We start from the raw sequence: 57,671 nt of genomic DNA, 5'->3' as shown, positions 1-57,671 counted from the left end.
TCGGCCGCATGACGCTGCTGGATTTCGATACCGTGTCGGTGTCGAACCTGCAACGCCAGACGCTACACAGCGACGCGACGGTTGGTCAGCCGAAAGTGGAATCTGCGCGCACGGCGCTGGCGCGAATTAACCCCAACGTTCAGTTCACCCTGATTGACGCGATGCTGGATGACGACGCGCTGTTTGCGCAGATTGCACGGCATGACCTGGTGCTGGACTGCACCGATAACGTCGCCATTCGCAACCAGCTCAATGCGGGCTGCTTTGCCCATAAAACGCCGCTAATTTCCGGCGCGGCCATCCGCATGGAGGGGCAAATCAGCGTTTTCACCTACGCTGAGGGAGAGCCCTGCTACCGTTGCCTGAGCCGTCTGTTTGGCGAGAATGCGCTGACCTGCGTCGAGGCGGGCGTGATGGCGCCGCTGGTTGGGGTGATTGGTTCCTTGCAGGCGATGGAGGCGATTAAGGTGCTGGCGCATTACGGCACGCCCGCCGCGGGCAAAATCGTGATATATGACGCGATGACCTGTCAGTTCCGCGAGATGAAGCTGATGCGTAATCCGGGGTGTGAGGTGTGCGGAGGTTAAACCCTGCTGCGGCCTGATGCCCTCACCCCGGCCCTCTCCCACAGGGAGAGGGAGAAAATCGTAGGCCGGGTAAGCGTCAGCGCCACCCGGCAACAGCATCAAATAGACGTCCGCCCAAACGCCCCCTGCCAGTCCTGCTCAAACTTCACAATTGCCGCATCTACTGCCGGAGAGGTAATAAACTGCTGCGCCACGTCCAGCGGCAGCGTGATGGACTCGCACCCTGCCAGCAGGCAGTCCAGCGCCTGGCGCGGGGTTTTAAAGCTCGCGGCGAGCACTTTTGACTGCGGTGCGTGCAGCGTCAGCAATTGTTGCAGTTCAATCACCGTCTGGATCCCGTCCCCGCCCTGCGCGTCCACGCGGTTCACGTAAGGGGCTACATACTCAGCACCCGCCAGCGCGGAGAGCATCCCCTGCGCTGCGCCGTATACCGCGGTACCCAGGGTCGGGATCCCTTCTGCTTTCAGCATTTTGATCGCCGCCAGCCCTTCAGCGGTCACGGGCACTTTCACCACCAGGTCATTGATTATCGCGCGCAGCTTACGTGCGTCTTCCACCATCCCCTCGGCGGTCTTCGCCATCACCTGGGCGAACAGCCGGCCCTTGCCGCCCAGCGCGTCGTGCAGCGCGGGCAGCAACTCTTCCAGGGGGGTTTTACCCGCCGCCACAATGCTTGGGTTAGTGGTCACGCCCGCCAGCGGGAAGAGACGCGCCAGCTTTTTGACTGCCGCAACGTCGGATGTGTCGAGATAAAGTTCCATGATGTCACCCTCAAAATTAGCCTGCATTTACCCTATCACGAGAAAACCTGCTCATGAATTGACCCACATCAAGATAACTTTCATTCGAAAGTAATTTAATCTTCATATGTAATCAGAGGGCAAAAAAATGATCTTCAACATACAGCGTTACTCCACCCACGACGGCCCCGGTATTCGAACCGTGGTGTTCCTGAAAGGCTGCTCGCTGGGCTGTCGCTGGTGCCAGAACCCGGAAAGCCGCTCCCGCACGCGGGACGTCCTGTTTGACGCCCGTCTGTGTCTGGACGGCTGTGACCTGTGTCAGCAGGCCGCGCCAGGGTGTGTTGAACGTGCGCTGAACGGGTTGATCATCCATCGTGAAAAATTAAGTGAAAAGACGCTCACTGCCCTCACCGACTGCTGCCCGACGCAGGCGCTTACCGTCTGCGGTGAAGAGAAGCAGGTGGAGGAGATTATGGCCACCGTGCTGCGCGACAAGCCCTTCTACGACCGCAGCGGCGGCGGGATCACCCTTTCCGGCGGCGAGCCGTTTATGAATCCTGACCTGGCGCACGCCCTGTTTAAAGCCAGCCATGAACAAGGCATTCATACTGCGGTTGAAACCTGCCTTCACGTGCCCTGGCATTATATCGAGCCTTCACTGCCGTATGTCGATCTGTTCCTGGCGGACCTGAAACATGTCGACGGCGAGGTGTTCAAGCAGTGGACCGATGGCTCTGCTAAGCGGATCCTGGACAACCTGAAGCGCCTGGCTACCGTCGGGAAGAAGATCACCATCCGCGTGCCGCTGATCCAGGGCTTTAACGCCGATGAAGCGTCGGTTACCGCCATTACCAACTTCGCCGCCGATGAACTCGGCGTCGATGATATTCATTATCTGCCGTATCACACGCTGGGCATGAACAAATACACCCTGCTCGGCCAACCCTACTCTGCCCCTGACAAACCGCTGGATAACCCTGCCCTGCTGGACTTCGCGCAGCAGTATGCCTGCCAGAAAGGGTTAACCGCGACCTTACGAGGATAAACTTATGACCACCCTGAATCTCAACACCCTCAGCGAGCGCATCAAGGCGCACAAAACGGCTCTGGTGCATATCGTTAAGCCGCCGGTCTGTACCGAACGCGCGCAGCACTATACCGAAATGTATCAGCAGCATCTGGACAAGCCGATCCCGGTACGTCGCGCGCTGGCCCTCGCCCACCACCTGGCAAAACGTACCATCTGGATCAAGCACGACGAGCTGATTATCGGTAACCAGGCCAGCGAAGTGCGTGCCGCGCCGATCTTCCCGGAATATACCGTCTCCTGGATTGAGAAAGAGATTGACGATCTGGCGGACCGTCCAGGTGCAGGCTTTGCGGTGAGCGAAGAGAATAAACGCGTTCTGCATGAAATCTGCCCGTGGTGGCGCGGCCAGACGGTACAGGATCGCTGCTACGGTATGTTTACCGACGAGCAGAAGGGCCTGCTGGAAACCGGCATCATCAAAGCGGAAGGCAACATGACCTCCGGTGACGCACACCTGGCGGTGAATTTCCCGCTGGTGCTGGAGAAAGGGCTCGACGGCCTGCGCGCGAAAGTAGCCGAGCGCCGCTCGCGCATCAACCTGACGGTACTGGACGATCTGCACGGCGATCAGTTCCTGAAAGCCATTGATATCGTGCTGGAAGCCGTAAGCCTGCACATCAGGCGCTTCGCCGATCTGGCTCGTGAGATGGCCGCCAGCGAAACCCGCGACAGCCGCCGCGACGAGCTGCTGGCGATGGCGGAAAACTGCGACATCATCGCCCACCAGCCGCCAAAAACCTTCTGGCAGGCGCTACAGCTGTGCTACTTCATTCAGTTGATCCTGCAAATTGAGTCCAACGGTCACTCCGTCTCCTTTGCCCGTATGGACCAGTACCTTTACCCGTACTATCGCCGCGACGTGGAGCTGGACCAGAGCCTGGATCGCGAGCACGCCATCGAGCTGCTGCACAGCTGCTGGCTGAAGCTGCTGGAGGTGAACAAAATCCGCTCCGGCTCGCACTCCAAAGCCTCTGCGGGCAGCCCGCTGTATCAGAACGTCACCATCGGCGGCCAGAAGCTGGTCAACGGCGAGCCAATGGACGCGGTCAACCCGCTCTCCTACGCAATTCTGGAATCCTGCGGCCGTCTGCGCTCCACCCAGCCAAACCTGAGCGTGCGCTACCACGCTGGCATGAGCAACGACTTCCTCGACGCCTGCGTGCAGGTGATCCGCTGCGGCTTCGGGATGCCGGCGTTTAACAACGATGAAATCGTCATCCCGGAATTTATCAAGCTCGGCGTGGAACGGGACGATGCCTATGACTATGCGGCGATTGGCTGCATCGAAACCGCCGTCGGCGGAAAGTGGGGCTATCGCTGCACCGGCATGAGCTTTATCAACTTTGCCCGCGTGATGCTGGCAGCGCTGGAAGGCGGTCGCGATGCCACCAGCGGCCAGGTATTCCTGCCGCAGGAAAAAGCGCTTTCGGCCGGTAATTTCGGCAATTTCGACGAAGTGATGGCGGCGTGGGATAACCAGATCCGCTACTACACCCGCAAATCCATTGAGATCGAGTACGTGGTGGACACCATGCTGGAAGAGAACGTCCACGACATTCTCTGCTCGGCGCTGGTGGATGACTGCATCGAACGCGCGAAAAGCATTAAGCAGGGCGGCGCGAAGTACGACTGGGTTTCCGGCCTTCAGGTGGGGATCGCCAACCTCGGTAACAGCCTGGCCGCGGTGAAGAAGCTAGTGTTTGACCAGGGCGTTATCGGTCAGCAACAGCTGGCGGCGGCGCTGGCGGATGACTTCGAGGGGCTGACCCACGAGCAGCTGCGCCAGCGCCTGATCAACGGCGCGCCGAAGTACGGCAACGACGACGACAGCGTGGACCTGCTGCTGACCCGTGCCTACGAAACCTACATTGAAGAACTGAAGCAGTATCACAACCCACGCTACGGCCGTGGCCCGATTGGGGGTAACTACTACGCGGGCACGTCGTCTATCTCCGCAAACGTGCCGTTTGGCGCAGCAACCATGGCGACGCCGGACGGACGTAAAGCGCACACCCCGCTGGCGGAAGGGGCAAGCCCGGCCTCCGGTACCGACCACCTCGGCCCGACGGCGGTGATTGGCTCCGTGGGTAAACTGCCGACGGAAGCGATCCTCGGCGGCGTGCTGCTTAACCAGAAGCTGAACCCGTCGACGCTGGAAAACGACAGCGATCGCCAGAAGCTGATGGTGCTGCTGCGCACCTTCTTCGAGGTGCATAAAGGCTGGCATATTCAGTACAACATTGTCTCGCGCGAAACGCTGCTGGAAGCGAAGAAACACCCTGATCAGTATCGTGACCTGGTGGTGCGCGTCGCGGGTTACTCGGCGTTCTTCACCGCCCTGTCACCGGATGCGCAGGACGATATTATTGCCCGTACCGAGCATACACTGTAAAAAAACGCCCGGTGGCGCTTCGCTTACCGGGCCTACATTGTCTCCCCGTTGGCCGGGTAAGGCGAAGCCGCCACCCGGCTTTCTAACTTTCATTCGAAATTAAATTTGTGCTCCCCGTCACCTTGTTATTAGAATGTTTCAAAACGCAGTGACCCAGGAGCACAGTATGACCGTAAAAGTTATCGTCACCGATATGGACGGAACTTTCCTTGATGATGCCAAGCAGTACGATCGTGACCGCTTCCAGGCACAGTTTGAGCAGCTTAAAGCCCGTAACATCGAATTTGTTGTCGCCAGCGGCAACCAGTATTACCAGCTCATCTCCTTTTTCCCGGAGCTGAAAGATCAGATCTCCTTCGTCGCGGAAAACGGCGCGCTGGTGTTCGACCACGGCGAACAGATTTTCCACGGTGAGCTAACGCGTCATGAGTCGCAGATCGTCATTGGCGAGTTGCTGAAAGACAAAGGGCTGAATTTTGTGGCCTGCGGGCTGGAGAGCGCGTACGTCAGCGATAAGGCTCCAGAAGCGTTCGTGAAGCTGATGTCGAAACACTACCATCGCTTAAAACCCATCAGCGATTACCGCGACATTGACGACGTGCTGTTTAAATTCTCCCTGAACCTGCCAGACAGCGATATCCCGAACCTGGTCGATAAACTGCATGTCTCCCTGGACGGCATCATGAAGCCGGTTACCAGCGGCTTCGGTTTTGTCGATTTGATTATCCCGGGCCTGCACAAAGCCAACGGCATCAGTCGTCTGCTGAAACGCTGGAAAGTCTCCCCGCAGGCGTGCGTCGGCATTGGCGACAGTGGCAACGATGCGGAAATGCTGAAGCTGGTGAAATATTCATTTGCGATGGGCAATGCGGCAGAAAGCATTAAAACGGTCAGCCGTTACACTACCGACGATAACAACCATCAGGGCGCGCTGAATGTGATTCAGGCCGTGCTCGACGCCCACTCCCCGTTCGACGTCTGATCCCCTACCTGCCGGAGCCTCACTCCGGCCCCTTCACTCTTTTTCCATCCTGTGGCGCCCGTCAAGGTTTTAAACTTGCATTAACTTATTTTTAACTTAAAGTATCACTTGTAGACACTTTTACTTTCGAATGAAAGATACGAGGCAGTTATGACCTTTACCAGCGAAACGTTGCCAGCGGACCACAAAGCGGCAATTCGTCAGATGAAACGCGCGCTACGGGCCCAGATCGGTGACCTGCAGGCAGTGTTCGACCGGCTTAGCGACAAAATCGCCGCCCGCGTGGCGGAAATTAATGCCCTTAAAAATAAAGGTGAATCCGTATGGCCGGTAATCCCCTTTACGGATGTGAAAAACGGTACGATCACCGCCGAACAGCGCGAAGCGGTTAAACGTCGCGGCTGCGCGGTGATCAAAAGCCACTTCCCGCGCGAGCAGGCGCTGGCATGGGATCAATCGATGCTCGACTACCTCGATCTGAATAAGTTTGACGAGGTTTACAAAGGACCCGGCGATAACTTCTTCGGCACCTTAACGGCCTCTCGCCCGGAGATTTATCCGATCTACTGGTCTCAGGCGCAAATGCAGGCGCGCCAGAGTGAAGAGATGGCACAGGTACAGTCGTTCCTGAACCGTTTATGGACATTTGAGAGCAACGGTAAGCAGTGGTTCGACCCGGACGTGAGCGTAATTTATCCGGACCGCATTCGCCGCCGCCCACCAGGAACAACCTCGAAAGGCCTTGGCGCACACACCGATTCCGGCGCGCTGGAGCGCTGGCTGCTGCCCGCTTATCAGCAGGTCTTTGCCCGCGTGTTTGACGGCAACGTTGAGAAATACGATCCGTGGAATGCTGCGCACCGTACCGAGGTGGAAGAGTACACGGTGGATAACACCACCAAATGCTCCGTGTTCCGCACCTTCCAGGGCTGGACGGCACTGTCGGACATGATCCCCGGCCAGGGGCTGCTGCACGTGGTGCCGATCCCGGAAGCGATGGCTTACATTCTGCTGCGTCCGCTGCTGGACGACGTGCCGGAAGACGAACTGTGCGGCGTGGCGCCGGGGCGCGTGCTGCCGATTTCTGAGAAGTGGCATCCGCTGCTCATCGAAGCGTTGACCAGCATTCCCGCGCTGGAAGCCGGTGATTCTGTCTGGTGGCACTGCGATGTGATCCACTCGGTCGCGCCGGTGGAAAACCAACAGGGCTGGGGCAACGTGATGTATATTCCTGCCGCGCCGATGTGCGAGAAAAACCTCGCCTACGCGAAAAAGGTCAAGGAAGCGCTGGAAACCGGCGCGTCACCGGGAGATTTCCCGCGCGAGGATTATGAGAAAAGCTGGCAGGACCGTTTCACCGTGAACGATCTGAACATCCACGGCAAGCGCGCGCTGGGCATGGCTTAACTGTCGTAAAGCCCTTCCCGCTCAACGGCGGTGCGTCGTTTTCCCTGACGTATCCGCCGTACCGATTCCCGCACGGCCAGCGTGCCGTTCAGCAGCAATGTTCCGACCGGCGCGTCCGGGCGCATCAGCCGCTGCTGGAGCATATATACCGCTTCTGTTCCCAGCTCATCGCGCGGGACATGCACCGCCGTCAGAGGCACATCCTGAATCGCCGCGAGATTAAACCCGTCAATGCTCATCACCGAGACATCCTGCGGCACGCGCAGACCGTGTTTTTGCAGGGCGCTGATGGTCCCCGCCGCCATAAAGTCGCCGCCCACCAGGAACGCCGTCGGCAGATCTTTCCCTTTTTGCTGGTGAAGCCACTCACTCACCAGCTGCTCCGTCTCTTTGGCGCTGAAGCTTGGCACCATCAGCAGATCGCGCCGGTCGCTAAACCTGAGGTTATGGCCGTGCCACGCGTCGCGGATCCCCGACAGGCGCAGCTCCATGGTATAGCGACGCAAACACAGCACATTCATCACCTCCCGGTGCCCCATCTCGAACAGGTACTCCGCCGCCCGCTCGCCAATGGCGCGGTGATCCGGCGCGACGGCGGGCAGGCGCATGTGGCGGTCCCGGCAGTTAATCAGCATGCAGGGTTTGCCCACGTCTACCGCCAGATCGTGGATATGCGGATCGTCGATACCGAGGAGGATCGCCGCCTGGGTGTCCACTTCGTTCATGCGGGCCAGAAACAGCTGGGCGTCGCTGTCGTTCTCCTCCAGCGCACAGTAACGCAGGCGAACCTCGTGCGAGGCCAGCCCTTTGCTCACGCTCTGGATGACACGGTAGTAAAAGATGTCAGACCGCTCGTCAAACGCCCGCTGCGGGGCAAACACCATCAGGCTGTTAAGCAGCAGACGCCCCGCCGCCATGCCCTCTATTACCCCCAGCTCCCGCGCGCATGCCAGCACCGTTGCCCGTGCTTTTTCGCTGGTGTTTGCCTTCCCCGCCAGCACGCGGGAAACGGTGCTGATGGAGAGCCGGGTACGGGCGGCGATTTCGGTGATTTTAAGCCTTTTATCCATTTTGTGATCTGGCTCCGGATGTGAAATGAAAAAATTTTCACAACATCTTTATCAGGTAATAACTTGCGAGAAGGCCATAATGCCGAAAATTAAACCTCGGTTATGAGAAAGTTTGCACAAAATCCACTATTTCCTGCTCAATTTCTCTCTTAAGGTGAACCTGTCACACAACTTCCATACTAGTTGTATAGCAGCTTAGCACTCTAAAACAGATAACTTTCAAACGCCTGACGCTGTGTGACACCTGAACCTTTGTCCCTTACCGTCCGTCTTGTGGAGAAGAAAATGAGTCAGGACATCAACAACACCGTTGCGACAAGCAAAACCCGTCGCGTCATTAAGAATCTGCGCTGGTACGTACTGGTGCTGTTTCTTCTTGGCGTGACCGTAAACTACATCACCCGTAACTCGTTAGGTATTCTCGCCCCCGAGCTGAAAGAGAGCCTTGGTATCACCACCGAGCAATACTCGTGGATCGTCGGCGCGTTCCAGATCGCCTATACCATTTTCCAGCCCCTGTGCGGCTGGCTGATTGACGTTATCGGCCTCAAGATTGGCTTTATGGTCTGCGCCGGGATTTGGGCGCTGATGTGTATCTTCCACGCAGGTGCCGGGAGCTGGCTGCATCTCGCGATCCTGCGCTTCTTTATGGGCGCGTCCGAAGCCGCCGCCACGCCAGCGAACGCCAAAACCATCGGTGAATGGTTCCCGAAATCAGAGCGTCCTGTTGCCGCCGGTTGGGCGGGCGTGGGCTTCTCCATCGGTGCGATGCTGGCTCCGCCAATCATTTACTTCGCTCATGCGTCGTTCGGCTGGCAGGGTGCGTTTATGTTTACCGGCGTGCTGGCGCTGCTGTGGGTGATCCTGTGGTGGATCTTCTATCACAACCCGGAGCAACACCCGAACCTGAGCCGCGACGAGCTGGCGTTTATCAAACAGGATAACGAACCCGCACCGGTCAGGCTGCCCTTTCTGACCGCGCTGAAAACCGTCTCGAAGAACAAACGGTTCTACGGTATCGCCATTCCGGCCTTTATGGCGGAACCCGCCTGGGCTGTGCTGAGCTTCTGGGTGCCGCTGTACCTCGCCAAAGAGCACGGCATGGATTTGAAACAGATCGCGATGTTCGCCTGGCTGCCGTTCCTCGCCGCCGACCTCGGCAGCGTGGCGAGCGGCTACCTCACCCGGCTTTACACCCGCTGGTTCGGCTGCACCCGCGTCAACTCGGTGGTGGCAAGTTCAGTGACCGGCGCGTTTCTGATGATTTCTCTGGCCGTTGTGGCCGTGACCCGCGACCCGTATATCACCATCGTGCTGATCTCCATCGGCGGTTTCGGCCACCAGATTATCTCCTGCATGCTGAGCGCGCTGGTCGTGGAGTCGTTCGACAAGGGCCAGATGGCGACGGTTAACGGCATGCGCGGCTCGGCGGCGTGGATCGCCAGCTTCCTGTTCTCTCTTTTGATTGGGGTGACCGCCGACAAAATCGGCTTCAACCCGCTCTTTATCGCCATGGGCTTCTTTGACCTGATTGGCGCTTTCTTCCTGGTGGCATTTATTGCTGAACGTCGCGCCAAGCGCGCCTGATAGTGGATGTATTGCATATGAAAACCCTGAAAAACTGGACCATCGATACGCAGTCAGCGAATCATCTGGAACTGCTGGTGGATAACCAGCACCGTCTGTGCCTGTATGTGCTGGAAGAGAATCTGTTCCGCGTGCTGATCAAGCGTAAAGGCCAGCTGGCGCTGGACCGCACCTGGAGCATCGCGCCGGAACAAGACGTACCGTGGGAAGGCCGCCGTCGTGACGATGTTAGCGGCTTCACCTGCCCGGCCTGGACACTGACGCAGCAGGGCGATGCGTTAACCTTAGCGACCGAACAGCTGCGCGTCACCGTCCACCAGCCCCTGTGGCTGGAGTGGCACTACCGCAATGAAGCGGGCGAGTGGCAGCCGTTGGTCAATGACCGCCCGACCAGCGCCTACCTGCTGAACGCCCACGGTGACGGCGTGGCGCACTATCTCAGCCGTCGCAATGATGAACGTTTTTACGGTCTGGGTGAGAAAGCGGGGGATTTACAGCGCAACGGCAAACGCTATGAGATGCGTAACCTGGACGCGATGGGCTATAACGCCGCCAGCACCGATCCGCTGTACAAGCACATCCCGTTCACCCTCACCCGTCGCGATGACGTGAGCTACGGCCTGTTCTACGATAACCTGAGCAGCTGCTGGCTGGATCTGGGTAACGAGATCGACAACTATCACACCGCCTACCGCCGCTGGCAGGCGGAAGCGGGCGATATTGACTACTACCTCTTCACCGGCAAGCGCGTGCTGGACGTGACGAAAGCCTTCGTGCGCCTGACGGGGAAAACGCTGTTCGGACCGAAGTGGAGCCTGGGCTACAGCGGCTCAACCATGCACTACACCGACGCGCCGGACGCGCAGGACCAGCTGATGAACTTCATCCGCCTGTGCGATGAGCATGCCATTCCGTGCGACTCGTTCCAGCTCTCCTCCGGCTATACCTCGATTAACGGCAAGCGCTACGTTTTTAACTGGAACTACGACAAAGTGCCGCAGCCGAAGGTGATGAGCCAGGCGTTCCACGACGCGGGGCTGCGGCTTGCGGCAAACATCAAGCCGTGTCTGTTGCAGGATCATCCCCGCTACGGCGAAGTGGCGGAACGCGGCCTGTTCATTCGCGATTCAGAAACCGATGCGCCTGAACGTTCCAGCTTCTGGGATGACGAAGGATCGCATCTCGACTTCACCAACCCGCAGACGGTGCAGTGGTGGCAGAACGGCGTGACCACGCAGTTGCTGGAAATGGGCATCGACTCCACCTGGAACGACAACAACGAGTATGAAGTGTGGGACGGGGAAGCGCGCTGCTATGGCTTCGGCCAGGAGATCGCCATCAAGCATATTCGCCCGGTGATGCCGCTGCTGATGATGCGCGCCTCGCTGGAAGCACAGCAGCGCTTTGCGCCGGATAAACGTCCGTATCTGATCTCCCGCTCCGGCTGTGCCGGAATGCAGCGCTACGTTCAGACCTGGAGCGGCGACAACCGTACCAACTGGGACACCCTGCGCTACAACATCCGCATGGGCCTGGGCATGAGCCTGTCCGGACTGTTCAACGTCGGTCACGACGTCGGCGGTTTCTCCGGCGACAAGCCGGATGCCGAGCTGTTCGTGCGCTGGGTACAGAACGGCGTGATGCATCCGCGCTTTACCATCCACTCGTGGAATGACGATCGCACCGTGAACGAACCGTGGATGTACCCGGGCGTGACCCCTGCGATTCGCAGCGCCATTGAACTGCGCTATCGCCTGCTGCCGTATCTCTACACCCTGCTCTGGCAGGCGCACGCCGACGACGAGCCGATGCTGCGCCCGACCTTCCTCGATCATGAGCACGATGCGCAGACCTTTGAAGAGTGCGACGACTTCCTGCTGGGCCGTGACCTGCTGGTGGCCAGCGTCGTCGAAGCCGGGCAGCGCGAGCGCCGCGTCTGGCTGCCGGATAACGAAACCGGCTGGTACGATTTTTACACCCACGCGTGGTATGCGGGCGGGCAATCGATCGTCCTTGATGCGCCACTGGAAAAGCTGCCGCTTCTGGTGCGCGCAGGGGCCGGTTTGCCGCTCAGCGAACGCATCCGTCACGTGAGCGCCGATAAAGACGATACCCGTGAGCTAAAACTGTTCCCGGTGAAAGGCGTCGGCACCACCTCCGGGCTGCTGTTTGAGGATGACGGCGAAAGCTGGGGCTACCTGAACGGCAATGCGCTGTGGGTGGAATGGGAGATGGTGTGCGACGGCGCAAGTATCAACCTGAAGGTGTATGCGCGCGGCGACTATCGTCCGGCATGGAAGGCACTGAAGGTGTCATTACCGACGGGGGAAAAACGTACGCTGCGGGTGAACGGGGTTGAAGGGGGCGAGTGGGTGGTTTAGTGCGGCCTGATGCCCTCACCCTAACCTTCTCCCACAGGGAGAGGGGATAGAGCGTAGGCCGGGTAAGGCGAAGCCGCCACCCGGCTATTTTTTTAACTCTCGATACCTTTACTGCGCAGGTAATCTTCGTAGTTACCGGTGAAGTCCACCACGCGCTCTGGCGTGATTTCGATCACGCGGGTCGCCAGGGAGCTGACGAACTCACGGTCGTGAGAGACGAAGATCAGGGTGCCCTGATACATCTCCAGCGCCATGTTCAGGGATTCGATCGATTCCATATCCAGGTGGTTGGTTGGTTCGTCCATCACCAGGATATTCGGTTTTTCCATCATCAGCTTGCCGAACAGCATACGGCCCTTTTCACCACCGGAGAGCACTTTGGCGGGCTTTTTGATGTCGTCCTGGCTGAACAGCAGACGCCCCAGAATGCTGCGTACCGCCTGCTCGTCGTCGCCTTCCTGCTTCCACTGGCTCATCCAGTCGAAGACGGTCAGATCGTTTTCGAACTCATATTCATGGTCCTGCGCGTAGTAACCAATCTGCGCATTTTCAGACCATTTCACGGTACCGTTATCCGGTTGCATTTCGCCCACCAGAGTTTTCAGCATAGTGGATTTACCCACGCCGTTGGCACCCAGGATAGCAATCTTCTCGCCCACTTCCAGCAGCAGGTTGAAGTTTTTGAACAGCGGGCCTTCATCGAAGCCTTTGGTGAGGGCTTCCACTTCCAGCGCGTTACGGAACAGCTTCTTGTCCTGCTCGAAGCGAATGAACGGGTTCTGACGGCTGGAGGCTTTTACCTCTTCGAGCTTGATTTTGTCGATCTGACGGGCACGCGACGTTGCCTGGCGTGATTTAGAGGCGTTAGCGCTGAAGCGGCTGACGAAGGATTGCAGGTCCGCAATCTGCGCTTTCTTCTTGGCGTTGTCGGCAAGCAGACGTTCACGCGCCTGGGTTGCCGCCGTCATGTACTCATCATAGTTGCCCGGATAAACGCGCAGCTCGCCGTAATCCAGATCCGCCATGTGCGTACACACCATGTTAAGGAAGTGACGGTCGTGCGAGATGATGATCATGGTGCTGTCGCGATCGTTCAGCGTCTGCTCAAGCCAGCGGATGGTGTCGATGTCCAGGTTGTTGGTCGGTTCGTCGAGCAGCAGGATGTCTGGATTAGAGAACAGCGCCTGCGCCAGCAGCACACGCAGCTTCCAGCCTGGCGCAACTTCGCTCATCGGACCATAATGCTGTTCAACAGGAATGCCGACGCCCAGCAGCAGTTCGCCCGCACGCGCTTCCGCAGAATAACCGTCCATTTCGCCGTACTGCGTTTCCAGGTCGGCCACTTTGTAACCGTCTTCTTCGCTCATCTCAGCGAGACCGTAGATACGATCGCGCTCCTGCTTCACTTCCCACAGCTCCGCATGCCCCATGATCACGGTGTCGAGCACGGTGAACTCTTCGAAGGCGAACTGATCCTGACGCAGCTTACCGATACGCTCGTTCGGGTCGAGCGACACGTTGCCCAGCGTCGGCTCCAGGTCACCGCCGAGGATCTTCATAAAGGTGGATTTTCCGCTACCGTTGGCACCAATCAGGCCGTAACGGTTGCCGCCGCCAAATTTGACGGAAATATTTTCGAACAGCGGCTTACTGCCAAACTGCATAGTGACGTTGCTGGTAACTAACACGGAGAGATTCCTGCGAAAAGTGTGATAAACGCGGCATTATGCCACAATTCCGAATTGAGATCCTGTGTTGCGGCAATCCACTAAACTTTAACAAAATCGAAAAAAATGTGATTTCGTACACATCTGAATTCCCAGTTAACGGGAATGCACATATAATGCGCTCCCATTACAGATTCAGACTTCTCAACTCATCGCCAGAATGGCTTAGATACCTCGCATAACATGAACATGAAATTAACAACGCTTTTTGCGGCGGCGTTAGCCGTAGTAGGTTTTTGTAAGACCGCGTCTGCGGTGACGTATCCCCTGCCGACAGACGGAAGCCGTCTGGTGGGTGAAAACCAGGTGGTGACGGTTCCGGAAGGTAACACTCAGCCGCTGGAATACTTCGCGGCGCAGTATCAGCTCGGCCTGTCTAACATGCTGGAAGCGAACCCGGGCGTTGACCCGTATCTGCCGAAAGCGGGTACCGTACTCAACATTCCACAGCAGCTAATCCTGCCGGATACCGTGCACGAAGGTATCGTGATTAACAGCGCCGAAATGCGTCTGTATTACTACCCGAAAGGCACCAACACCGTGATCGTGCTGCCTATCGGTATCGGTCAGCTGGGTAAAGACACCCCGCTGAACTGGACCACCAAAGTGGAGCGTAAGAAAGCGGGCCCAACCTGGACGCCGACCGCCAAAATGCACGCTGAGTACATTGCTGCCGGTGAACCGCTACCGGCCGTTGTGCCTGCTGGCCCGGATAACCCGATGGGTCTGTACGCGCTGTACATTGGTCGTCTGTATGCCATCCACGGTACCAACGCCAACTTCGGTATCGGCCTGCGCGTAAGCCACGGCTGCGTACGTCTGCGTAATGAAGACATCAAATTCCTGTTCGATAACGTGCCGGTCGGTACGCGCGTGCAGTTCATTAACGAACCGGTGAAAGCGACGTCAGAGCCGGACGGCAGCCGTTACATTGAAGTGCATAACCCGCTGTCCACCAGCGAAGATCAGATCAACAACAACGAAATCGTACCGATTAAGCTGACCAGCGCGGTGCAGTCCGTTACCTCTCAGGCGGATGTTGACACGACCATCGTTGACCAGGCGATTCAGAACCGTTCCGGTATGCCGGTGCGTTTGAACTAATCGCGAGCACGAACAAAGCGGGCCTCGAGGCCCGCTTTTTTTTATCCGTTATTCACAATTACGATGCCGCCATGGTCATAGCGATAGTGACAATGGGCGTACTCCAGCGGCGTACCATCTTCCAGATAGATCACCTGCTCCACCTCCAGCACCGGGTCGGTTGGCTCACAGACCAGATGCTGCATATCCAGCGCACTGGGCTTCAGCGCCCGCACCACACGATACGATCCCATGATCTTCAGCCCCAGCATCTCCTGCACATACCGGAATACCGAACTTTCAAGATGGGTTTTGTTCAGCCCGGGCACCAGATTGAGCGGCATCACCGTGGCGTCCAGGGACATTGGCTCACCGTTGAGTAAACGCAGACGGATGAAGTCATAGATCGGCGTATCCGGATTTATCATCAGCGAGGCCTGCTCTTTCTCGTTCGGGAAGCGAAGTTCGAAGTGCACCACCTGGCTCGTCACCGTGCCTAAATGTTCCCAGGTTTTGGTCGCCCCAAAGTAGTCGCTGCCGGAGAGATCCCACTGAGAAAGCTGGAGGAAATTTTTGCGGATAAACGTGCCCTGTCCCTGCCGGGTATAGACCAGCCCTTCTACGATCAGCTGACGCATCGCCTGCTGAATGGTCATCCGGCTGGTGCTGAATTCCGCCGCCAGCGCGAACTGGTCCGGCAACGGTTCATTGGCGGCGTACTGCTGGGTAATAATGCGTTTCTTAATTTCCCGCGCTATGGTGATGTACTTCGCCGCCATCTTCCTTCCTTAAATTAGTTTTCTGTCCCGCTGTTTTTCAAGGCCACTCGCTCGGCCACCTTGAGGAAAGGCAGGTAGAAGAATACACCAAATACGATGATTGCCAACTGCACCACCACCGCCCGCCAGTCCCCCGCCGTCGCCAGCCAGGCGCTGAGGATCGGCGGCGTGGTCCACGGGATCATCACCACGCAGCGCGACATCAGACCCAGCGTGGTACAGAGCCACGCAAAGTAAATCCCGATGGCGGGCAGCAGCACAAACGGGATCATCAGCGGCAGGTTAAAGACAATCGGCAGGCCGAAAATCACCGGCTCGTTGATGTTGAACAGACCCGGCGCCAGTGACAGACGCGCCACCTGCTTCGCTGATTTCTGTCTTGAGAAGATGAAGATAGCGATCAGCAATGAGATAGTGCTGCCCGTCCCGCCCACCATGCCAAAGGTCGGCACAAAAATGTTGTTGATGATGTGTGGGATCGGCTGGCCGTTGGCAAAGGCCAGCATGTTCTCGTTGGTGTTGATCAGCAGAAACGGCTCCAACACCACGCTGTTGACTACCGACTGATGAATACCGAGCGTGAACAGGAAGTTACCGAAGCTGTAAATGAAGATCGTCCCGGGCAGACTGGTGTTGATCAGCCGCAGCGGCTGCTGAATGAATGTCGTAATGAGATGGATCAGATCCGTATGCAGCACGTTCGCCAGTATGGCCGCCAGCACCGCAAACAGTGAGAGCGTGAGGATTGTCGGGATCAGCGCGGTAAAGGATTTGCTCACCGCCGGAGGCACGTTCTCCCCCAGCGAAATGTGCAGCGCCTTCAGCCGTGAAATGGCGATAAACAGCTCGGTTGAGAGCAGCCCAATCAGCACCCCGGCGAAAATCCCGGTGGAGCCGATATTGGCGAACGTCAGCACCTGGGTGACGTTCACCGTGGCGTCGCTGCCGACAGGCGTAATCTGTAAGCGCATCGGCATCATGATGATGAAGCTGCTGACGGCGATAACCACTGCCGAGACCGGATTGTCGAAATCTTTGTTGCGCGCCAGCGACCAGGCGATCATCGGTGCCAGCAGCAGCGCGGCGATGTTCAGCGTGCCGTTGATAATCGCCTCGCCCCACACCTTAAACTGCGTGAGCGTGTCGCCTTCCAGCACCCATGGAAACACGACGTTGTTCACCAGCACCGCCAGACCGGCGAGGATGAAAATCGGCATCACCGTGGCGAAAGCGTCCCGCAGGGATCGCAGGTGTACCTGGTTTGCCAGGCGCGCCGAGAACTCAACAAATTTATCGACAAAAGACTGCATGTGCGGTGTTATTTTTGTTTCAGACATAGCGGAGTATTCCCATCAATCAGTCACAAAAACGGCCCGGCAGCGTACGGCTTACATCTCGCGTCCGTTAGTATGGATAACCTGTTTTAACCACGCGTAGCTCTTCTTCGGCACGCGCTTAAGGTCTTTCAGGTCGTGATTTTCACGGTTGACGTAGACCACGCCGTAGCGCTTACGCATGTCACCCTGCGAGCTGAGAATGTCGATTAAGCCCCAGCCGAGGTAGCCCATTACCTCTGCCCCGTCCTCGAATATTGCCGCTTTCATCGCCTCGATGTGCGCCCGGTGGTAGTCGATGCGGTAGGTGTCCTCGATCGGGTTTACCCCGTCCCAGGACTCGATCACGCCGATGCCGTTTTCAATCGGGAATACCGGCATCCGCCAGTCGTTGGCATAGCGGGTGATGATGGTGCGAAAGCCCAGCGGGTCGATCTGCCAGTTCCACTCGGTGGCTTTCAGGTACGGGTTATTTTTCTCGCCATGCAGCAGGTAATGGTTCACCGGCGTGCCTTCAGGGATGGCATCGCTGTCCAGCGTTTTGCTGGCGTAATAGCTGAAGGCCATAAAGTCGTTCTTCGTGCGCGCAAACAGCGCGAGATCGTCTGCGCGGTAGATATCACCGAAGCCCTCCTGCTCCACCACCGCCATCACCGCCGGGCTGTAGCCCTGTCCCGCGAAGACGCGCAGCAGGTTCTGGTTGAGGAATTCGTCGTACTGCTGGGCGCAGAAGATATCGCGCGGTTTGCAGGTGGCTGGATAAATCAACTGGTGCGCCAGCATGCCGCCCATCAGCTTGCCTGGCTTAGTCTGGTGCAGGTATTCGGTCAGAGTCATGTGCGCCACCATCGCATGGTGCTGAAGCTCATACAGCTCGCGCAGGGTTTGCTCGCCTTTCATGTAACCGGAAATGCGAAAAGCTTCCGGCATATGGAAAATGTTCTGCTCGTTGAAGGTCAGCCAGTACTTCACGCGATCGCCGTAGCAGTCGATCATCTTCTTGCCGTAGCGGATAAAGGCCTCCATCACCCGGCGGTCGTTGAAGCCGTTGTACTCCTGCGCCAGCGCCAGCGGCATATCGAAGTGGTAGAGGCAGACCATCGGCTCAATACCGCGGGCGAGCAGATCGTTAATAAAGCTGTCGTAAAACGCGATACCTTCGGCGTTGAACTCGCCGTCACCCTGCGGGCAGACGCGGCTCCAGGAGATCTGGAAGCGGTAGCAGTTCATGCCCAGATCCTGCATCAGATCGAAATCTTCCCGGTAGCGGTGGTAGGAGTCGGTCGCCACTTTCCAGTCGGAGATGTTTTCTCCTGCTTCCCGAATGTCATATACCGACATCCCCTTCCCGCCCTCATTCCATGCCCCTTCCGTCTGCATGCTGGATACCGAGTTGCCCCATAAAAAGTTGGCTGGCAGTGATTTGTTCATGATTGCTCCCTATATGACTAGTCATTTAAATTTCATGACTAGTCATATAGATCGAGATCAAACATCAGGCAAAGAGAAGGAGCATTTTTTGTGAGGTGGGTTGAAATAAAGACCAGAGATAGTAGCCCCGGTAAGCGAAGCGCCACCGGGGAAAAGGAAGGTTACTGCTGCGCGAGCTGACTACGACGGTATTCCCCCTGCCGCTCCAGCATCCAGCCTGGATATTCGCGCGGCAGCGCGCTGACGGCATCAAGCTGTTTAAGCTCATCTTCGCTTAAACGGATCCCGGTGGCGGCAATATTATCGTCCAGCTGATCGACGCGTTTCGCACCAATAATGACGCTGGTCACCGCTTTTTGATGCAGCAGCCATGCCAGCGCGATTTGCGCCACGGAGACGCCCTTACGCTCGGCAATGACGCGCATTACGTCCACGCAGTCGAAGGCGCGATCTTTATTCACCGGCGGGAAGTCAAATTCCAGACGGCGGCCTCCGGTTTCGCTCTGCCCGTCACGACCGTATTTTCCGCTCAGCAGGCCGCCCGCCAGCGGGCTCCAGACCATCAATCCGACGCCTTCGCTCTGCATCATCGGCACCAGCTCGCGCTCCAGGTCACGTCCGGCAATGGTGTAATACGCCTGCAACGATGCGAAACGCGCCAGCCCAAGACGGTCAGAAATACCGAGCGCTTTGGCAATCTGCCACGCAGTCCAGTTCGAGACGCCGATGTATCGCACGTGACCGTGCTGTACAAGGTTATCCAGTGCGTAAAGCGTCTCCTCAATGGGGGTCGCGGGGTCGAAACCGTGCAGCTGATAGAGATCGATATGATCGAGCTGCAGGCGGCGCAGGCTCTCCTTTACGCTGTCGATAATGTGATAGCGCGAGCCGCCGCGTGAGTTCACTCCCGCCGTGCCCGTTTCACCAAACACCTTTGTGGCGACCACCACGTTTTCACGTGGAACGTTCAGGTTTTTCAGCGCCTGCCCGAGGATCTCCTCCGAGCGTCCTTCCGAATAGACGTCGGCAGTGTCGATAAAGTTGATGCCCGCGTCCAGCGCGCGGCCCACCAGCTGCTCGGCTTCGTTTTGCCTTAGCTGGCCAATCTTGCCCCACATGCCGCCCTCGCCGCCGAAGGTCATGGTGCCGAGGCAGAGTTCAGAAACAAACAGTCCGGTATTGCCCAGTTTTTGATAACGCATAACGCTTTCCTCGCATGTCGATTGGGTGTCTGTTAGTTATACCCGCCCCCCAGCCATCGCGAATGTGGCGTTCCTGTCCGTTTCTTGCCCAATCCTCTGAATCTATCCGCGCGGGGCATCGCCAAAGACGCTGTAGTCTGGCAGCTGAACCTGCTGATACGGCTCCCAGCCGCCGCCGAGGGCTTTGTAGAGCGCCACCAGGTCAAGCGCGCTCTGCACCTGCGCCTGCGCCCGCTGCTGTTCGGCCTGAGCGAGCTGACGCTGGGCGTCCAGCACGTCAATAAAACTGGCGATCCCCTGTCGGTAGCTGTCGCTGGCGAGATCAAAAGCGTTTTGCAGCGCGTCGATGGTTTTCGCCAGGCCCGCCTCACGCTGCTGGTCAGTGCGATAGCTCACCAGCGCGTTTTCAACATCGCCGAGCGCCGTCAGCACCGTCTGACGATAGTCCAGCACCGCCGCCCCTTGCTGTGCGCGGGCCACCTTGACGCTGGAGACCAGCCGACCGCCCTGGAAGATGGGGATGGAGACCTGCGGACCGAAGCTGTAAAAGTGGCTGCTCCAGTCGGTCAGCCAGCCGGATTCGCTGTTACGCAGGCCAAACTGCCCGGAGAGGGTGAAGCTTGGGAACAGTTCTGCTACCGAGACGCCAATTTGCGCCGTAGCGGCATGGAGGTTCGCCTCAGCTTCGCGCACGTCCGGGCGACGACGCGCCAGCGTTGACGGAATGCCGGTTTGCACAATATCCGGCAACGCTGGCATCGGCTGCACGGATTGTAATTCGGCATCCAGCGCCCCCGGCGGTTTGCCGAGCAGGATGGCCAGCCCGTTCATCGCCTGGCGTTCCTGCGCCTGATACTGCGGCAATTGGGCTTCAAGATTGCCCAGCTGCGCCCGGGCGTTTTCTACGTCCATCTGCGGTGACAGCCCGCCCCGCTGGCGGCTTTCGGTCAGATCCAGCGTCTGCTGCGCGCTTTCAATTTGCGTATTAAGCGTGGCAATGATGCTCTGCGCCCCTCGCAGCTGTAGCCACGCCCGCGCCACTTCGGCTTCCAGCGAGACCAGCGCATCGTTACGCTGCTCGATCGCCGCCCGCTGCTGCGCCTCGGCCGCTTCTACCTGACGGCGCACCTTGCCCCACAGGTCGATTTCCCACTGAGCGTCGAAGCTGCCCTGATAGAGGTTAATCGGCTGCGTCAGCGGGCCTAACGCGCTTCGCAGCTGCGGATCGACATTATTCAACTGGTCATACACGCCGTGGGATTTCAGCTCCCCTTCCAGCCCAAGCTGCTGGCGCGTCGCCTGCACATTGCCATTCACCGACGGGAAAAATGCCCCACCGGCCTGGTTAATCTGTTCGCGCGCGCCGGCAATGCGCAATACCGTTTGCTGTAGCGTCAGATTTCCGGCGATGGCGCGTTCAATCAGGCTGTCGAGCTGCGGCGAGCCGAAGGTATTCCACCAGCGCGGGTTGGTGGCGGCGGAGGACGTTTGCGATTTCACCGCGCCGTCGCCCTTATCGTTCCAGTGCGTGGTGGCGGGCGGTGCAGGCTGTTGGTAGTCCGGCCCGACGGCGCAGCCCACCAGCAGCATCATTATCATCAGGGGGTGTAAACGTCTGTGTATCATCAGTGTGCTCCTGCACTCCCCTCGCTCTTAACCGGCGAGAGCAACAAACAAAACGGAATCAGTAAGAAGGCCACCGCGCTCAGAATGGTGAAGACGTCGATGTAGGCCAGAAAGCGCGACTGCTCGATCATGGTCTGGTACATCTGCCCGGTGGCAATGCCGGTCGGATCGCCCACCTGAGTGGTGAAGTTCTGGATCGCCTGGGCGCTTTCGCGTATCGCCAGCTGGAACTGCTCATTAAACGGCGAAGCGTGGTAAGCCAGATGCGCGCTGTGCGCCTGCGAGCGCTCGGTGATCGCCGCCGTCGAGAGCGAAATCCCAATCGAGCCGGCCACGTTGCGGAACATGGTAAACAGCGCCGCCGCGTCGGCGTTAAGCCGCCTCGGGATCGAGATAAAGGCGATGGTGGTGAGGGGCACAAACAGGAACCCGAGTCCAATCGACTGGGCGCTGCGGAACAGCACCAGCGTTTCGAAATCGATATCCGGTGTCAGCGTCCGGGACCAGAAGAAGGACACCGCCAGGCAGGTAAAGCCGAAGGCGATGATCCAGCGCGTCTGCACCACCGGCATCAGCTTCAGTACCAGCGGAATAGTCAGCACAATCAGCACCGCCCCGGGCGACAGCACCAGCCCGGACCAGGTGGCGGTATAGCCCAAATCCTGCTGCGCCAGTTGCGGAATAACCACCGAACTGCCGTAGAGGATCATCGCCATCCCCGCCATCAGCAGGCTGGAGATCGCAAAGTTGCGATCCTTCATACAGTGCAGATCCACCACCGGCTTTTTGGCATACATCAGCCAGTAGATCGCGCCGATAATGCCGACCAGCGTCAGTACCGCGAAGGTGCGGATAAAGTTCGAATAGAACCAGTCATCATCTTCGCCCCGGTCGAGCATCACCTGCAAACAGCCAAGTCCGAGAGCGATCAGGCCGATCCCCGTCCAGTCGACGGTGAGCTTCTCTTCCGACTTTTTCTCCCACGGCGGATCTTCCAGCAGCTGATAGATGGCCAGCACCGTCACAATCCCTACCGGAATATTGATAAAGAACACCCAGCGCCAGGAGTAGTTATCGGTGATCCAGCCTCCCAGCGTCGGGCCAAGTACTGGCGCGACGATAATGGCAATGGATGAAAGGCCAAAGGCTTTGCCCCTGTCCTCCGGCTTGAAGTAATCGAGCAGCACCGATTGCTGCGTGGGCTGCAACCCGCCGCCAAAAAAGCCCTGCATCACACGGAACAGGATGATTTGCCAAAGCTCGGTGGCGATGCCGCACAGGAACGAGCAGATGGTGAACATCACAATGCAGATCAGGAAGAACTGCTTGCGGCCAAACAGCCGGCTCAGGAAGGCCGAGATCGGCAGCACGATGCCGTTCGCCACCAGGTAGCTGGTGAGCACCCAGGTAGATTCGGCATAGCTGGCCGAGAGCGACCCCGCGACGTGGGGCAGCGCCACGTTGACGATGGTGGTGTCCAGAATTTCCATAAACACCGCCAGGGTGACCACAATCGCCACCGCCCACGGGTTACTGGCGGGCTTCCAGTTTTCGTGGCTGCTGTCCGTCATTCCACGGTGACCTTCGGTTCAACCGACAGCCCCAGCGGCAGCGGTTTGTTCGGATCCAGCCCCTTATCAATGACGATTTTCACCGGCACGCGCTGAACGATCTTCACAAAGTTACCGGTGGCGTTTTCCGACGGGAAGGCGGAGAAGCGCGAGCCGCTGCCCTGCTGGATGCTGTCAATATGGCCTTCGAGCGCCATATCCGGCCAGGCATCGACGGACACGGTCACTTTGTCGCCCGGCTTCATACGTTCAAGCTGCGACTCCTTGAAGTTCGCCACCACCCACACGTTCGGGGAAACCAGCGAGAACAGTGCCGTGCCTGCCTGCACCAGCGTACCAGGCTGGACGTTGCGTTTGGTGACAAAACCGTCGAACGGGGCGCGGACTTCGGTATAAGAGAGGTTCAGGTTGGCGGTTTCCAACTGCGCTCTGGCCTGATCGACCTGCCGTTCGCGGGCTTCGACGTTAGTCTCCTGCTGGCGGATTTGCAGCTGGACCTGCTCCGCCACCTCCAGCTGCGCCTGCGCGCTGGCCAGACCCGCCTGGGCACTCCGCAGTTGAGCGTTCGCGGCATCGATGCTTTGTTGTGTGGTCGCGCGGGGGTCAACGCCGCGCTGACGGCGGTACTCCGCCTGAGCGTTGGCCATATCCGCCTGGGCTTTCAGTACCTGGGCTTTGGCTTCATCGCGCTGGGCGGGATATTGCACCTTCGAGAGCGCCAGCTGCGCCTGCGCCTGATGCAACTGCGCAACCGCCAGCCCAAGCTGGGCCTGAGCCTGATCGCGCTGGGCGGTGGTATCACGCGGATCGATCACCACCAGCACATCCCCTTTCTTTACACGCTGGTTATCCCGCACGCGAAGTTCGGTAACGTAGCCTGCCGTTTTTGGGGCAATGGTCACTACGTCGCCGTCGGTGAAGGCGTCGTCGGTGGTCTCTTCGTTACGGGTTAAAAACCACCAGACCAGCGCCACGATCACCATCACGATGACCACGATGCCAAGGATAATTAACGGTTTTTTGCCCGGGCGCTTGCGCTCGTTATTGTTTTGATCCTGCTCGTCAGCAGGTGGATTTTGATCTTCTGCCATAGTTCAGCAACGGTCCTGTCAGTGAGCGGCATCACACTATGCCGTTCACTAAAGCTAGGACGTTGCTATACATTTGCCAGGAAAAACTGACAAATTGCGCACTATATGAGAAGGAATAGTCCGAAACCGACCGCCGCAGACCAGAGCAGCATCGGGATTGACCATAAATGGAAGCGCCACCAGATGCGGCGATCGTTGGCCATCCGCAGGGCGATGAGGTTGGCCAGCGAGCCGGGCAGCAGCCCAAAGCCGCCGACGTTGACCGCCCACGCCAGCAGTACCGTTGGGGGAACATAGTTAAGCAGCAAAATGGTAGACGGCACGTTACTGATCACCTGCGAGAGACCAATCGCCGTCAGCCATAATCCCGGCTGCGACAGACCGCTGACGCTATGAAGAACGGTCTGCAATACCGGGAGCTGGACCAGCAGATGCACGTCAATAAACATCGCCATAAACACCAGCAGCAGCGTCCAGTCAACACTCACCAGCACCCGCCGGGCGAGGAACAGGAAGCCACACGCCACCAGCAGCGCGCCCGCCAGCGCCTGGTTTAACTCCAGCGCGGTAATGAAAACGATATACAGTCCCAGGCAGCTCCAGACGAGACGCGGCTGCCACTGGGGGCCGGTGGTACCGCTGTGGTACTGCAACGATTTATTCGGGAAAGCAAACCAGCCCACCACCAGCAGCGTCGCCACGATCGCCAGCGCCAGCGGCGCCATCTGCCATGTAAATGCGGTAAACGACAGGCCGGAGCGTCCCCACAGCAGAATGTTCTGCGGGTTACCGATCGGCGTGAGCAGCGAGCCTGCATTGACGGCCAGCGCTTCAAAGATAATCAGACGGGTAACCGGTATTTCGCACAGCTTACGCAGCGTGAGCGTAAGCGGCACCACGATAAACAGCGCTACGTCATTAGTGAGGAACGTCGACAGCAGCGCCGCCGAAAAGACCATGAACAGAGCCAGCTTGCGCTCGGTGGCGAAGCGGCGCACCATTTTGCGCCCCAGCACGTCAAAATAGCCGCTCAGCTCCACGCCTTTGGTGAGCATCATCAAACCGCTCAGGGTAATAATGGTGCGCCAGTCTATGGCCGCCGGCCAGGTGTGCGGCGTGAAGGGCACAAAGACGCTGAGCCCAACGCCAGTGATAAGTAAAAGATGGAAAAAACGATCGCGTTTCAGGGCCTGCAAGCCGGGGATGTTCATTCAGCGGCGGGGCCATATTTGAGCGTAAATTCGCGGAACTTCACCAGCGTCTCTTCGCTGACGTGGTGTTCCATACCTTCGGCATCCCGACGGGCAATTTCCGGGCTGACGCCCAGCACCAGTAAAAAATTCTCGACGATCTGATGGCGCTCGCGGCTCTCCTGCGCCAGCTTTTCGCCTTCAGCGGTGAGAAACACCCCGCGCCAGGGGATCATCTCGATCAGCCCGACCGACGCCAGACGTTTTAACATTTTGGCAACGGTTGGCTGCGACACCCCCAGGCGTGCGGCCATGTCCACCTGGCGCGCTTCTCCAACTTCACGAATCAGATCGGAGATCAGTTCGACATAATCATCAATCAGCTCCCGGCGGTGCGCCTCACGCACCTGACGGAAGCCTTCCACATGCTCTTCAACGTTCACCAGTTGCGTCGTTTTTTTTGTAGTTGGCTTACCTGCGCGACGGTTCATTGTGCTTCCTCAATGGGTTGACGCTTCCAGCGCCCTGTAACGGAGCGCACATTGTAAACCATAGCTCTACAAGCACAAAAAATTAACGAATTAGCCATAGCTATACAATATAGCCTGTGCTATATCTGTATGTAATGCAGTCACCCTTCACGGATCGAAGGGATCATGAATCAGGAGGTCTTATGAATGAATTCAAGAGGTGTATGAACGTGTTTACTCACTCTCCTTTTAAAGTGCGTCTAATGCTGTTGAACATGCTGTGCGATATGTTTAACGCCAAACCGCATCAGGACGACAAATCTTCTCACTAAGCGGCGTCGCGGCACGCCGCTTCATTTTCCTGTCACACTTTCGTTGTAAACTCGCTTTTTCCTGATTATTTTTGCGGATTTGCAGCCCCCTTCGCAAAACATCTGTTTAGCAAGTGTTGACCTTGATTCACGCTCGCACTATCTTCTTGCAGCCCTGCACAATTTGCGGCTCGCTGAAGCGGACCTCCATTCCCTTTCCACGCACTGTCCGGCAGGCTTTGACCCTTGACGCCAGGGTGAGCACATGGCGTTTTCGTGATAGTGATCTATGAACGTAACCCTGATTGATACACTTGTTACCCGCAGCCGGGCCCTAAGCCCGTGGACGGGATTTTATTTTTTGCAATCGCTGTTGATTAACTTTGCTCTTGGCTACCCCTTTAGCCTGCTTTATGCCGTCGGGTTCACCTGCATTCTTCACCTGCTATGGCGAAGCGCACCGCGCATGCAGAAAGTGCTTATCGGGATCTGTTCTCTGGTGGCTGCCGCCTATTTCCCGTTCGGCCAGGCCTATGGCGCGCCGAACTTTAATACCCTGCTGGCGCTCCACTCCACCAATATGGAAGAGTCTACAGAGATCCTGACGATCTTCCCGTGGTACAACTACGTGGTTGGCCTTTTCATTTTTGCTCTCGGCGTGATTGCGGTTCGCCGTAAGCAGGTCGGGAAAAAAACATGGGGTAAAATTGAAAGCCTGTGCCTGGCCTTTAGCGTAGTGACGTTTTTTGTTGCGCCGGTACAAAATCTGGCCTGGGGCGGCGTGTTTAAGCTTAAAGATACCGGGTATCCGGTGTTTCGCTTCGTTAAAGACGTGGTAGTGAATAACGAGGAAGTGCTCGACGAGCAGGCGCGTATGGCCGAGCTTTCCACCATGAAAGATACCTGGAACGTGCTGGCGGTGAAACCGAAGTATCACACCTATGTGGTGGTGATCGGTGAAAGCGCGCGTCGCGATGCGCTCGGCGCGTTTGGCGGTCACTGGGATAACACGCCGTTTGCCAGCTCCGTCAACGGTACGCTGTTTACCGATTACGTGGCGGCCAGCGGCTCGACGCAGAAATCTCTCGGTCTGACGCTCAACCGTGTCGTGGATGGAAAACCGCAGTTTCAGGATAATTTTGTCACCCTGGCCAACCGGGCAGGTTTTCAGACGTGGTGGTTCTCCAACCAGGGGCAGATCGGCGAGTATGATACCGCCATTGCCAGCATCGCGAAGCGTGCCGACGAGGTACAGTTCCTGAAAAGCGGTGATTTCGAAGCCGATAAAAACACAAAAGATGAAGCGTTGCTAAAAATGACCGCGCAGGTCTTTGCCACTCAGCGCACCCAGCCGCAGCTGATCGTCCTGCACCTGATGGGGTCACACCCGCAGGCATGCGATCGTACCGGGGGAAAATATGCGGAGTTTGTGCAATCCAAAGAGACCTCGTGTTATCTGTACACCATGACGCAAACCGACGATCTGCTCAGCAAGCTGTACGCGCAGCTGCGCAACAGCGGCGATAGCTTCTCGATGGTCTATTTCTCTGACCACGGTCTGGCGTTTAAGGAGCGCGGTAAAGAGGTGCAGTATCTGGCCCACGATGACAAGTTTCAGCAGAACTTCCAGGTACCGTTTATGGTGCTGTCGAGTGATGACAAAACGCATCGCATCATCAAAGCGCGCCGTTCCGCGAACGATTTCCTGAAATTCTTCTCACAGTGGACGGGGATTAAGGCGAAAGAGATAAAAAATGATTACCCGTTTATCTCCGGGAAGAAGGGCCCGCCAGTTTACATTACCAACTTCAGGTTACAGAAAGTTGACTATAACCATCTGGGGACGGATATTTTCGATATTAAGAGTAAGTGATCTCTGCCGTCTCGTGCAGGCTGATGCCCTCACCCTGGCCCTCTCCCACGGGGAGAGGGTACAAACAAAAAAAATCCGCCACATTGGGCGGATTTTTTACTGGCTCACCGAAGTGATTAGAAGCGGTAACCTACGCCCGCGATCCAGGTGCCAACGTCAACGTTGCGGATACGGCTCTGCTCATAGGAGAAGTCCAGAGCAACGTTTTCGATCGGGTTGAACTGCATACCTGCGCCATAGGAGAAACCGTAGTCGCTGTTGCTTGCAGTACGGTTCAGACCCTGGTTTTCGGTCTGCTGGAATTTACCGTAGCCAACACCTACAACACCGTAGATGCTTGCCCAGTCATTCAGGCGGTAAGCAGGACCCGCGGTGATGCCGTAGTACTGACCTTTATTGTAAGAGCCATTTTCAGTACGATCTTTCTCGGTGTAAGTGAAAGAACCGATCACACCCAGCGGGTTGTTGTCTTGCTCGTAACGGTACTTCAGGTTGAAACCGTTGGTTTTGTTCATCACGCCCTGCATATCGCTCTGAGCGTAACCACCAGTTACAGTAGAAGTTGCCGCTACAGCGGTACCTGCGGAAACAGCCAGAACAGCTGCCAGTGCTGAAAGACATGCAATTTTTTTCATAACCACCTCAAATGTGCTTCAAGTAAGTCCGTAAGTTTTAAATATATCAAAAAAATCTGTGAAACTCTTTGTCATTCACGATGTCTAATGCGACCTTTCCTGTAACAGAACATTTCCAGCACCAGCTATCTCGTTCAAATAACTCCAGATTTTCACCTGTAAATGCTAATAGTGCGCGTCATCGCCATTTAGTTCATCCAGATTATTCCTAATCTTTCAGGCGATAAAATCAGCAACGTTTTCTCATTTTACGGATTTTCCCTGGATTTTTTTCAACAGTAGCTCAACCGTTGCAGGTTATTTCCATTACACTGCGACTTTTACCTCTTTTGACAAAAAATGACAGGAGAAAGGATGCCAGGTTTACCTCGTAAATCGTCGGTCTGGATGCCGGTGGCAGTCATACTTATCGCGATGATGTCCATACAAAGCGGCGCGTCGCTGGCAAAATCGCTGTTTCCGCTGATTGGTGCGCCCGGCGTCACGGCGCTGCGTATCGCATTAGGCACCCTGATCCTCGTGGTTGTCTTTAAACCCTGGCGGCTACGGTTTAAAAAGGAGCAGCGACTGCCTCTGCTTTTTTATGGGCTGGCGCTGGGAGGGATGAACTACATGTTCTACCTCTCTATTCAGACTATCCCGCTGGGGATCGCGGTCGCGCTTGAATTTACCGGCCCGCTGGCGGTTGCCCTCTTTTCTTCTCGTCGCCCGGTAGACTTTATCTGGGTCATACTGGCCGTGCTGGGGCTATGGTTCCTTCTGCCGCTCGGCCAAAGCGTTTCACAAATCGATTTGACAGGGGCCGCTCTGGCGCTGGGCGCAGGGGCGTGCTGGGCGGTGTATATTCTCACTGGCCAGCGTGCGGGCGAAGAGCACGGCCCCGCGACGGTCGCCTTAGGCTCGCTGATTGCCGCGGTTATCTTTGTCCCGATCGGCATGGCACAAGCAACGGACTCAATATGGCAGTGGTCAATCCTGCCGGTTGGGCTGGCGGTCGCCATTCTTTCCACGGCGCTGCCCTACTCTCTGGAGATGATCGCCCTGACGCGTCTGCCTACGCGTATTTTTGGTACGCTCATGAGCATGGAGCCCGCGCTGGCTGCCATCTCTGGAATGATGTTCCTCGGCGAAACCCTGACACTGGTGCAGACGCTGGCGCTCTGTTCCATTATCGCGGCGTCAATGGGCTCTACATTGACCATGCGCCCGGAACCAAAAGTACATAAGATTGACCTCAACTAGCCCTTAAATTCTGCATGGCTTACCGGCCATGCAGAATATAGGTCTCGTCAGCCCTTCAAATAATTTCTTACAAACTCTCTTATATTGCCAAAATATTTCACCTGCCCGCCTTGTCACTTAACGAATTAAGATTGATCTGCATCAATTTATATAAAAAACTTTAAAATCATTAAGTTAAAACTTCAACCATCCTTTCGCTATTAAACCGATAGGCAGCGCCAAACCGCAGAGAAAAAATCCGGTGCTATACTTAATCCCGTAATTACCTGGGACACAAACATCAAGAGGATATGAGATTATGAGTACCGCTAAACTGGTGAAAACGAAAGCGTCTAATCTGCTTTATACCCGTAACGATGTATCGGATAGCGATAAAAAAGCGACCATTGAGCTGCTGAATCGCCAGGTGGTCCAGTTCATCGATCTTTCGCTGATCACCAAACAGGCCCACTGGAATATGCGCGGTGCAAACTTTATTGCCGTTCATGAAATGCTGGATGGCTTCCGCACAGCACTGGTGACTCATCTGGATACCATGGCCGAACGCGCCGTACAGCTGGGCGGTGTGGCTCTGGGTACCACGCAGGTGATCAACAGCAAAACGCCACTGAAAAGCTATCCGCTGGATATCCATACCGTTCAGGATCATCTGAAAGAGCTGGCGGACCGTTATGCGATTGTCGCGAACGATGTTCGTAAAGCGATTGGCGAAGCAAAAGATGAAGACACCGCTGATATCTTCACTGCCGCGTCACGCGACCTGGATCAGTTCCTGTGGTTCATTGAGTCAAACATCGAATAATCCCTGCGGATTGTCTGAATAACCCTCGCCCCTGGCGGGGGTTTTGCACATTTATGGTGCACACTTTTGTCCGCAACGGCCGCAAAAGTGAATAAAATGTAATAATCACCTCACACAACCGTTAACGGAAGATTGTTTTTTCGTCAGATTCTGCGCTAAATATCCCCCTGTCAGAAGACCTTAACGAAGCGCACCAAAACGGTGCTCCATTCTGGTGCAACCTGACAGAATTGCCACGCTTTTTGTGCAATGCGTGACATTATCCCCTTTGCAAAACAACAGCTTGTAAAACTGGCACGATTTTTTCATTGTGCCTGAGGTTCTCGCAGGGGATCGCCCCGTGGATATAAAAGGAAATGCTATGAAGTCTGTATTAAAAGTTTCACTGGCTGCACTTACCCTGGCGTTTGCGGTGTCCTCGCAGGCTGCCGACAAACTGGTTGTGGCGACTGACACGGCGTTCGTACCGTTTGAATTCAAACAGGGTGATAAATACGTTGGTTTTGACGTTGATCTGTGGGCCGCTGTCGCAAAAGAACTCAAACTGGATTACACCCTGAAGCCAATGGATTTCAGCGGCATTATCCCGGCACTGCAAACCAAAAACGTTGACCTGGCGCTGGCGGGCATCACCATTACCGAAGAACGTAAAAAAGCGATCGATTTCTCTGACGGCTACTACAAAAGCGGCCTGCTGGTGATGGTGAAAGCGGATAACAACGACGTGAAAAGCGTGAAAGATCTCGACGGTAAAGTGGTCGCCGTGAAGAGCGGCACCGGTTCCGTTGATTACGCGAAAGCCAATATCAAAACCAAAGACCTGCGTCAGTTCCCGAACATCGACAACGCTTACATGGAACTGGGCACCAACCGCGCAGACGCGGTGCTGCACGACACGCCTAACATCCTTTACTTCATCAAAACCGCCGGTAACGGCAAGTTCAAAGCGGTAGGTGATTCCCTGGAAGCTCAACAGTACGGTATTGCGTTCCCGAAAGGCAGCGACGACCTGCGTAATAAAGTTAACGGCGCGCTGAAAACCCTGAAAGAGAACGGCACCTATAACGAAATCTACAAAAAATGGTTCGGTACCGAGCCTAAATAATTTCACCTGACTTCAGGTTTGTAACGCCCGGTGGCGCTACCGCTTACCGGGCCTACGTTTTTCGTTTTTCACCACGGTATACAGGAATACATCATGCAGTTTGACTGGAGCGCCATCTGGCCTGCCATTCCTCTCTTGCTTGAAGGCGCTAAAATGACCTTGTGGATTTCGGTCCTCGGTCTGGTTGGCGGGTTAATTATCGGTCTGGTGGCCGGTTTCGCCCGCACCTACGGCGGCTGGATTGCAAACCACATCGCACTGGTTTTCATCGAAGTGATCCGCGGCACCCCCATTGTGGTGCAGGTCATGTTTATCTACTTCGCCCTGCCGATGGCCTTCAACGATCTGCGCATTGACCCGTTCAGCGCAGCTGTCGTCACCATTATGATTAACTCCGGCGCCTACATTGCGGAAATCACCCGCGGTGCGGTGCTGTCGATTCATAAAGGCTTCAGCGAAGCTGGCCTGGCGTTAGGTCTTTCCCGTCGCGAAACGATCCGTCACGTGATCCTGCCGCTGGCGCTGCGCCGCATGCTGCCGCCGCTGGGCAACCAGTGGATCATCAGCATTAAAGACACCTCGCTGTTTATTGTTATCGGCGTGGCCGAGCTGACCCGTCAGGGCCAGGAGATCATCGCGGGTAACTTCCGCGCCCTGGAAATCTGGAGTGCGGTCGCCGTTGTCTACCTGATTATCACGCTTGTCCTGAGCTTTGTTCTGCGTCGTCTTGAAAGAAGGATGAAAATCCTGTGATTGAATTTAAAAATGTTTCCAAGCACTTTGGTCCAACCCAGGTACTGCACAATATCGATTTGAACATCAGGCAGGGTGAAGTGGTGGTGATCATCGGGCCGTCGGGTTCCGGAAAATCCACCCTGCTGCGCTGCATTAACAAGCTCGAGGAGATCACCAGCGGCGATTTGATCGTCGATGGTCTGAAGGTGAACGATCCGAAAGTGGACGAGCGCCTGATCCGCCAGGAAGCGGGCATGGTGTTCCAGCAGTTCTACCTGTTCCCGCACCTGACGGCGCTGGAAAACGTGATGTTCGGTCCTTTGCGCGTGCGTGGGGCCAGCAAAGCGGCGGCAGAAACGCTGGCAAAAGATCTGCTGGCGAAAGTGGGTCTGGCGGAGCGTGCCCACCACTATCCTTCCGAGCTGTCCGGTGGCCAGCAGCAGCGCGTGGCCATTGCCCGTGCGCTGGCGGTGAAGCCAAAGATGATGCTGTTTGATGAGCCAACCTCCGCACTCGACCCGGAGCTGCGTCACGAGGTGCTGAAAGTGATGCAGGATCTGGCAGAAGAAGGCATGACGATGGTGATCGTTACCCACGAAATCGGCTTTGCCGAAAAAGTGGCGTCCCGTCTGATCTTCATTGATAAGGGCCGCATCGCGGAAGACGGTAATCCGCAGGCGCTGATTGCGAACCCACCGAGCCAGCGCCTCCAGGAGTTCCTGCAACACGTCTCCTGATAGCCATACACAGAGCCGGGCATGCCCGGCTTTTTTATGCCGGATTGTTCCCAAAAACTCCCCTCCGCTCCGCGCACTCTATACTTATCATTTTGCACGATATTTTTGTCGGAGGACGCCGTGCCGTGGATCCTGTTGCTACTGTTTACCCTGTTTAGCGCGCCATCACTAGCTGTAACCATTCCCGGCGTCACCACCGGAGCCACCGCCACCCAGCAAAATGCGCCGCCAGAACCCGACGCTGAAAAGAAAAAAGCCGCTTACAGCGCACTTGCCGACGTGCTTGAGAACGACACGTCCCGGCAGGAGCTTATCGATCAGCTGAGGAAAGTGGCCGCCACACCGCCTCAGGATCCGGTTCCGACTATCGCGCCGCCGGAAGTCGAAGACGAAAAGACGGTACTGGAAAACGTCACCGATATCAGTCGCCGCTACGGGGAAGCCCTGTCGTCGCGTTTTGCACAGCTCTATCGCAACCTTGTTGGCACCTCGCATAAGCCTTTTAATCCCCACACCTTTTCTTCAGCCGCGACCCAGTTTTCTATTCTGGCCGCCGCGGTATTCATTTTTTACTGGCTGTTGCGCCTGTCTGTCTGGCCGCTTTACCGGAAGATGGGCCACTGGGGACGTAAAAAGAATCAGCATAAAAGCAGCTGGCTGCATCTTCCGGCAATGATTACCGGGGCCTTTATCATCGATTTGCTGCTGCTGGCGCTGACGCTGTTTGTCGGCCAAATGCTGGCCGATCGTCTTAATACCGGGAACAAAACCATCGCCTTTCAGCAGGGGCTGTTCCTGAACGCCTTTGCCCTGATCGAGTTCTTTAAGGCGCTCCTGCGGTTAATATTCTGTCCGCGCGTGCCGGAACTTCGCCCGTTCGCCATTTCGGATCGGAGCGCCAAATACTGGGCGGTTCGGCTCAGCGTGCTGAGCGGGTTGATCGGCTATGGCCTGCTGGTCGCCGTCCCGATTATTTCCAACCAGGTTAACGTGCAGTTCGGGGCCCTGGCGAACGTGCTGATCATGCTCTGTATTACCGTCTGGGCGCTGTACCTCATCTTCCACAATAAAAAAGCGATCACCGACAGTCTGCTTCACCTGGCCGATCGCTCCCTCTCCTTTTTCAGCCTCTTTATTCGCGCCTTTGCGCTGGTGTGGCACTGGCTGGCCAGCGCCTATTTTATTGTGCTGTGTTTCTTCTCGCTGTTCGATCCGGGCAACAGCCTGAAATTTATGATGGGGGCGACGTTCAAAAGCCTGGCGATTATCGGCATCGCGGCCTTTGTTTCTGGCCTGCTCTCCCGCTGGCTGTCGAAGACGATCACCCTGTCGCCGCAGGTTCAGCGTAATTACCCCGAGCTGCAAAAACGGGTAAATGGCTGGACATCGGTGTCGCTGAAGGTGGCGCGTATTTTGACGGTCTGCGTGGCAATTATGCTGCTGCTGAATGCGTGGGGACTGTTTGATTTCTGGAACTGGCTGCATAACGGCGCCGGGGAAAAGACCGTCGATATTCTTATTCGTATCGCGCTGATCCTGTTCTTCTCCGCCGTCGGCTGGACGCTGCTGGCAAGCCTTATCGAAAACCGTCTGGTGTCGGATGTCCACGGCAGGCCCCTGCCAAGCGCCCGCGCCCGCACACTGCTGACGCTGTTCCGCAACGCGCTGGCGGTGATCATTAGCACCATTACCATCATGATTGTGTTGTCGGAAATCGGCGTAAATATCGCCCCACTGCTGGCGGGTGCCGGTGCCCTGGGACTGGCGATCTCCTTTGGTTCGCAGACGCTGGTGAAGGATATTATCACCGGCATTTTTATCCAGTTTGAGAACGGGATGAACACCGGGGATCTTGTGACCATTGGACCGCTCACCGGCACGGTGGAGAGGATGTCCATTCGCTCCGTCGGCGTACGTCAGGATACCGGGGCGTACCACATTATTCCGTGGTCATCGATCACCACCTTTGCCAACTTTGTGCGCGGCATTGGTTCGGTGGTGGCGAATTATGATGTCGATCGTCACGAAGATGCAGATAAGGCGAAACAGGCGCTGCGGGATGCGGTGAGCGAACTGATGGAGATGGAGGATATTCGCGGGCTGGTAATTGGTGAGCCGTCGTTTGCGGGCATCGTCGGGCTGACAAACACTGCCTTTACCCTGCGCGTGTCGTTCACCACCCAGCCGCTTAAGCAGTGGACGGTGCGCTTCGCCCTGGACAGCATGGTGAAAAAACACTTCGATCTGGCGAACGTGAGAGCGCCGGTGCAGACGTATCAGGTATTGTCGCCGCCCGCTTCGCCGCTCCCTCCACAGGAGCCGACGCTGTAACCGAGCCGGGTGGCGGCTTCGCCTTACCCGGCCTACGATGGGGTGCTATTTGCGACGTTTGTTATCGTCCATAAAGGACCAGGCAATAAAGCGGCTCTGCTTCTGACCCTGCGCCATCTCTTTTTTGACCACCTTCACCGCGCCGGCTTCGGTCAGCGCGCGGTAAAGCGGCGGCAGGTTATCGCCACGAGAGACCAGCGTGGTAAACCATTTCACCTGACGACCGAAGCCTTTACTCTCGGCAATCATGCGCAGAATAAAGGCCACTTCCCCGCCCTCGCACCACAGCTCCTGCTGCTGGCCGCCAAAGTTCAGCGCGCCATCTTCGGCCTGGCCCAGGTTACGCCGCTTGCGTTCACTTCCCGCACGCGCGGACGCGGCGGAGTCGTGGAATGGCGGGTTGCACAGGGTGGCATCATATTGTTCGTTCTTATGAATTATGCCGTTGAAAATAGCAGCGGCATCCTTCTGACGACGCAGACGAACGGCCCGGCTTAACCCCGGGTTAGCGTTGATAATGGCCTGCGCGCTGGCGAAGGCCTCATCACCGATCTCGCTGCCGGTAAATCGCCACTGGTACTCATGTGCGCCTATCAGGGGGTAGATCAGGTTCGCGCCCGTACCGATATCAAGGACGGTAGCCTGTTTCGGCACTACGCCATCGTGGTCATCCGCCAGCAGATCGGCAAGATGATGGACGTAATCCGCACGGCCCGGGACCGGCGGGCAGAGAAAGCCATCAGGGATGTCCCAGTGCGTCACACCATAAAAATGGGCCAGCAGCGCTTTGTTCAGCGTTTTAACCGCCAGCGGATCGGCAAAGTTTACCGACGGTTCACCGGCTGGTGTCTGAACGATAAAACCCTGCAATTCAGGGCAGCTCAGACACAGGGCTTTCATATCGTAGCGGCTACGGTGGCGGTTACGCGGGTGCAATCCCGGCTTGTGGGAAGTCATGGCATTCTCCTTTAAACAGCCGCGTAAGATACCCTGTGACGGCGCGGGGGTAAATATCTGTCTGAGTCGCACAAAAAAACGACAAAAATCAGCGACCTGTATGTCTATGATCTGTCAACAAATTGTCAGAATTTATCGTTCAAAAAATAAGCAGATCATCATCAAATTTTTGCGCTAAATCACACGCATCAGGCTTCTAAACTTAACAGGAATCACCTGTTGTTTCCCCTGAGGATGTGATTATGAAAAAGTATCTGACCTTTATTATTGCGGGTGCGCTGGCAGGCGCATCGTTCTCTGCCTTGTCCGTTCAACCTCTGACCGACAGTACCGACACCAGCCAGCTACGCGCGGCCGGGACGGTCTCTGTCAGCCGGGCAAGCAACCTTGATGACCTTCAGGACAAGCTGGCCGAAAAAGCCCGTCAGGAAGGCGCTAAAGGCTTCGTGGTGAACGCCGCCGGTGGCGATAACCATATGTACGGGACCGCGACTATCTATAAATAACTTACCGCCTTCCAAACTGCATCTGCCCGGCAGATGCAGTTCTCTCTGCCTGCGCCTTGACTGTGCGTTTTTTCACCCCATATTAAAATGCATGACTTGACCCTTTCAGGAGAACATCATGGCTTCCGGCTGGGCGAATGACGACGCCGTTAACGAACAGATCAACAGTACCATTGAAGATGCGGTTGCGCGTGCTCGCGGTGAAATTCCGCGCGGCGAAAGTTTGACGGAATGCGAAGAGTGCGGGGATCCCATTCCTGAGGCACGACGTAAAGCCATTCCCGGGGTGCGGCTTTGCATCACCTGTCAGCAGGAGAAAGATTCAAAAAATGCTTCACATTCAGGATATAATCGTAGAGGATCGAAAGACAGCCAGTTACGTTGACTTTCCTTTACCGTAGTTAACCGCACCAACAGTTTACTTTACGCTCACGACTTTCAGCGAAGCGCGTAGCAAAACGTGCCCTTCTGATTGTGTCTGTAAAGCGTATCCGCAAGAAGTGTCAATTGCGCTTCTGATTTTATTAATAATCAATAAGTTATTTGTCATTCAATTTTTTTGACCAACCACATCAATTCTCTTCGATTTTATCTTCCGCTAAAAAGCGTGATACTTATCACATCGACGGAACATCGTCCCCTTAACAGAATAACCTGCGAGAATTGACCTATGAAAACCATCAAATATGCTGTTGCCGCTGTTGCCCTGTCCGCTCTGTCTTTCGGCGCTTTCGCTGTAGAGCCAGTCTCCTCTACTCAGGCACAGGATCTGAACAAAATCGGTGTGGTGAGTGCTGAAGGCGCGACCACGCTGGACGGTCTGGAAGCAAAACTGGCTGAAAAAGCTGCCGCCGCGGGCGCAAGTGGATACACCATCACTTCCACTAACGGTAATAACAAACTGAGCGGTACTGCGGTTATCTACAAGTAATCGAACAAATTATGCTCCACCCTCGCCATACCCTCTGGTGAGATGCTCCAACCCTCATTGACCCTGTTGTTGTTACCCTTGTTTGCCCGTCCGCCACTGGACGGGCTTTTTTTTGCTTAAAATGACTGCGCCACGCGCTGCAACCCGGCTTCCACGGACTCGACTTCCCCTGCAGCCAGCAGGCAGCAGGCCATTTGCAGCTTGATTGACTGCGGAACCGGCACCTTCCCGGCCAGACACTGCACAATCCAGCGCGCGGTGACCTGCGGATCTTTCGACTCAGGCAGGATCGCATCTCTGTTCTCTTCCCCACGTTCGACAACGACCCGCGTCCCGGCGGGCTCAATCAGCATCAGCTGTGGACAACGCTGCGGGTTGGCGTAAACCTCGCCTTCTGTCCCGTGCATCAGCAGCGCGCGTCCACCGATTTCGGCAAAGAATTGCCCGACTCGCGTCACGTATTCCGGATGGGAGACGCTGGAAAGACGCAGCGCGGCGTCTTCGGCAAACGGCGTCGCCAGCTTCGCCAGGGTGTGAGCACTGTTACGTACGCCCATGCGCCAGCGCATGTCCAGCTGCTTTTCCAGCGGTGGGCAGAGCGCGCTAACGGGGATATAGACCGGCTGATTCCCCTCCAGCTTTGCCTGTGCCTGACCGGCATGGAGGGTCGGTTCAATACCTAACAACGCCAGGATGGTTTCTGTCAGCACGCGCGTCGGATCTTCGCTCACGCCATGCACTACTACCGGGAAACCGAGTTTCTGCAACAGAATAGCCAGCAGCGGCGTGAGGTTTGCCTGCTTACGCGCGCCGTTGTAGGTCGGGATCACAATTGGCATCGGCTTCGTGACGGGCGGGGTTAAGCGCATGGTCTGCGACTGCATGGCCTCATAAAAGCCGCGCATCTCCGCCTCACCTTCCCCTTTAATACGCAGCGCAATCAAAATGCCGCCCATTTCCAGTTCCGGCACGTCGCCATTCAGCATATGCGTGTACAACGCGCGGGCTGTTTCCTGGTCCAGATCGCGAGCGTGGTTTTTCCCACGCCCTACCTCTTTGATAATTTTGCGGTAATCCACGACATTTCTCCTGACTGCATTATCTTGTTAACAATATAGCCCGATGAACACAGACCCGATAGTGTTTTGTGATCATTATCAACCTGCTGTTTTCATATAAAAAAATTAAACTCAAGCACTATTTACATTATTTGTGATTGGGACAAAAGATCCGCAGCGACCCTTTTTTTGATTAAATAAACATCGAAAAATCATTAAGGGTCAACGGTAAAAACGTCCAGGCAACGCTTTTACCAGAATCACATCAGGATTAACTATGAACAAGGTTGCATTAGGTTTTTTTATCGCCGCAACGGTGGGATGTTCTGCATCCGCATTTGCGGCAACTAACGGTGAAGGTCAGATTAATTTCACCGGTGAAATTATCGATTCTGCTTGCCAGGTCGTGAATGGATTAAGTAATCCATTAAACGTTCAGTTGGGTAAGGTGTCTAAAACGGTATTTACCGGCGCAGGCTCTACCAGCACATCAACGAAGTTTGATATTAAGTTAACCAATTGTCCGGAAACAGTGACCTCGGCTGCGATTAACTTCGGTGGTACGCCGGATGCGGATAATAATGCCGCGCTGGCATTAACGCCAGATACCGATGCGGCAACCGGTGTAGCGATTCAGTTGATGGATGCTTCCGGGCAGCCTGTCACTCTGTATACGCCTTCGCAGCAATATCCTTTAGCCTCCGGCACGGCAGTTAACGACCTGGAATTCGGTGCGCGTTATATTCAAACTCAGGCCGCCATTACCGCAGGCCCTGCCAACTCTGTATCGACTTTCACCGTTATTTATAACTGATCTTATCAATCCTGAGATATTAATGCTTTTGCGGGCATTAATATCTCTTCTATTTATTGAGAAATCTTTATGCGCCACGGTTATTTACTGAGCACTCTTTTACTGATAGCAGCCTCTGCACATGCGGGCGTCGTGATTAATGGTACCCGGCTGGTCTATCAAGGAGATAAAAAGGAATCATCTCTTGGCCTGTCAAACCCAGATACGACGGATTATCTGGTACAGTCCTGGGTCGATTCTGGCGGTAAAAACCCGGCCAAAGCCCCATTCCTGATCACCCCGCCGCTTTTCCGTCTGGATGCAAAAGAAGATAACGTTCTGCGCGTGGTACGCACGGGCGGAAATTTACCGGAAGACAGGGAATCTCTGTACTGGTTGAATATCAAAGCGATCCCTTCCTCAAAACACGTTGAGGGAGTAAATACGCTGCAAATTGCCATTAATACCCGCATTAAATTGCTGTATCGCCCGTCCGCGGTAAAAGGCCGACCAGAAGATGTGGCGGATAAGCTTGAATGGCATCGCGAAGGTAACGACCTGGTGGTGAATAACCCTACGCCTTTCTATATGAATTTCCAGACCGTCACGCTTAACGGTCAGAAAGTCACAAAAGCGACCTGGGCTGTTCCGAAATCAGAAACACATTTTGCCATACCGGGTAATGTCGGGGGCTCAAACGTGACGTATTCCATTATTAATGATTACGGCAGCATCAGCCATTCCTGGTCGAAATCCGTTCATTAATTGTTCCGGTAATAAAATAATCATGTACAGCCACAAAAAGCCGTTCACCTGCCGAATGTCTTCATTGCTGGTCATTCTCTGTGGCCTGGCAATAGCCATCTTTGCGCAGCAGGTTATGGCTGATGATTATTTTAACCCCGCCCTGCTGGATATTGATAATCCCCAGCAGGGTAAAACCGATCTGTCCGTCTATGAAAAAGGTCCCGGCCAGGCACCGGGGAAATATGAGGTCGCGGTGTTTATCAATAATAATAAAATTGATACCCGCAACGTGACCTTTACGCTTGAGAAAGATTCGCAGGGCAACGACACGTTACAACCTTGCTTTAGCATGGGTGAGTTAAAAAGCCTCGGTATCAGGACCCAAAAGTTTCCTCAGCTCATGGCCAAAGGCCAGTGTGCCGATCTAGGTGTCATCCCTGCTTCATCTGCAATCTTTCACGTTCGCAACCAGCAGCTGCTGCTGAGCATTCCGCAAAAGGCGCTCGGACAGGTGCCACGCGGTTACATCGACCCGAAAGAGTTTGACGAAGGGATCAACGCGGGCTTGCTTAATTACAGCGTCAACGCCAGCCAGAGCCATGCGCGCCAGCAGGGTGAAGAGGATAGCAGTAGCCAGTACGTGAACCTGCGTCCGGGTTTAAACGTTGGCGCATGGCGCCTTCGCAACTATTCCACCTGGAATCGCAGCACCACAGGCAATGAGGAGGAACAGAAATTCACCTCCGTTTATACCTATGCGCAACGCGATATTGTGGCGATGAAAAGCGATATCACCGTTGGCCAGAGCTCATCACCTGCTGATGTTTTTGACAGTGTCCCTTACACCGGCATGGAGCTGAAATCCGATAACGACATGCTTCCCGACAGCGAAAAAGGCTATGCGCCTATTATTCGTGGCACCGCCCACAGCAACGCGCTGGTGATGGTGCGCCAGAACGGGTACGTGATTTATCAGAACACGGTCGCGCCGGGGGCCTTCGAAATTAACGATCTCTACCCCACCGGCAGCAGCGGCGACCTCCAGGTCACGGTGAAAGAAACTGACGGCAGCGAAAGCCATTTCGTGGTGCCGTTTGCCTCCGTTCCGGTATTGCAGCGTGAAAAAAACCTGCGCTACAGCGTAACTGCCGGGCGTTATCGTTCTTATGACAAAGATGTTGAAAAGACCCCGTTTGCTCAGGGGAGCGCCATCTATGGTTTACCCCACGGCTTCACGGCCTACGGCGGCGTACAGCAGAGCAGTCATTATCAGTCGCAGGCGATAGGCGCCGGGAAAAACATGGGCGATTTAGGGGCGTTCTCCATTGACGTGACTCGCGCCAGAGCCCTGCTGAAAAAACAGCAGTCCAGCACAGGCAAATCGTGGCGCGTACGCTACAGCAAAGATTTCGCCGGTTCAGGCACCAACTTTTCGCTTGCGGGCTATCGCTACAACAGCAAGGGGTTTTACACCCTGGACGACACCATGGAGTCGTATACCCGCGCCGACAACTGGTCTGCGCCACAGCAGCGCCGCGCCCGTACCGAAGCCACCATCGACCAGACGCTACCAGAAGGCTGGGGATCGGTCACGCTGAGCATGGTGAAGGAAACCTACTGGAGCCAGAACCAGGACATGACCTCCATGAGCGTCAGCTACAACAACAGCTGGCACGGCGTTAGCTACAGCCTTAGCTACAGCATGAATAAAAACACTCACGACAGCGATCTGGACGGTAATGCGGTGACGAACGACAACCAGTTCTCGCTGAGCGTTTCGGTTCCGCTGGAGCGCTGGATGCATAACACCTGGGCCACGTACAACCTGAACAACACGAAAGATGGCACCACGCATAACATCGGCCTGAACGGTACGGCCCTGAAAGAAGACAACCTGAACTGGAATCTCCAGGAGGGGCTGAGCAGCACCGGCAGCGGTAACTCCACCAGCGTTAACGCCGACTACAAAGCGACATACGGTGAAGTGAGCGGTGGCGTCAGTCAGGATAAATATCAGCAAACACTGAACGTCGGCTTGCAGGGAGGCGTGATTGCCCATGCAAACGGCATCACCCTAAGCCAGCCGCTCGGTGAGACCATTGCGCTCGTGAAAGCCCCGGGTACGCACGGCACGCATATCACTAACCAGACCGGCGTTGAAACCGACTTCCGCGGCTACACCGTCGTACCGTTCGTCACCGCGTATCGCCACAACACTATTGCGCTGGATACGGAAACGCTGCCGGAGGACGCCGACGTCACCCATGCGGCACAAATTGTGACGCCAACCCGCGGAGCCATTGTGCGCGCCAGCTTCACGACGCGCGTGGGCAATCGCGTCCTGATGACGCTCACGCAAAACGGTAAACCGCTGCCGTTCGGCGCAACGGTTACCACCGAGGACAAGGACAGCGAATTTATCGTCGGGAATGACGGCCAGACCTATCTCTCGGGTCTGCCACAGCAAGGGCATCTCCGCGTTTCCTGGGGACAGGAGGCAAACGAGCATTGCGTCGCTGACTATGTGCTCACGGATGAGAAAGCGAAAACCAGCATCATTAACGCTGCCGCGCAGTGTCACTGATCTCCCCTAAAGGCAAAACATTATGCAAATGATTAAACAGTGCTTTTTCTTACTGATTCTGGGAACCGCTGCGTTATTCATGCCGCATGCGAAGGCGACCTGCACCACGCCGGATCTCCCCAAAATGATCAACGTGGCATCCATTTCTGTCCCGACGACGCTGGCAGTTGGCGCAACTATCCCGGGTACAGAGCAGAGCGTTCATGTTGCCGGGCATTGCGATCAGAGTACCGACAGCGGCCTGGAGATTGTCTCCTGCTACTACGGCACCGGAGCGGAAATGCCAGGGCTCAGGGGGGTATACGAATCCGGTGTGCCGGGGATTGGCGTAGCATTGATGAATGATCACGGGCAGCGAATTAGCGGTGCTGGCGGCGTGCAGTGCGATTCACGTGGAACGCCTGTTGGCTACGTCTCTACCGATGGAACACAGACTTTTAGCTTTGAAATAACGCTTGAGCTGGTTAAAACGAGTGACACCGTGACATCCGGTACGCTGGTGCAGTCTCAAACCGAATTTGGCATTGGCGTTTTCGGCCATGAAGGGATCGGCAACCCTAACCACATCGCCTATGCAGGTAATGTTATTCTTCATCAGGTCACCTGCTCCGTTTTACCGAAAAATCTCACCGTTAATTTGGGCGATTTTCCCGTCAGTGATTTCATCAGCGTAGGTTTTTTATCCAGCCCTGCTCAAAAATTTAATATCACCGTCAACTGTGACACAACCGTACAGCCTGAGCTAAAAATCACCAGCGCGAATGGATATGACACAGCATTTGAGGGGGTGATCAAACTCACGCAGCAGACCGGCATGGCTACAGGCGTCGGAGTAAGAATGCTATTTGATGACCATCTCGCCACCTTCGGTACCTATGTAAGTACCCAAAATCAGGCCGTAGCCAACGAAACGCTGGTGATCCCGTTTGAGGTTCGCTACGAGCAGGTCAGCAATGTAGTCACCCCCGGGCCAGCCAATACTGTGGCAACCATCACCCTCGCTTATAAGTGAACGTCATGAAAAAAACCGCATTGATTCTCGCGCTGGGGCTGATCGCCCAGGCCCACGCCGATGATATACAGATCCAGATGACGGGTAACATTTACGCCAACACGTGCGTCATTGACAGTGCCAGCCGCAACCTGACGGTGGACTTAGGCCAGGCGGCATCGGGTAGTTTTAAAGACGTGGGCGATACCGGCGAGTGGAAGGACTTTTCCCTTTCGGTGTCGCACTGCCCGGCCACGCTGGCGCTTGCCACCGCCTTTTTCTACGGTCAGGCCGACAGCACCCATCCCACCAAATTTGCCAATCTCGGTAGCGCAAAGGGGCTGGCACTGGAGCTGGCAGATCGTCAGGACAAGATACTGATTGCCCCGCAGGCCGCCTTTAACGCTGCCATAAACCCGACAGATCACACGGCCACGTTCCCGCTGGCCGCACGCTATTACGCCACCTCGATGCCCATCTCTGCCGGCACGTTCAGCAGCGTGATCCAGGTGACCTTCACTTACCAGTAGGACCGCGCCCCTTAGCACGGAAGCTTTTTCGACGCCCGGCAGCCAGTTTTGTCGGGCGTTTTTTTACTTCCGGCACGTCCGGCTGCTCAATCGGGAAGATCGGCAGCGCATTCAGCAGCCGCTGGCCGTAGTTTTTGGTGAGCAGTCGTTTGTCATAAATCACCACCTCGCCCCAGCAGCCGTGGCTACGGATCAAGCGCCCGACCTGCTGAATCAGGTTAAACGACGCTGCAGGCAGGCTTTGCACTTCAAACGGATAACGGTTAAGGCTTTTCAGCCATTCGCCTTCGGTGATCACCACCGGGCTGTCGATGGGCGGGAAGGCGATTTTATGGATATGCACCTGCGTCAGGTAGTCGCCTTTCAAATCAAGCCCTTCCGCAAAGGACTGTAACCCCACCAGCACGCTGCGCTCGCCGTTATCAATGCGTTTACGGTGGGTTTCCACCAGCCGATAGCGCGGCTGATCGCCCTGCACCAGCAGGAGTAAGCGCAGATCGGTGACGTGCTCCAGGAAGCGTTGCATCGCCCGACCGCTGGCAAACAGCACCAGCATACCGGGGTATTTTTTACTCTCAACCTGCTCGCGGAAGTAGGCCGCCATTTCCGCAATATGCTGCTCTTCGTTATCGATAAGCGGCTCATAATTCATGCGCGGAATGACCAGCTTTCCCTGCTCACAGTGGTTGAACGGCGAGTCCAGGGCCACAAAGCGGTCGCCGGCTTTCTCTTTCAGGCCGCTCATCTCCTGCAACCTTGAGAAGCTGTTCAGGGAACGCAGAGTCGCTGACGTCACTACCACGTGCGGAACGCTGCGCCAGATCAGCTTTTCCAGCTGATCGGCCACGCGGATGCCCACGCAGTGGAAGAAGAGATGTCCCTGCCCGTCTCGTACTTCGCGGGTGGCCCACTTAGTCACCGGCGCGCCGGACGCCTGCGCCATCGAAGCCAGCCGCCAGAGTTTGCTCTGCGCTTCAAACATCCCCAGCGCACGATTCATTTGCAGCAGAATGCGGTGCAAACGCACCACGTCGTGAGTACCGGTTTTCTCGCTGAGATCGTTTAAGAACATCTCCGCCAGCCCGCGCAGCTTTTCCAGGTGCTTCGCCAGCTGCTGGCAAATCTCCATCACTTCCTGCGGCAACTCACCCATCGCAAAGCGGTGTTCCGCCTCCTGGGTGGCGGGGAGATACAGGTTAAGAATATTATTCAGCGAGGCGATGAGGCTGTACACCTCTTCACAGTGCTCGCTCAACCGCTCCGGAACCGCCAGCGGCGGCGTGGTTTTCGGACGGAACTGCTCCATGCAGGTTGCCACCAGTTTGCAGAACAGATCCAGTTGCAGGCGAAACCACGGGGCGGTAATTTCCGCGCTCATCTCCAGCGCATCTCGCGCCACGTCGGGCAGATGATGACCTTCATCGAGCACCAGCAGCAGGTTTTTGGGCTCCGGCAGGACCGCTTCACTCTCCAGTGCAGCCATGACCAGCGCGTGGTTGGCGACAACCACCTCCGCTTCCTGAATCTCACGCCGGGCGACAAAGAACGGGCACTCGCGATAGTAGTGACAGTTACGGTTCAGGCAGCTTGCTTTATCGGTGCTGAGCCTGCGCCACAGGTCGTCGCCGATCGCCTGGTTGGTGTGATCCCGCAGGCCGTCCCACTTGTAGCCGTCGAGATCGGCCTTCAGCTTTGCGCACTGCTCCTGCTCCGCCTTGTTGTTTGGCGTCAGCTCGTCATCAAGAAACGCGAGCAGATCCTGTTGGGAGGGTTCACTGCTGGCCAGAGCCGCCAGATTGCGCGGACAGACGTAGCGCCCGCGACCAAAGGCGGCGGTAAACCGTAAATCGGGGATAATTTTGCGCAGCAGCGGCAAATCTTTGCTGAAGATCTGATCCTGCAAGGCCACATTAGCGGTACTGACCACCAGCGTTTTATCTTCTTCCCGCGCGATGGCAATGCCGGGAATAAGATACGACAGGGTTTTCCCGACGCCGGTCGGGGCTTCAATCGCCAGATGTCGCCCGTCGTCCCCGGCGAGCGTTTTTGCCACGTCGGCAATCATCTGCCGCTGCGGGGCTCGGGGGATAAAATCGGGGATCTGCTGTTGTAGCGCCTTATACCATGCGCCAATTTGCGCCTTGAGCGCAGCGGTTAAAGCCATCGGAAAACCTGAAATACTGTATAAACAGCCACTATTGTGGCACTTTCTCTCCGCTGCCGCAAAAAGAAAAGCCCGGCTTTACGACCGGGCTTCCAGATTACTGCGGGTTAGCAGGCTTACGCGGGCGGCGTCGGCGCTGCCCCTCGCCTGCCGGTTTCCCTTCGCCGCTACGCCATGGGTTTTCACCGGCCGGTTTGCTGTCGTTATTACGACGCGGCGGTTTGCCCGAAGATTTCGGCGCGCCGCCTTCGGCACGACGCGGCTGCTGACCGCGCCCACCGCCGCCCTGACCGCGCCCGCCACCCTGACGACCGTTCTGAATTGGCTCGGCTTTGATTGACGGGTCAACTTCATAGCCCGGGGTTTCAATGCGCGGGATCTCTTTCTTCAGCAGGCGTTCGATGTCGCGCAGCAGCTTGTGCTCATCCACGCAAACCAGAGAGAGCGCTTCCCCGGTTGCCGCCGCGCGTCCGGTACGGCCGATACGGTGAACGTAATCTTCCGGCACGTTTGGCAGCTCGTAGTTCACCACGTGCGGCAGCTCTTCGATATCCAGACCGCGTGCGGCGATGTCGGTTGCCACCAGCACGCGTATGTCGCCGGACTTGAAGTCTGCCAGCGCGCGGGTACGCGCGCCCTGGCTCTTGTTGCCGTGAATGGCCGCGCTGCGGATGCCATCTTTATTCAGCTGTTCCGCCAGGTGATTGGCGCCGTGCTTGGTGCGGGTAAACACCAGCACCTGCTGCCAGTTGCCCTGGCCGATCATCTGGGAGAGCAGTTCCCGCTTGCGCTTCTTATCTACAAAGTGCACGTGCTGCGTCACCTGCTCGGAGGCGGTGTTGCGGCGCGCGACTTCCACTTCCAGCGGGTTATGCAGCAGCTTTTCCGCCAGCGCCTTGATCTCGTCGGAGAAGGTCGCGGAGAAGAGCAGGTTCTGACGACGCGTAGGCAGCTTCGCCAGCACGCGGCGAATGTCGTGGATGAAGCCCATGTCCAGCATACGGTCGGCTTCGTCCAGCACCAGAATTTCGATGTTATCGAGCTTCACCGCGTTCTGGTGTTCCAGATCCAGCAGACGCCCCGGGGTTGCCACCAGCACGTCCACGCCGCCGCGCAGCTTCATCATCTGCGGGTTAATGCTTACCCCGCCGAAAACTACCAGCGAACGAATGTTGAGGTAACGGCTGTATTCACGCACGTTCTCACCAATCTGGGCCGCCAGCTCGCGGGTTGGGGTGAGGATCAGCGCACGCACCGGACGACGGCCTTTGGCGTGTGGCTGGTTTTTTACCAGCAGCTCCAGCAGCGGAAGGGTAAAGCCCGCGGTCTTACCGGTACCGGTCTGCGCGCTTGCCATCAGGTCACGGCCCTGCAAAACGGCCGGGATAGCCTGCTGCTGAATAGGGGTTGGCTCAACGTAGCCCTGCTCTGCGATGGCGCGCAGAATTTCCGGGTTCAGACCAAGGGAATCAAAAGACATAAAAACTCCGAACCGCCCCGACCATCACAGGTGTAGTTTTCAGGGAGATATAACGAATAGAAGGACAAAAACCACAATGTCGCGAAGGAGCGGAGTGTAGCAGCTTTTGTGACGTGGCGCATAAAATATCCCCGGCGATGACTCGACGTTTGCGCAAATCAGGCATAATCTTAATCAATCGATTGATTAATTTTTAATGCTGCTATGAATACAACCCCAACGACAACCAAAGGCGAACAGGCGAAAAGTCAGCTTATCGCCGCTGCGCTGGCGCAGTTTGGCGAGTATGGTCTGCATGCCACCACGCGGGATATCGCCGCGCAGGCCGGGCAGAATATTGCGGCCATTACCTACTATTTTGGCTCAAAAGAGGATTTATACCTCGCCTGCGCCCAGTGGATCGCGGATTTTATCGGCACCAGCTTTCGCCCACACGTGGAAGAAGCCACCGCGCTGTTCAGCCAGCCAGAGCCGGACCGGGTTGCCATCCGCCAGCTGATCCTTAACGCCTGTCATAACATGATCCGCCTGCTGACGCACGACGATACGCTGAACCTGAGCAAATTTATCTCCCGCGAGCAGCTCTCCCCCACTGCCGCGTACCAGCTGGTACACGATCAGGTGATCGCCCCGATGCATAGCCATCTGACCCGGCTGATCGCCGCCTATACCGGACGGAACGCCAGCGATACGGACACCATTTTGCATACCCACGCCCTGCTGGGCGAAGTGCTCGCCTTCCGTCTGGGGCGTGAGACCATCCTGTTACGTACGGGCTGGACACAATTCGATGAGGATAAAGCCGCGCAAATTAGCCAGGTCATTACCTGTCACGTTGATCTGATCCTGCAAGGCTTAACGCAAAGGAGCCAGAAGTCATGAAAAAACCTGTCGCCATCATTCTGGTGGTTGTTGTCTTGCTTGCTGCGGGAACAGGCGGCTGGCTGTGGTATCAGAGCCAGCAGGATCGTGGCCTGACGCTGTACGGCAACGTGGATATCCGCACCGTGAACATGAGCTTCCGCGTCGGCGGACGGCTGGCCTCGCTGAGCGTTGACGAAGGCGATGCCATCAAAACCGGGCAGACGCTGGGGATGCTGGACAAAGCCCCGTTTGAAAACGCGTTGATGCAGGCAAAAGCGGGCGTCGCCGTCGCACAGGCGCAGTACGACCTGATGCTGGCGGGCTATCGTGATGAAGAGATCGCCCAGGCGGCCGCTGCCGTTAAGCAGGCAAAAGCCGCCTATGACTATGCGCAGAATTTCTATAACCGTCAGCAAGGCTTATGGAAAAGCCGCACCATTTCCGCCAACGACCTGGAAAATGCGCGCTCATCCCGCGACCAGGCGCAGGCGACGCTGAAATCTGCCCAGGATAAGTTAAGCCAGTACCGCACCGGTAACCGCGCGCAGGACATTGCCCAGGCGAAGGCCAGCCTTGAGCAGGCGCAGGCGCAGTTAGCCCAGGCGGAGCTGGATCTGCACGACACCACGTTAATCGCCCCGTCTGACGGTACGCTGATGACCCGCGCCGTGGAGCCGGGCAGCATGCTCAGCGCGGGCAGCACCGTGTTAACGCTCTCCTTAACCCGTCCGGTGTGGGTGCGCGCTTACATTGATGAGCCGAATCTTGGCCAGATGCAGCCGGGCCGCGAACTGCTGCTCTACACCGATGGTCGCCCGGACAAGCCGTATCACGGCAAAGTGGGCTTCGTCTCCCCAACGGCCGAGTTCACGCCAAAAACCGTTGAAACCCCGGATCTGCGTACCGACCTGGTGTATCGCCTGCGCATCATCGTCACCGATGCGGACAACGCGCTGCGTCAGGGCATGCCTGTTACCGTGACCTTAAACGACGGGGAACAACATGAATGATGCGGTTATTCAGCTCAATAATCTGGTCAAACGCTTCCCGGGAATGGCTAAACCGGCGGTCGCGCCGCTGAACTGTACGATTCAGAAAGGCTATGTGACCGGGCTGGTGGGGCCGGACGGCGCGGGTAAAACCACGCTGATGCGGATGCTGGCGGGATTGCTGAAGCCGGATGAAGGCAGCGCCAGCGTGCTTGGCCTCGATCCCATCAAAGACGACGCGGCGCTCCACGGCATACTCGGCTATATGCCGCAGAAGTTTGGTCTGTATGAAGATCTGACGGTAATGGAAAACCTCAACCTGTATGCCGATCTGCGCAGCGTTACCGGCGAAACCCGGCAGAAAACCTTCGAGCGTCTGCTGGCGTTTACCTCCCTCGGCCCGTTCACCGATCGGCTGGCGGGCAAACTTTCCGGCGGGATGAAGCAGAAGCTGGGGCTGGCCTGCACGCTGGTGGGCGAACCGAAGGTGCTGTTGCTGGATGAACCCGGCGTCGGCGTGGACCCGATTTCCCGCCGCGAGCTGTGGCAGATGGTGCACGAGCTGGCGGGTGACGGCATGCTGATCCTCTGGAGTACCTCTTACCTTGATGAAGCAGAGCAGTGCCGTGACGTGCTGCTGATGAACGAAGGCGAACTGCTCTATCAGGGCGAGCCCACCGAGCTGACGCAAACCATGGCCGGGCGCAGTTTTCTGCTACACAGCGCGCAGGAATCCAACCGCAAGCTGCTGCAACGGGTGCTGAAGCTGCCCCAGGTGAGCGACGGGATGATTCAGGGCCGTTCGGTGCGCGTGATCCTCAAAAAAGAGGCCACCGCCGACGATATCCGGCGTGCGCAGGGGATGCCTGAAATCGACATGACAGAGACCGCGCCGCGCTTTGAAGATGCGTTTATCGATCTGCTGGGCGGGGCGGGAACCTCAGAATCACCGCTTGGCGCCATTCTGCACACGGTGGAAGGCACGCCGGGCGAAACGGTCATTGAAGCGAAATCGCTCACCAAAAAATTCGGCGATTTCGCTGCCACCGATAACGTCAATTTTGCCGTGAAGCGCGGCGAGATATTTGGCCTGCTCGGGCCGAACGGTGCGGGGAAATCCACCACCTTTAAAATGATGTGCGGCCTGCTGGTACCGACCTCCGGCAAAGCGCTGGTGCTGAACATGGATCTCAAAGTCAGCTCCGGCAAGGCGCGCCAGCATCTGGGCTATATGGCGCAGAAGTTTTCGCTCTACGGCAACCTGACGGTGGAGCAAAATCTGCGATTTTTCTCCGGCGTCTACGGCCTGCGGGGACGGGCGCAGAACGAGAAAATCGGCCGCATGTGCGACGCCTTTGGCCTGACCGATATCGCCTCACACGCTACCGACGCGCTGCCGCTTGGCTTCAAACAGCGGCTGGCGCTGGCCTGTTCGTTGATGCACGAGCCCGACATCCTCTTTCTTGATGAACCTACGTCAGGCGTGGATCCCCTCACCCGCCGTGAATTCTGGTTGCATATCAATAGCATGGTGGAAAAAGGCGTGACCGTGATGGTCACCACCCACTTTATGGACGAGGCAGAGTATTGTGACCGCATCGGGCTGGTCTATCGCGGCAAGCTGATTGCCCACGGCACGCCGGACGACCTGAAAGCGCAGGCCGCCGACGACGCACAGCCGGACCCAACCATGGAGCAGGCGTTTATCACCCTCATCCACGACTGGGATAAGGAGAATCCTCATGCGCAGTAACGCCCTCTCCTGGCGCCGGGTGCGCGCCCTGTGCTTCAAAGAGACGCGGCAGATTGTGCGTGACCCCAGCAGCTGGCTGATTGCGGTGGTGATCCCCCTGCTGCTGCTGTTTATTTTTGGCTACGGGATTAACCTCGATTCCAGCAAACTGCGGGTTGGGATCCTGCTGGAGCAGCAGAGCGAAGAGGCGCTGGACTTCACCCACGCCATGACCGGCTCGCCCTACATCGATGCCACCATCAGCGACAACCGGCAGGAACTGATCCAGAAAATGCAGGCCGGTAAAATTCGCGGTCTGATCGTCATCCCGGTCGATTTCGCCGCCAACATGGCACGCCCGGGCGCCGATGCGCCAATTCAGGTGATCACCGACGGCAGCGAACCGAACACCGCCAACTTCGTGCAGGGCTATGCGGAGGGGATCTGGCAGCTCTGGCAGATGCAGCGCGCCGAAGACCGGGGGGAGAAGTTTGAACCGCTGATTGACGTGCAGACGCGCTACTGGTTTAACCCCGCCGCCATCAGCCAGCATTTTATTATCCCGGGTGCAGTCACTATCATCATGACGGTGATTGGCGCGATCCTCACATCGCTGGTGATCGCCCGCGAATGGGAGCGCGGCACCATGGAGGCGCTGCTCTCCACCGAAGTGACGCGCGTCGAGCTTTTGCTCTGCAAGCTGATCCCCTACTACTTCCTCGGCATGCTGGCGATGCTGCTCTGTATGCTGGTCTCGGTATTTATTCTTGGCGTGCCGTACCGCGGTTCGCTGGTGGTGCTGTTCTTTATTACCAGCCTGTTTTTACTCAGCACGCTGGGAATGGGGCTGCTGATCTCCACCATCACCCGCAACCAGTTTAACGCCGCGCAGGTGGCGCTTAATGCCGCCTTCCTGCCGTCGATTATGCTCTCCGGCTTTATCTTCCAGATTGACAGTATGCCAGCGGTGATCCGTGCCGTGACCTACATCATTCCGGCACGCTACTTTGTGAGCACCCTGCAAAGCCTGTTTCTGGCGGGGAACATCCCGGTAGTGCTGATTATCAACACCCTGTTTTTGCTGGCGTCGGCGGTGATGTTTATCGGGCTGACGTGGATGAAAACGAAAAGAAGATTAGATTAGCCATCGGATTTTGTAGGTCGGGAAAGCGCAAGCGCCACCCGACAGGAGGACGACGCGATGTTTCACCGTTTATGGACATTGATCCGCAAAGAGCTGCAATCCTTGCTACGCGAGCCGCAGACCCGCGCCATTCTGGTGCTGCCGGTGCTGCTTCAGGTTGTACTGTTTCCGTTTGCCGCCACGCTGGAGGTCACCAACGCCACCATCGCCATTTACAACGAAGATAATGGCAAGCATTCCGTCGAGCTGACACAGCGTTTCGCCCGCGCCAAAGCCTTTACCCATGTCCTGCTGCTGCAAAGCCCCCAGGCGATCCAGCCCACCATCGACACGCAGAAAGCATTATTGCTGGTGCGCTTCCCGGCGGATTTCTCCCGCAATCTGGACACCTTCCAGACCGCGCCGATGCAGCTGATCCTCGACGGGCGTAACTCCAACAGTGCCCAGATAGCGGCGAACTATTTGCAGCAGGTAGTGAAGGACTACCAGCAGGAGCTGATGGCGGGCAAACCCAAACCCAACAACAGCGAGCTGGTGGTGCGCAACTGGTACAACCCGAATCTGGACTACAAGTGGTTTGTGGTGCCGTCGTTAATCGCCATGATCACCACTATTGGCGTGATGATTGTCACCTCGCTGTCCGTGGCACGCGAACGTGAGCAAGGTACGCTGGATCAGCTGCTTGTCTCGCCGCTCGCTACATGGCAGATATTTGTCGGCAAAGCGGTGCCAGCACTGATTGTCGCGACGTTCCAGGCCACCATCGTGCTGGGGGTGGGAATATGGGCGTACCAGATCCCGTTTGCCGGATCGCTGGCGCTGTTTTACTTCACGATGGTGATTTACGGCCTGTCGCTGGTGGGGTTTGGGCTGCTGATTTCCGCGCTCTGCTCAACGCAGCAGCAGGCGTTTATCGGGGTGTTTGTCTTTATGATGCCGGCGATTTTGCTTTCAGGGTACGTGTCGCCAGTGGAGAACATGCCGGTGTGGTTACAGGATCTGACATGGATAAACCCGATTCGTCACTTCACGGATATCACCAAGCAAATCTATCTGAAGGATGCGAGTCTGGATATTGTGTGGGGAAGTTTGTGGCCGCTACTGGTCATCGCGGCCACAACGGGCTCAGTGGCCTATGCGATGTTTAGACGAAACATCGCGTAGCTTTTTCTCTTTGGTGAGCAACGACACCACCGCAGGCCCTGCGAGGATAGCCAGACCCGCCAGGGCCAGCAGCAGGTTGTTTTGCAGCACGCGTGACAACAGCCACAGGACGATCATTGCCGCACCAAAATACCAGGTGGTGGTGAGCTCTTCGAGCACATCACCCACTTCACGCCAGCGCGCGTCGTGGTGACGCTGTAAAAACAGCATCGACAGCACGGTCACGCCGTAAACCACACATAACCCTAAGCCGACACGCACCAGCGTGCCGCTCATCCAGCCCATCACCAGTACGGCCACGACCAGTAAATGCAACATTATCTGCCAGCAACTCAAACCGGTTGCGACACGAACGCGTTGTTGCCACTTCATGGCTTCTCTCCTGAAGGATTTTTCTCTGCTAATTCAGACTACCGCACTTTACGGAAAATTCCGTAACGCCGCATCTTTTTGTGACGCCTACTACACTTTATTTTCATCGGGATAGTCACCCAGGAAGGTGTTTATGAGCAAAAGAACGCAGCATTTCTCGCTTAAGGTGCTGACGATAAATATTCATAAGGGCTTCACAGCATTTAACCGCCGCTTCATTTTACCGGAGCTGCGCGACGCGGTACGCACCGTCAGCGCCGATATTGTCTGCCTTCAGGAGGTCATGGGCGCGCACGAAGTGCACCCGATGCATTTCGAAAACTGGCCCGACACGCCCCATTACGAGTTTCTGGCGGATACCATGTGGAGCGATTACGCCTACGGGCGCAATGCGGTCTACCCGGAGGGGCATCACGGTAACGCAGTGCTGTCGCGTTTTCCTATCGAGCATTATGAGAACCGGGACGTCTCCGTTGGCGAGAGCGAAAAACGCGGGTTGTTATACTGCCGCATCACGCCACCGGCGCTCGATTTTCCCATTCATGTGGGCTGCGTTCATCTTGGCCTGCGTGAGGCCCACCGTCAGGCTCAGCTACAGATGCTGGCAGACTGGACCAATGCGCTGCCGGAGGGCGAGCCCGTGGTGGTGGCCGGTGATTTTAACGACTGGCGACAGCGGGCCAATCATCCTCTGAAGGTGAATGCGGGGCTGGAGGAGATTTTTACCCGCTCACGCGGTCGTCCCGCGCGGACGTTTCCGGTGCGCTTCCCCCTGCTGCGCCTTGACCGCATCTACGTAAAAAATGCCCACGCCAGCAGCCCGACGGCGCTGGCTTTACTCAACTGGCGACATCTCTCCGACCATGCCCCACTCAGCGCGGAGATCCACTTATGAAATGCACATGGCAGGAAGGTAACCGTATTACGCTGCTGGAAAATGGCGATAACTTTTATCCGGCGGTCTTTGAGGCGATTAGCCACGCACAGCAGAAAGTCTTTCTGGAAACGTTTATCTGGTTTGAAGACGACGTGGGCAGGCAGTTGCACAGCGCGCTGCTGCAAGCCGCTCGTCGCGGTATAAAAATCGAGGTCCTGCTCGACGGATATGGTTCGCCGGATCTCAGCGACGAATTTGTTAACGAGCTCACTGCCGCAGGGGTGGTATTCCGCTATTACGATCCCGGCCCGCGTCTGTTCGGGATGCGCACCAACCTGTTCCGCCGAATGCACCGCAAAATTGTGGTGGTGGACGAAACGGTGGCCTTCGTTGGCGGCATTAACTACTCCGCCGAGCATATGTCGGATTACGGTCCCGAAGCGAAACAGGACTACGCGATCCGCATTGAGGGACCGGTGGTACAGGACATCCAGCTGTTCGTGCTGGAAAACTTACCCGGCAAAGAGGCCGCACGCCGCTGGTGGCGACGCCGCCATCGCCCGGAAGAGAACCGCAAGCCCGGCGAGGCGCAGGCGCTGTTCGTCTGGCGGGATAACGAGGAGCACCGGGACGATATCGAACGTCACTACCTGAAGATGCTGGCGAACGCGAAGCGCGAGGTGATTATCGCCAACGCCTATTTCTTCCCCGGTTACCGGATTTTGCACGCCATGCGCAACGCGGCCCGACGCGGCGTGAGCGTGAAGCTCATCGTCCAGGGTGAGCCCGATATGCCGATTGTGAAGGTGGGCGCGCGTCTGCTCTATCGCTATCTGGTCAAAAGCGGCGTGCAAATCTATGAATATCGCCGCCGCCCGCTGCACGGCAAAGTGGCCGTGATGGATGACCACTGGGCGACCGTTGGCTCAAGCAACCTCGATCCGCTGAGCTTATCGCTCAATCTGGAAGCGAACCTGATCATCCACGATCGCCAGTTTAATCAGACCCTGCGCGATAACCTTCAGGGTCTGATCAATAAAGACTGCGTGCGTGTGGATGAGTCCATGGTGCCGAAACGCAGCTGGTGGAACGTTGGCATCGGCGTGGTGGTGTTCCACTTCCTGCGCCACTTCCCGGCCATGGTGGGCTGGCTGCCCGCGCATACACCGAAACTGGCGCTGGTGGATCCGCCAGTGCAACCCGAAATGGAAACCCAGGACCGCGTAGAGGCGGAAGATGGAGGGAAAACCTGATGTCGAAATCTCATCCTCGCTGGCGGCTGGCGAAAAAAATCCTGACCTGGCTGTTCTTCATTGCCGTCGCGGTCCTGCTGGTGGTGTATGCCCAAAAGGTGGACTGGGAAGAGGTGTGGAAGGTTATTCGCAACTACAACCGGACAGTCCTGCTGGGGGCGGTTGGCCTGGTGATTGTGAGCTACCTGATGTACGGCTGCTATGACCTGTTGGGACGCGCCTACTGCGGGCATAAGCTTGCCAAACGGCAGGTTATGCTGGTGTCATTCATCTGCTACGCCTTTAACCTGACGCTGAGCACCTGGGTGGGCGGGATTGGAATGCGCTATCGCCTGTACTCCCGCCTTGGCTTACCGGGCGGCACCATCACGCGTATTTTCTCGCTGAGTATCACCACCAACTGGCTGGGGTATATCCTGCTCGGCGGGGTGATCTTCACCATTGGCGTGGTGCAGCTGCCTGCGCACTGGTACATCGATGAGGCCACCCTGCGCATTCTGGGCATCGTACTGCTGCTGATCATCGCCGCCTACCTGTGGGCCTGCGCCTTTGCCAAACGCCGTCACATGACCATTAAAGGGCAGAAGCTGGTGCTGCCGTCATGGAAGTTTGCCGTCCTGCAAATGGTGGTTTCCAGCGCCAACTGGATGGCGATGGGGGCCATTATCTGGCTGCTGATTGGCGAAGATGTGAATTACTTCTTCGTGCTGGGCGTGCTGCTGGTAAGCAGTATTGCCGGGGTGATTGTGCATATACCGGCGGGGATCGGCGTACTGGAAGCGGTGTTTATCGCGCTGCTTGCAGGGGAGCATGTGTCTCACGGGACGATTATCGCTGCCCTGCTCGCGTACCGCATGATCTACTACTTCCTGCCGCTGGCGCTGGCAACGGTCTGTTATCTGGTGCTGGAGAGTCGGGCGAAGAAGCTGCGCGCGAAGAACGAGAAGGCGATGGCAAAATAAAAGCAAAACGGCAACTTCGTTGCCGTTTTTAGGGTTTGTTCCCTCTCCCTGTGGGCTGA

General features: G+C 56.6%; 50 protein-coding genes (1 of these 50 running past the window's edge). 32 read left to right on the top strand and 18 right to left on the bottom strand.

Going from position 1 to position 57,671, the window contains the following annotated elements:
• Positions 1 to 587, top strand: the 3' portion of a protein-coding gene (moeB, locus tag INF86_RS08135; protein WP_063138198.1) for a molybdopterin-synthase adenylyltransferase MoeB. The gene continues 166 nt to the left of window position 1, outside the view; only the last 587 of its 753 coding nucleotides appear in the window; the start codon falls outside the window, past its left edge; its stop codon occupies positions 585 to 587.
• 98 nt (positions 588 to 685) lie between these two features.
• Here moeB and fsa read toward each other — a convergent pair whose 3' ends face one another.
• Positions 686 to 1,348 carry a fructose-6-phosphate aldolase gene (fsa, locus tag INF86_RS08130; protein ID WP_193543411.1) on the bottom strand — a complete coding sequence of 221 codons (663 nt, stop codon included), beginning with the start codon at positions 1,346 to 1,348 and terminating at the stop codon, positions 686 to 688.
• A 127-nt stretch (positions 1,349 to 1,475) separates the two neighbouring features.
• Between fsa and INF86_RS08125 the strand changes: the two genes are divergently transcribed.
• The 4 genes from INF86_RS08125 to INF86_RS08110 all read left to right on the top strand — a co-directional run bounded on the left by INF86_RS08125 (position 1,476) and on the right by INF86_RS08110 (position 7,201).
• A complete protein-coding gene (locus INF86_RS08125; RefSeq protein ID WP_193543410.1) occupies positions 1,476 to 2,375 on the top strand; it encodes a glycyl-radical enzyme activating protein in 900 nt (299 codons plus the stop codon).
• Between the two features lie 4 nt (positions 2,376 to 2,379).
• The gene (locus tag INF86_RS08120) at positions 2,380 to 4,812 is read left to right on the top strand and encodes a formate C-acetyltransferase/glycerol dehydratase family glycyl radical enzyme (RefSeq protein WP_046618562.1); all 2,433 of its coding nucleotides are present in this window, start codon (positions 2,380 to 2,382) and stop codon (positions 4,810 to 4,812) included.
• A gap of 166 nt (positions 4,813 to 4,978) precedes the next feature.
• Positions 4,979 to 5,794, top strand: a complete 816-nt coding sequence (locus INF86_RS08115) for a Cof-type HAD-IIB family hydrolase (RefSeq protein ID WP_063850244.1) — start codon at positions 4,979 to 4,981, stop codon at positions 5,792 to 5,794.
• 150 nt (positions 5,795 to 5,944) lie between these two features.
• Positions 5,945 to 7,201, top strand: coding sequence for a DUF1479 domain-containing protein (locus INF86_RS08110; RefSeq protein WP_150311957.1), 1,257 nt, complete (start codon positions 5,945 to 5,947; stop codon positions 7,199 to 7,201).
• Here INF86_RS08110 and INF86_RS08105 read toward each other — a convergent pair.
• Positions 7,198 to 8,271 (bottom strand): LacI family DNA-binding transcriptional regulator, encoded by a 1,074-nt coding sequence (locus INF86_RS08105; protein WP_032676354.1) that lies wholly within the window; start codon positions 8,269 to 8,271, stop codon positions 7,198 to 7,200. The two genes, INF86_RS08110 and INF86_RS08105, sit on opposite strands and share 4 nt — an antisense overlap.
• 285 nt (positions 8,272 to 8,556) lie before the next feature.
• Here INF86_RS08105 and INF86_RS08100 point away from each other — a divergent pair, with 285 nt between their 5' ends.
• Complete coding sequence (locus INF86_RS08100; protein WP_023299659.1) at positions 8,557 to 9,858, top strand: MFS transporter; 1,302 nt, start codon at positions 8,557 to 8,559, stop codon at positions 9,856 to 9,858.
• A gap of 17 nt (positions 9,859 to 9,875) precedes the next feature.
• Positions 9,876 to 12,239 carry a TIM-barrel domain-containing protein gene (locus INF86_RS08095; RefSeq protein ID WP_193543409.1) on the top strand — a complete coding sequence of 788 codons (2,364 nt, stop codon included), beginning with the start codon at positions 9,876 to 9,878 and terminating at the stop codon, positions 12,237 to 12,239.
• A gap of 92 nt (positions 12,240 to 12,331) precedes the next feature.
• Here the strand turns inward: INF86_RS08095 and INF86_RS08090 are convergent, their stop codons facing one another.
• A complete protein-coding gene (locus INF86_RS08090; RefSeq protein WP_022647534.1) occupies positions 12,332 to 13,927 on the bottom strand; it encodes an ABC-F family ATPase in 1,596 nt (531 codons plus the stop codon).
• 222 nt (positions 13,928 to 14,149) lie between these two features.
• Between INF86_RS08090 and ldtB the strand changes: the two genes are divergently transcribed.
• Positions 14,150 to 15,070, top strand: coding sequence for a L,D-transpeptidase (gene ldtB, locus INF86_RS08085; protein ID WP_003858435.1), 921 nt, complete (start codon positions 14,150 to 14,152; stop codon positions 15,068 to 15,070).
• A 41-nt stretch (positions 15,071 to 15,111) separates the two neighbouring features.
• On the opposite strand, the gene INF86_RS08080 is transcribed toward ldtB, so the two are convergent.
• The 9 genes from INF86_RS08080 to mntR form a co-directional block, all read right to left on the bottom strand.
• Positions 15,112 to 15,828 (bottom strand): GntR family transcriptional regulator, encoded by a 717-nt coding sequence (locus INF86_RS08080; protein WP_058646141.1) that lies wholly within the window; start codon positions 15,826 to 15,828, stop codon positions 15,112 to 15,114.
• Between the two features lie 14 nt (positions 15,829 to 15,842).
• Positions 15,843 to 17,165, bottom strand: coding sequence for a PTS sugar transporter subunit IIC (locus tag INF86_RS08075; protein ID WP_063146188.1), 1,323 nt, complete (start codon positions 17,163 to 17,165; stop codon positions 15,843 to 15,845).
• A 51-nt stretch (positions 17,166 to 17,216) separates the two neighbouring features.
• Positions 17,217 to 18,593 (bottom strand): glycoside hydrolase family 1 protein, encoded by a 1,377-nt coding sequence (locus INF86_RS08070; RefSeq protein WP_063146189.1) that lies wholly within the window; start codon positions 18,591 to 18,593, stop codon positions 17,217 to 17,219.
• 161 nt (positions 18,594 to 18,754) lie between these two features.
• Positions 18,755 to 19,795: an aldo/keto reductase gene (locus INF86_RS08065; protein ID WP_063146190.1), complete on the bottom strand. Its 1,041-nt coding sequence runs from the start codon at positions 19,793 to 19,795 to the stop codon at positions 18,755 to 18,757.
• Positions 19,796 to 19,897: 102 nt separating this feature from the next.
• Positions 19,898 to 21,421 (bottom strand): efflux transporter outer membrane subunit, encoded by a 1,524-nt coding sequence (locus INF86_RS08060; RefSeq protein WP_193543408.1) that lies wholly within the window; start codon positions 21,419 to 21,421, stop codon positions 19,898 to 19,900.
• On the bottom strand, positions 21,421 to 22,992 hold the full coding sequence (locus INF86_RS08055) for a DHA2 family efflux MFS transporter permease subunit (protein WP_193543407.1): 1,572 nt from the start codon (positions 22,990 to 22,992) through the stop codon (positions 21,421 to 21,423). The genes INF86_RS08060 and INF86_RS08055 overlap by 1 nt, the downstream gene beginning before the upstream one ends.
• Positions 22,989 to 24,083: an HlyD family secretion protein gene (locus tag INF86_RS08050; RefSeq protein WP_022647528.1), complete on the bottom strand. Its 1,095-nt coding sequence runs from the start codon at positions 24,081 to 24,083 to the stop codon at positions 22,989 to 22,991. Before INF86_RS08050 ends, INF86_RS08055 begins: the two co-directional genes overlap by 4 nt.
• A gap of 101 nt (positions 24,084 to 24,184) precedes the next feature.
• Positions 24,185 to 25,294 carry an anion transporter gene (locus tag INF86_RS08045; protein ID WP_045308536.1) on the bottom strand — a complete coding sequence of 370 codons (1,110 nt, stop codon included), beginning with the start codon at positions 25,292 to 25,294 and terminating at the stop codon, positions 24,185 to 24,187.
• Complete coding sequence (gene mntR / locus INF86_RS08040; RefSeq protein WP_022647526.1) at positions 25,291 to 25,764, bottom strand: manganese-binding transcriptional regulator MntR; 474 nt, start codon at positions 25,762 to 25,764, stop codon at positions 25,291 to 25,293. The genes INF86_RS08045 and mntR overlap by 4 nt, the downstream gene beginning before the upstream one ends.
• A gap of 182 nt (positions 25,765 to 25,946) precedes the next feature.
• On the opposite strand from mntR, the gene mntS reads away from it, so the two are divergent.
• Positions 25,947 to 26,075: a manganase accumulation protein MntS gene (mntS, locus tag INF86_RS08035; protein WP_022647525.1), complete on the top strand. Its 129-nt coding sequence runs from the start codon at positions 25,947 to 25,949 to the stop codon at positions 26,073 to 26,075.
• A gap of 268 nt (positions 26,076 to 26,343) precedes the next feature.
• On the top strand, positions 26,344 to 27,927 hold the full coding sequence (locus INF86_RS08030) for a phosphoethanolamine transferase (protein ID WP_022647524.1): 1,584 nt from the start codon (positions 26,344 to 26,346) through the stop codon (positions 27,925 to 27,927).
• Between the two features lie 116 nt (positions 27,928 to 28,043).
• On the opposite strand, the gene ompX is transcribed toward INF86_RS08030, so the two are convergent.
• Positions 28,044 to 28,562: an outer membrane protein OmpX gene (gene ompX, locus INF86_RS08025; protein WP_003858450.1), complete on the bottom strand. Its 519-nt coding sequence runs from the start codon at positions 28,560 to 28,562 to the stop codon at positions 28,044 to 28,046.
• Positions 28,563 to 28,916: 354 nt separating this feature from the next.
• Here ompX and rhtA point away from each other — a divergent pair, with 354 nt between their 5' ends.
• From rhtA to ybiO, 6 genes are all read left to right on the top strand, one after another.
• Positions 28,917 to 29,804, top strand: a complete 888-nt coding sequence (gene rhtA / locus INF86_RS08020; protein ID WP_023305742.1) for a threonine/homoserine exporter RhtA — start codon at positions 28,917 to 28,919, stop codon at positions 29,802 to 29,804.
• Between the two features lie 298 nt (positions 29,805 to 30,102).
• Entirely contained in the window at positions 30,103 to 30,606 is a 504-nt protein-coding gene (dps, locus tag INF86_RS08015; RefSeq protein ID WP_000100801.1) for a DNA starvation/stationary phase protection protein Dps, read from the top strand.
• A gap of 361 nt (positions 30,607 to 30,967) precedes the next feature.
• Positions 30,968 to 31,711, top strand: a complete 744-nt coding sequence (gene glnH / locus INF86_RS08010) for a glutamine ABC transporter substrate-binding protein GlnH (protein WP_003858455.1) — start codon at positions 30,968 to 30,970, stop codon at positions 31,709 to 31,711.
• 93 nt (positions 31,712 to 31,804) lie between these two features.
• Positions 31,805 to 32,464 (top strand): glutamine ABC transporter permease GlnP, encoded by a 660-nt coding sequence (gene glnP / locus INF86_RS08005; protein WP_010428919.1) that lies wholly within the window; start codon positions 31,805 to 31,807, stop codon positions 32,462 to 32,464.
• The gene (gene glnQ / locus INF86_RS08000; RefSeq protein WP_022647522.1) at positions 32,461 to 33,183 is read left to right on the top strand and encodes a glutamine ABC transporter ATP-binding protein GlnQ; all 723 of its coding nucleotides are present in this window, start codon (positions 32,461 to 32,463) and stop codon (positions 33,181 to 33,183) included. Before glnP ends, glnQ begins: the two co-directional genes overlap by 4 nt.
• Before the next feature lie 120 nt (positions 33,184 to 33,303).
• Complete coding sequence (gene ybiO, locus INF86_RS07995; protein WP_193543442.1) at positions 33,304 to 35,514, top strand: mechanosensitive channel protein; 2,211 nt, start codon at positions 33,304 to 33,306, stop codon at positions 35,512 to 35,514.
• A gap of 45 nt (positions 35,515 to 35,559) precedes the next feature.
• Here ybiO and rlmF read toward each other — a convergent pair whose 3' ends face one another.
• The gene (rlmF, locus tag INF86_RS07990; RefSeq protein ID WP_023305741.1) at positions 35,560 to 36,471 is read right to left on the bottom strand and encodes a 23S rRNA (adenine(1618)-N(6))-methyltransferase RlmF; all 912 of its coding nucleotides are present in this window, start codon (positions 36,469 to 36,471) and stop codon (positions 35,560 to 35,562) included.
• 242 nt (positions 36,472 to 36,713) lie between these two features.
• Here rlmF and mcbA point away from each other — a divergent pair, with 242 nt between their 5' ends.
• The 3 genes from mcbA (at position 36,714) to ybiJ (ending at position 37,908) form a co-directional block, all read left to right on the top strand.
• A complete protein-coding gene (gene mcbA, locus INF86_RS07985; protein WP_022647519.1) occupies positions 36,714 to 36,977 on the top strand; it encodes a DUF1471 family periplasmic protein McbA in 264 nt (87 codons plus the stop codon).
• Between the two features lie 118 nt (positions 36,978 to 37,095).
• On the top strand, positions 37,096 to 37,362 hold the full coding sequence (locus INF86_RS07980; RefSeq protein ID WP_022647518.1) for a DksA/TraR family C4-type zinc finger protein: 267 nt from the start codon (positions 37,096 to 37,098) through the stop codon (positions 37,360 to 37,362).
• Between the two features lie 285 nt (positions 37,363 to 37,647).
• Positions 37,648 to 37,908 carry a DUF1471 family protein YbiJ gene (gene ybiJ, locus INF86_RS07975; protein ID WP_003858474.1) on the top strand — a complete coding sequence of 87 codons (261 nt, stop codon included), beginning with the start codon at positions 37,648 to 37,650 and terminating at the stop codon, positions 37,906 to 37,908.
• A gap of 116 nt (positions 37,909 to 38,024) precedes the next feature.
• Here ybiJ and ybiB read toward each other — a convergent pair whose 3' ends face one another.
• Entirely contained in the window at positions 38,025 to 38,987 is a 963-nt protein-coding gene (gene ybiB, locus INF86_RS07970) for a DNA-binding protein YbiB (RefSeq protein ID WP_022647517.1), read from the bottom strand.
• Between the two features lie 256 nt (positions 38,988 to 39,243).
• Between ybiB and INF86_RS07965 the strand changes: the two genes are divergently transcribed.
• The 5 genes from INF86_RS07965 to INF86_RS07945 all read left to right on the top strand — a co-directional run bounded on the left by INF86_RS07965 (position 39,244) and on the right by INF86_RS07945 (position 44,611).
• The gene (locus INF86_RS07965) at positions 39,244 to 39,780 is read left to right on the top strand and encodes a fimbrial protein (RefSeq protein ID WP_022647516.1); all 537 of its coding nucleotides are present in this window, start codon (positions 39,244 to 39,246) and stop codon (positions 39,778 to 39,780) included.
• A 69-nt stretch (positions 39,781 to 39,849) separates the two neighbouring features.
• Positions 39,850 to 40,524, top strand: coding sequence for a molecular chaperone (locus INF86_RS07960; RefSeq protein ID WP_022647515.1), 675 nt, complete (start codon positions 39,850 to 39,852; stop codon positions 40,522 to 40,524).
• Positions 40,525 to 40,546: 22 nt separating this feature from the next.
• Positions 40,547 to 43,090, top strand: coding sequence for a fimbria/pilus outer membrane usher protein (locus INF86_RS07955; RefSeq protein ID WP_193543406.1), 2,544 nt, complete (start codon positions 40,547 to 40,549; stop codon positions 43,088 to 43,090).
• A 22-nt stretch (positions 43,091 to 43,112) separates the two neighbouring features.
• On the top strand, positions 43,113 to 44,102 hold the full coding sequence (locus tag INF86_RS07950; RefSeq protein ID WP_022647513.1) for a fimbrial protein: 990 nt from the start codon (positions 43,113 to 43,115) through the stop codon (positions 44,100 to 44,102).
• A gap of 5 nt (positions 44,103 to 44,107) precedes the next feature.
• Positions 44,108 to 44,611 carry a fimbrial protein gene (locus INF86_RS07945; RefSeq protein WP_023305735.1) on the top strand — a complete coding sequence of 168 codons (504 nt, stop codon included), beginning with the start codon at positions 44,108 to 44,110 and terminating at the stop codon, positions 44,609 to 44,611.
• On the opposite strand, the gene dinG is transcribed toward INF86_RS07945, so the two are convergent.
• Positions 44,598 to 46,775: an ATP-dependent DNA helicase DinG gene (dinG, locus tag INF86_RS07940; RefSeq protein ID WP_038415719.1), complete on the bottom strand. Its 2,178-nt coding sequence runs from the start codon at positions 46,773 to 46,775 to the stop codon at positions 44,598 to 44,600. The two genes, INF86_RS07945 and dinG, sit on opposite strands and share 14 nt — an antisense overlap.
• A 97-nt stretch (positions 46,776 to 46,872) precedes the next feature.
• On the bottom strand, positions 46,873 to 48,255 hold the full coding sequence (gene rhlE / locus INF86_RS07935; RefSeq protein ID WP_017693771.1) for an ATP-dependent RNA helicase RhlE: 1,383 nt from the start codon (positions 48,253 to 48,255) through the stop codon (positions 46,873 to 46,875).
• 204 nt (positions 48,256 to 48,459) lie between these two features.
• On the opposite strand from rhlE, the gene cecR reads away from it, so the two are divergent.
• Genes cecR through INF86_RS07910 form a run of 5 tightly spaced genes read left to right on the top strand, consistent with a single transcriptional unit; the run spans position 48,460 to position 54,148 of the window.
• Positions 48,460 to 49,137, top strand: coding sequence for a transcriptional regulator CecR (gene cecR / locus INF86_RS07930; RefSeq protein ID WP_046618586.1), 678 nt, complete (start codon positions 48,460 to 48,462; stop codon positions 49,135 to 49,137).
• A complete protein-coding gene (gene hlyD, locus INF86_RS07925) occupies positions 49,134 to 50,129 on the top strand; it encodes a secretion protein HlyD (RefSeq protein ID WP_038415716.1) in 996 nt (331 codons plus the stop codon). The genes cecR and hlyD overlap by 4 nt, the downstream gene beginning before the upstream one ends.
• On the top strand, positions 50,122 to 51,861 hold the full coding sequence (locus INF86_RS07920) for an ATP-binding cassette domain-containing protein (RefSeq protein WP_022647508.1): 1,740 nt from the start codon (positions 50,122 to 50,124) through the stop codon (positions 51,859 to 51,861). Before hlyD ends, INF86_RS07920 begins: the two co-directional genes overlap by 8 nt.
• Positions 51,851 to 52,984, top strand: a complete 1,134-nt coding sequence (locus INF86_RS07915) for an ABC transporter permease (protein ID WP_193543405.1) — start codon at positions 51,851 to 51,853, stop codon at positions 52,982 to 52,984. Before INF86_RS07920 ends, INF86_RS07915 begins: the two co-directional genes overlap by 11 nt.
• 57 nt (positions 52,985 to 53,041) lie before the next feature.
• Positions 53,042 to 54,148, top strand: a complete 1,107-nt coding sequence (locus INF86_RS07910; protein ID WP_022647506.1) for an ABC transporter permease — start codon at positions 53,042 to 53,044, stop codon at positions 54,146 to 54,148.
• Here INF86_RS07910 and INF86_RS07905 read toward each other — a convergent pair.
• On the bottom strand, positions 54,110 to 54,520 hold the full coding sequence (locus INF86_RS07905) for a YbhQ family protein (RefSeq protein ID WP_003858499.1): 411 nt from the start codon (positions 54,518 to 54,520) through the stop codon (positions 54,110 to 54,112). The two genes, INF86_RS07910 and INF86_RS07905, sit on opposite strands and share 39 nt — an antisense overlap.
• A gap of 133 nt (positions 54,521 to 54,653) precedes the next feature.
• Here INF86_RS07905 and INF86_RS07900 point away from each other — a divergent pair, with 133 nt between their 5' ends.
• Genes INF86_RS07900 through INF86_RS07890 form a run of 3 tightly spaced genes read left to right on the top strand, consistent with a single transcriptional unit; the run spans position 54,654 to position 57,612 of the window.
• Positions 54,654 to 55,415, top strand: a complete 762-nt coding sequence (locus tag INF86_RS07900) for an endonuclease/exonuclease/phosphatase family protein (protein WP_022647505.1) — start codon at positions 54,654 to 54,656, stop codon at positions 55,413 to 55,415.
• A complete protein-coding gene (gene clsB, locus INF86_RS07895) occupies positions 55,412 to 56,650 on the top strand; it encodes a cardiolipin synthase ClsB (protein WP_022647504.1) in 1,239 nt (412 codons plus the stop codon). Before INF86_RS07900 ends, clsB begins: the two co-directional genes overlap by 4 nt.
• A complete protein-coding gene (locus INF86_RS07890; protein WP_003858505.1) occupies positions 56,650 to 57,612 on the top strand; it encodes a YbhN family protein in 963 nt (320 codons plus the stop codon). The genes clsB and INF86_RS07890 overlap by 1 nt, the downstream gene beginning before the upstream one ends.
• Positions 57,613 to 57,671 lie beyond the last annotated feature (59 nt).

It is taken from the genome of Enterobacter cloacae complex sp. I1M (genome assembly GCF_014982425.1).
In the GTDB taxonomy this organism is placed as follows: Bacteria; Pseudomonadota; Gammaproteobacteria; order Enterobacterales; family Enterobacteriaceae; genus Enterobacter; species Enterobacter intestinihominis.
Note: the sequence above shows the minus strand (reverse complement) of the source record. Positions and strands in the feature narration are given on the sequence as shown.

Excerpts from the sequence above, each read along its gene's own strand:
- INF86_RS08075 (WP_063146188.1), bottom strand. The coding sequence starts at position 17,165 with ATGTCTGAAACAAAAATAACACCGCACATGCAGTCTTTTGTCGATAAA.
- INF86_RS08125 (WP_193543410.1), top strand. The coding sequence starts at position 1,476 with ATGATCTTCAACATACAGCGTTACTCCACCCACGACGGCCCCGGTATT.
- INF86_RS07965 (WP_022647516.1), top strand. The coding sequence starts at position 39,244 with ATGAACAAGGTTGCATTAGGTTTTTTTATCGCCGCAACGGTGGGATGT.
- INF86_RS07955 (WP_193543406.1), top strand. The coding sequence starts at position 40,547 with ATGTACAGCCACAAAAAGCCGTTCACCTGCCGAATGTCTTCATTGCTG.
- mntR (WP_022647526.1), bottom strand. The coding sequence starts at position 25,764 with ATGAACCGTCGCGCAGGTAAGCCAACTACAAAAAAAACGACGCAACTG.
- rhlE (WP_017693771.1), bottom strand. The coding sequence starts at position 48,255 with ATGTCTTTTGATTCCCTTGGTCTGAACCCGGAAATTCTGCGCGCCATC.
- INF86_RS08065 (WP_063146190.1), bottom strand. The coding sequence starts at position 19,795 with ATGCGTTATCAAAAACTGGGCAATACCGGACTGTTTGTTTCTGAACTC.
- dps (WP_000100801.1), top strand. The coding sequence starts at position 30,103 with ATGAGTACCGCTAAACTGGTGAAAACGAAAGCGTCTAATCTGCTTTAT.
- INF86_RS07910 (WP_022647506.1), top strand. The coding sequence starts at position 53,042 with ATGTTTCACCGTTTATGGACATTGATCCGCAAAGAGCTGCAATCCTTG.
- INF86_RS07980 (WP_022647518.1), top strand. The coding sequence starts at position 37,096 with ATGGCTTCCGGCTGGGCGAATGACGACGCCGTTAACGAACAGATCAAC.
- ldtB (WP_003858435.1), top strand. The coding sequence starts at position 14,150 with ATGAACATGAAATTAACAACGCTTTTTGCGGCGGCGTTAGCCGTAGTA.
- INF86_RS08100 (WP_023299659.1), top strand. The coding sequence starts at position 8,557 with ATGAGTCAGGACATCAACAACACCGTTGCGACAAGCAAAACCCGTCGC.
- INF86_RS07900 (WP_022647505.1), top strand. The coding sequence starts at position 54,654 with ATGAGCAAAAGAACGCAGCATTTCTCGCTTAAGGTGCTGACGATAAAT.
- INF86_RS08045 (WP_045308536.1), bottom strand. The coding sequence starts at position 25,294 with ATGAACATCCCCGGCTTGCAGGCCCTGAAACGCGATCGTTTTTTCCAT.
- INF86_RS07915 (WP_193543405.1), top strand. The coding sequence starts at position 51,851 with ATGCGCAGTAACGCCCTCTCCTGGCGCCGGGTGCGCGCCCTGTGCTTC.
- clsB (WP_022647504.1), top strand. The coding sequence starts at position 55,412 with ATGAAATGCACATGGCAGGAAGGTAACCGTATTACGCTGCTGGAAAAT.
- INF86_RS08105 (WP_032676354.1), bottom strand. The coding sequence starts at position 8,271 with ATGGATAAAAGGCTTAAAATCACCGAAATCGCCGCCCGTACCCGGCTC.
- rlmF (WP_023305741.1), bottom strand. The coding sequence starts at position 36,471 with ATGACTTCCCACAAGCCGGGATTGCACCCGCGTAACCGCCACCGTAGC.
- INF86_RS07890 (WP_003858505.1), top strand. The coding sequence starts at position 56,650 with ATGTCGAAATCTCATCCTCGCTGGCGGCTGGCGAAAAAAATCCTGACC.
- glnH (WP_003858455.1), top strand. The coding sequence starts at position 30,968 with ATGAAGTCTGTATTAAAAGTTTCACTGGCTGCACTTACCCTGGCGTTT.
- INF86_RS08120 (WP_046618562.1), top strand. The coding sequence starts at position 2,380 with ATGACCACCCTGAATCTCAACACCCTCAGCGAGCGCATCAAGGCGCAC.
- INF86_RS08095 (WP_193543409.1), top strand. The coding sequence starts at position 9,876 with ATGAAAACCCTGAAAAACTGGACCATCGATACGCAGTCAGCGAATCAT.
- dinG (WP_038415719.1), bottom strand. The coding sequence starts at position 46,775 with ATGGCTTTAACCGCTGCGCTCAAGGCGCAAATTGGCGCATGGTATAAG.
- INF86_RS08070 (WP_063146189.1), bottom strand. The coding sequence starts at position 18,593 with ATGAACAAATCACTGCCAGCCAACTTTTTATGGGGCAACTCGGTATCC.
- INF86_RS08110 (WP_150311957.1), top strand. The coding sequence starts at position 5,945 with ATGACCTTTACCAGCGAAACGTTGCCAGCGGACCACAAAGCGGCAATT.
- cecR (WP_046618586.1), top strand. The coding sequence starts at position 48,460 with ATGAATACAACCCCAACGACAACCAAAGGCGAACAGGCGAAAAGTCAG.
- mcbA (WP_022647519.1), top strand. The coding sequence starts at position 36,714 with ATGAAAAAGTATCTGACCTTTATTATTGCGGGTGCGCTGGCAGGCGCA.
- INF86_RS07920 (WP_022647508.1), top strand. The coding sequence starts at position 50,122 with ATGAATGATGCGGTTATTCAGCTCAATAATCTGGTCAAACGCTTCCCG.
- INF86_RS07945 (WP_023305735.1), top strand. The coding sequence starts at position 44,108 with ATGAAAAAAACCGCATTGATTCTCGCGCTGGGGCTGATCGCCCAGGCC.
- INF86_RS08080 (WP_058646141.1), bottom strand. The coding sequence starts at position 15,828 with ATGGCGGCGAAGTACATCACCATAGCGCGGGAAATTAAGAAACGCATT.
- INF86_RS07905 (WP_003858499.1), bottom strand. The coding sequence starts at position 54,520 with ATGAAGTGGCAACAACGCGTTCGTGTCGCAACCGGTTTGAGTTGCTGG.
- ompX (WP_003858450.1), bottom strand. The coding sequence starts at position 28,562 with ATGAAAAAAATTGCATGTCTTTCAGCACTGGCAGCTGTTCTGGCTGTT.
- ybiJ (WP_003858474.1), top strand. The coding sequence starts at position 37,648 with ATGAAAACCATCAAATATGCTGTTGCCGCTGTTGCCCTGTCCGCTCTG.
- INF86_RS08030 (WP_022647524.1), top strand. The coding sequence starts at position 26,344 with ATGAACGTAACCCTGATTGATACACTTGTTACCCGCAGCCGGGCCCTA.
- INF86_RS08050 (WP_022647528.1), bottom strand. The coding sequence starts at position 24,083 with ATGGCAGAAGATCAAAATCCACCTGCTGACGAGCAGGATCAAAACAAT.
- glnP (WP_010428919.1), top strand. The coding sequence starts at position 31,805 with ATGCAGTTTGACTGGAGCGCCATCTGGCCTGCCATTCCTCTCTTGCTT.
- fsa (WP_193543411.1), bottom strand. The coding sequence starts at position 1,348 with ATGGAACTTTATCTCGACACATCCGACGTTGCGGCAGTCAAAAAGCTG.
- INF86_RS08055 (WP_193543407.1), bottom strand. The coding sequence starts at position 22,992 with ATGACGGACAGCAGCCACGAAAACTGGAAGCCCGCCAGTAACCCGTGG.
- INF86_RS08115 (WP_063850244.1), top strand. The coding sequence starts at position 4,979 with ATGACCGTAAAAGTTATCGTCACCGATATGGACGGAACTTTCCTTGAT.
- INF86_RS07950 (WP_022647513.1), top strand. The coding sequence starts at position 43,113 with ATGCAAATGATTAAACAGTGCTTTTTCTTACTGATTCTGGGAACCGCT.
- hlyD (WP_038415716.1), top strand. The coding sequence starts at position 49,134 with ATGAAAAAACCTGTCGCCATCATTCTGGTGGTTGTTGTCTTGCTTGCT.
- mntS (WP_022647525.1), top strand. The coding sequence starts at position 25,947 with ATGAATGAATTCAAGAGGTGTATGAACGTGTTTACTCACTCTCCTTTT.
- INF86_RS07960 (WP_022647515.1), top strand. The coding sequence starts at position 39,850 with ATGCGCCACGGTTATTTACTGAGCACTCTTTTACTGATAGCAGCCTCT.
- INF86_RS08060 (WP_193543408.1), bottom strand. The coding sequence starts at position 21,421 with ATGATACACAGACGTTTACACCCCCTGATGATAATGATGCTGCTGGTG.
- rhtA (WP_023305742.1), top strand. The coding sequence starts at position 28,917 with ATGCCAGGTTTACCTCGTAAATCGTCGGTCTGGATGCCGGTGGCAGTC.